General features: G+C 45.4%; 51 protein-coding genes and 2 tRNA genes (2 of these 53 only partly in view). 39 read left to right on the top strand and 14 right to left on the bottom strand.

Annotation, left to right across the window (positions count from 1 at the left end; genetic code table 11):
- The 5 genes from ABXT70_RS09155 to ABXT70_RS09135 form a co-directional block, all read left to right on the top strand.
- Positions 1-1,550: the 3' portion of a sarcosine oxidase subunit alpha family protein gene (locus tag ABXT70_RS09155; RefSeq protein WP_443640185.1), read on the top strand. The gene continues 1,450 nt to the left of window position 1, outside the view; 1,550 of the gene's 3,000 nt are visible here — the last part of the coding sequence; its start codon lies beyond the left edge, outside the window; it ends in the stop codon at positions 1,548-1,550.
- Entirely contained in the window at positions 1,543-2,166 is a 624-nt protein-coding gene (locus tag ABXT70_RS09150; RefSeq protein WP_443640184.1) for a sarcosine oxidase subunit gamma, read from the top strand. Before ABXT70_RS09155 ends, ABXT70_RS09150 begins: the two co-directional genes overlap by 8 nt.
- A 198-nt stretch (positions 2,167-2,364) precedes the next feature.
- Positions 2,365-2,814 (top strand): GNAT family N-acetyltransferase, encoded by a 450-nt coding sequence (locus ABXT70_RS09145; protein ID WP_443640183.1) that lies wholly within the window; start codon positions 2,365-2,367, stop codon positions 2,812-2,814.
- Between the two features lie 161 nt (positions 2,815-2,975).
- The gene (locus tag ABXT70_RS09140) at positions 2,976-4,577 is read left to right on the top strand and encodes an NAD(P)/FAD-dependent oxidoreductase (protein WP_443640182.1); all 1,602 of its coding nucleotides are present in this window, start codon (positions 2,976-2,978) and stop codon (positions 4,575-4,577) included.
- Between the two features lie 44 nt (positions 4,578-4,621).
- A complete protein-coding gene (locus ABXT70_RS09135) occupies positions 4,622-5,041 on the top strand; it encodes an MAPEG family protein (RefSeq protein ID WP_443640181.1) in 420 nt (139 codons plus the stop codon).
- 108 nt (positions 5,042-5,149) lie between these two features.
- On the opposite strand, the gene ABXT70_RS09130 is transcribed toward ABXT70_RS09135, so the two are convergent.
- Positions 5,150-6,304, bottom strand: coding sequence for a HupE/UreJ family protein (locus ABXT70_RS09130; protein WP_443640180.1), 1,155 nt, complete (start codon positions 6,302-6,304; stop codon positions 5,150-5,152).
- On the opposite strand from ABXT70_RS09130, the gene ABXT70_RS09125 reads away from it, so the two are divergent.
- Complete coding sequence (locus tag ABXT70_RS09125; RefSeq protein WP_443640179.1) at positions 6,303-7,097, top strand: DUF4198 domain-containing protein; 795 nt, start codon at positions 6,303-6,305, stop codon at positions 7,095-7,097. The genes ABXT70_RS09130 and ABXT70_RS09125 overlap by 2 nt on opposite strands.
- A 79-nt stretch (positions 7,098-7,176) precedes the next feature.
- Here the strand turns inward: ABXT70_RS09125 and ABXT70_RS09120 are convergent, their stop codons facing one another.
- The 6 genes from ABXT70_RS09120 to ABXT70_RS09095 form a co-directional block, all read right to left on the bottom strand.
- Positions 7,177-7,917 (bottom strand): type 1 glutamine amidotransferase, encoded by a 741-nt coding sequence (locus ABXT70_RS09120; RefSeq protein WP_443640178.1) that lies wholly within the window; start codon positions 7,915-7,917, stop codon positions 7,177-7,179.
- A gap of 307 nt (positions 7,918-8,224) precedes the next feature.
- Positions 8,225-9,439 carry an ABC transporter permease gene (locus tag ABXT70_RS09115; RefSeq protein ID WP_443640177.1) on the bottom strand — a complete coding sequence of 405 codons (1,215 nt, stop codon included), beginning with the start codon at positions 9,437-9,439 and terminating at the stop codon, positions 8,225-8,227.
- 4 nt (positions 9,440-9,443) lie between these two features.
- Positions 9,444-10,718 carry an ABC transporter permease gene (locus ABXT70_RS09110; protein ID WP_443640176.1) on the bottom strand — a complete coding sequence of 425 codons (1,275 nt, stop codon included), beginning with the start codon at positions 10,716-10,718 and terminating at the stop codon, positions 9,444-9,446.
- A gap of 141 nt (positions 10,719-10,859) precedes the next feature.
- Complete coding sequence (locus ABXT70_RS09105) at positions 10,860-11,960, bottom strand: extracellular solute-binding protein (protein ID WP_443640175.1); 1,101 nt, start codon at positions 11,958-11,960, stop codon at positions 10,860-10,862.
- A gap of 115 nt (positions 11,961-12,075) precedes the next feature.
- Complete coding sequence (locus ABXT70_RS09100; RefSeq protein ID WP_443640174.1) at positions 12,076-13,179, bottom strand: ABC transporter ATP-binding protein; 1,104 nt, start codon at positions 13,177-13,179, stop codon at positions 12,076-12,078.
- A 352-nt stretch (positions 13,180-13,531) separates the two neighbouring features.
- The gene (locus ABXT70_RS09095; protein ID WP_443640173.1) at positions 13,532-14,311 is read right to left on the bottom strand and encodes an SDR family oxidoreductase; all 780 of its coding nucleotides are present in this window, start codon (positions 14,309-14,311) and stop codon (positions 13,532-13,534) included.
- A gap of 155 nt (positions 14,312-14,466) precedes the next feature.
- On the opposite strand from ABXT70_RS09095, the gene ABXT70_RS09090 reads away from it, so the two are divergent.
- Together ABXT70_RS09090 and ABXT70_RS09085 are read left to right on the top strand one after the other, a co-directional pair.
- The gene (locus ABXT70_RS09090; protein WP_443640172.1) at positions 14,467-15,894 is read left to right on the top strand and encodes an aldehyde dehydrogenase family protein; all 1,428 of its coding nucleotides are present in this window, start codon (positions 14,467-14,469) and stop codon (positions 15,892-15,894) included.
- Between the two features lie 18 nt (positions 15,895-15,912).
- Positions 15,913-16,887 (top strand): NAD(P)-dependent oxidoreductase, encoded by a 975-nt coding sequence (locus ABXT70_RS09085; RefSeq protein ID WP_443640171.1) that lies wholly within the window; start codon positions 15,913-15,915, stop codon positions 16,885-16,887.
- Between the two features lie 21 nt (positions 16,888-16,908).
- On the opposite strand, the gene hrpB is transcribed toward ABXT70_RS09085, so the two are convergent.
- On the bottom strand, positions 16,909-19,467 hold the full coding sequence (gene hrpB / locus ABXT70_RS09080) for an ATP-dependent helicase HrpB (RefSeq protein ID WP_443640170.1): 2,559 nt from the start codon (positions 19,465-19,467) through the stop codon (positions 16,909-16,911).
- Positions 19,468-19,469: 2 nt separating this feature from the next.
- Positions 19,470-19,706 carry an Lrp/AsnC ligand binding domain-containing protein gene (locus tag ABXT70_RS09075; protein WP_443640169.1) on the bottom strand — a complete coding sequence of 79 codons (237 nt, stop codon included), beginning with the start codon at positions 19,704-19,706 and terminating at the stop codon, positions 19,470-19,472.
- A gap of 527 nt (positions 19,707-20,233) precedes the next feature.
- Between ABXT70_RS09075 and ABXT70_RS09070 the strand changes: the two genes are divergently transcribed.
- The 5 genes from ABXT70_RS09070 (at position 20,234) to ABXT70_RS09050 (ending at position 26,042) form a co-directional block, all read left to right on the top strand.
- Positions 20,234-21,406 (top strand): aromatic ring-hydroxylating oxygenase subunit alpha, encoded by a 1,173-nt coding sequence (locus ABXT70_RS09070; RefSeq protein WP_443640168.1) that lies wholly within the window; start codon positions 20,234-20,236, stop codon positions 21,404-21,406.
- 307 nt (positions 21,407-21,713) lie between these two features.
- The gene (glnT, locus tag ABXT70_RS09065) at positions 21,714-23,045 is read left to right on the top strand and encodes a type III glutamate--ammonia ligase (RefSeq protein ID WP_443640167.1); all 1,332 of its coding nucleotides are present in this window, start codon (positions 21,714-21,716) and stop codon (positions 23,043-23,045) included.
- Positions 23,046-23,087: 42 nt separating this feature from the next.
- On the top strand, positions 23,088-23,993 hold the full coding sequence (locus ABXT70_RS09060; protein WP_443640166.1) for a class II glutamine amidotransferase: 906 nt from the start codon (positions 23,088-23,090) through the stop codon (positions 23,991-23,993).
- 34 nt (positions 23,994-24,027) lie between these two features.
- Positions 24,028-24,705: a protein glxC gene (locus ABXT70_RS09055; RefSeq protein ID WP_443640165.1), complete on the top strand. Its 678-nt coding sequence runs from the start codon at positions 24,028-24,030 to the stop codon at positions 24,703-24,705.
- Positions 24,706-24,716: 11 nt separating this feature from the next.
- Complete coding sequence (locus tag ABXT70_RS09050) at positions 24,717-26,042, top strand: FMN-binding glutamate synthase family protein (RefSeq protein ID WP_443640164.1); 1,326 nt, start codon at positions 24,717-24,719, stop codon at positions 26,040-26,042.
- A gap of 179 nt (positions 26,043-26,221) precedes the next feature.
- Here the strand turns inward: ABXT70_RS09050 and ABXT70_RS09045 are convergent, their stop codons facing one another.
- Entirely contained in the window at positions 26,222-26,803 is a 582-nt protein-coding gene (locus tag ABXT70_RS09045) for a helix-turn-helix domain-containing protein (RefSeq protein ID WP_443640163.1), read from the bottom strand.
- 266 nt (positions 26,804-27,069) lie between these two features.
- Here ABXT70_RS09045 and ABXT70_RS09040 point away from each other — a divergent pair, with 266 nt between their 5' ends.
- From ABXT70_RS09040 to ABXT70_RS08975, 14 genes are all read left to right on the top strand, one after another.
- Entirely contained in the window at positions 27,070-28,275 is a 1,206-nt protein-coding gene (locus tag ABXT70_RS09040; protein WP_443640162.1) for a M20 aminoacylase family protein, read from the top strand.
- 42 nt (positions 28,276-28,317) lie between these two features.
- Positions 28,318-29,310: a sugar-binding transcriptional regulator gene (locus ABXT70_RS09035; protein ID WP_443640161.1), complete on the top strand. Its 993-nt coding sequence runs from the start codon at positions 28,318-28,320 to the stop codon at positions 29,308-29,310.
- Complete coding sequence (gene deoC / locus ABXT70_RS09030) at positions 29,311-30,372, top strand: deoxyribose-phosphate aldolase (RefSeq protein ID WP_443640160.1); 1,062 nt, start codon at positions 29,311-29,313, stop codon at positions 30,370-30,372.
- A gap of 21 nt (positions 30,373-30,393) precedes the next feature.
- Positions 30,394-32,784 carry an aldehyde dehydrogenase family protein gene (locus ABXT70_RS09025; RefSeq protein WP_443640159.1) on the top strand — a complete coding sequence of 797 codons (2,391 nt, stop codon included), beginning with the start codon at positions 30,394-30,396 and terminating at the stop codon, positions 32,782-32,784.
- 51 nt (positions 32,785-32,835) lie between these two features.
- Entirely contained in the window at positions 32,836-33,837 is a 1,002-nt protein-coding gene (locus tag ABXT70_RS09020; protein WP_443640158.1) for a BMP family lipoprotein, read from the top strand.
- An 89-nt stretch (positions 33,838-33,926) separates the two neighbouring features.
- Positions 33,927-35,525 (top strand): ABC transporter ATP-binding protein, encoded by a 1,599-nt coding sequence (locus tag ABXT70_RS09015; protein WP_443640157.1) that lies wholly within the window; start codon positions 33,927-33,929, stop codon positions 35,523-35,525.
- Positions 35,522-36,643, top strand: coding sequence for an ABC transporter permease (locus tag ABXT70_RS09010; protein ID WP_443640156.1), 1,122 nt, complete (start codon positions 35,522-35,524; stop codon positions 36,641-36,643). Before ABXT70_RS09015 ends, ABXT70_RS09010 begins: the two co-directional genes overlap by 4 nt.
- Positions 36,640-37,614 carry an ABC transporter permease gene (locus ABXT70_RS09005; protein WP_443640155.1) on the top strand — a complete coding sequence of 325 codons (975 nt, stop codon included), beginning with the start codon at positions 36,640-36,642 and terminating at the stop codon, positions 37,612-37,614. Before ABXT70_RS09010 ends, ABXT70_RS09005 begins: the two co-directional genes overlap by 4 nt.
- Positions 37,615-37,616: 2 nt before the next feature.
- A complete protein-coding gene (cdd, locus tag ABXT70_RS09000) occupies positions 37,617-38,024 on the top strand; it encodes a cytidine deaminase (RefSeq protein WP_443640154.1) in 408 nt (135 codons plus the stop codon).
- Positions 38,021-38,836, top strand: coding sequence for a purine-nucleoside phosphorylase (locus ABXT70_RS08995; protein WP_443640153.1), 816 nt, complete (start codon positions 38,021-38,023; stop codon positions 38,834-38,836). Before cdd ends, ABXT70_RS08995 begins: the two co-directional genes overlap by 4 nt.
- Positions 38,833-40,167: a thymidine phosphorylase gene (deoA, locus tag ABXT70_RS08990; protein ID WP_443640152.1), complete on the top strand. Its 1,335-nt coding sequence runs from the start codon at positions 38,833-38,835 to the stop codon at positions 40,165-40,167. The genes ABXT70_RS08995 and deoA overlap by 4 nt, the downstream gene beginning before the upstream one ends.
- Before the next feature lie 52 nt (positions 40,168-40,219).
- Positions 40,220-41,449 carry a phosphopentomutase gene (locus ABXT70_RS08985; RefSeq protein ID WP_443640151.1) on the top strand — a complete coding sequence of 410 codons (1,230 nt, stop codon included), beginning with the start codon at positions 40,220-40,222 and terminating at the stop codon, positions 41,447-41,449.
- Positions 41,450-41,478: 29 nt separating this feature from the next.
- The gene (gene add / locus ABXT70_RS08980; protein ID WP_443640150.1) at positions 41,479-42,477 is read left to right on the top strand and encodes an adenosine deaminase; all 999 of its coding nucleotides are present in this window, start codon (positions 41,479-41,481) and stop codon (positions 42,475-42,477) included.
- Between the two features lie 35 nt (positions 42,478-42,512).
- Positions 42,513-42,950: a VOC family protein gene (locus ABXT70_RS08975; RefSeq protein ID WP_443640149.1), complete on the top strand. Its 438-nt coding sequence runs from the start codon at positions 42,513-42,515 to the stop codon at positions 42,948-42,950.
- 23 nt (positions 42,951-42,973) lie between these two features.
- On the opposite strand, the gene paaK is transcribed toward ABXT70_RS08975, so the two are convergent.
- Positions 42,974-44,269 (bottom strand): phenylacetate--CoA ligase PaaK, encoded by a 1,296-nt coding sequence (paaK, locus tag ABXT70_RS08970; protein ID WP_443640148.1) that lies wholly within the window; start codon positions 44,267-44,269, stop codon positions 42,974-42,976.
- Between the two features lie 299 nt (positions 44,270-44,568).
- On the opposite strand from paaK, the gene paaZ reads away from it, so the two are divergent.
- Positions 44,569-46,617: a phenylacetic acid degradation bifunctional protein PaaZ gene (gene paaZ, locus ABXT70_RS08965; protein WP_443640147.1), complete on the top strand. Its 2,049-nt coding sequence runs from the start codon at positions 44,569-44,571 to the stop codon at positions 46,615-46,617.
- Between the two features lie 3 nt (positions 46,618-46,620).
- On the opposite strand, the gene ABXT70_RS08960 is transcribed toward paaZ, so the two are convergent.
- Positions 46,621-47,205: a DapH/DapD/GlmU-related protein gene (locus ABXT70_RS08960; protein ID WP_443640146.1), complete on the bottom strand. Its 585-nt coding sequence runs from the start codon at positions 47,203-47,205 to the stop codon at positions 46,621-46,623.
- A 102-nt stretch (positions 47,206-47,307) separates the two neighbouring features.
- Here ABXT70_RS08960 and paaG point away from each other — a divergent pair, with 102 nt between their 5' ends.
- The 10 genes from paaG to ABXT70_RS08910 all read left to right on the top strand — a co-directional run bounded on the left by paaG (position 47,308) and on the right by ABXT70_RS08910 (position 56,809).
- Positions 47,308-48,099 carry a 2-(1,2-epoxy-1,2-dihydrophenyl)acetyl-CoA isomerase PaaG gene (paaG, locus tag ABXT70_RS08955; RefSeq protein WP_443640145.1) on the top strand — a complete coding sequence of 264 codons (792 nt, stop codon included), beginning with the start codon at positions 47,308-47,310 and terminating at the stop codon, positions 48,097-48,099.
- Between the two features lies 1 nt (position 48,100).
- Positions 48,101-48,568, top strand: coding sequence for a hydroxyphenylacetyl-CoA thioesterase PaaI (gene paaI, locus ABXT70_RS08950; RefSeq protein ID WP_443640144.1), 468 nt, complete (start codon positions 48,101-48,103; stop codon positions 48,566-48,568).
- A 46-nt stretch (positions 48,569-48,614) separates the two neighbouring features.
- Positions 48,615-49,817 (top strand): 3-oxoadipyl-CoA thiolase, encoded by a 1,203-nt coding sequence (pcaF, locus tag ABXT70_RS08945; RefSeq protein ID WP_443640143.1) that lies wholly within the window; start codon positions 48,615-48,617, stop codon positions 49,815-49,817.
- An 81-nt stretch (positions 49,818-49,898) separates the two neighbouring features.
- Positions 49,899-50,861 carry a 1,2-phenylacetyl-CoA epoxidase subunit PaaA gene (gene paaA, locus ABXT70_RS08940; RefSeq protein WP_443640142.1) on the top strand — a complete coding sequence of 321 codons (963 nt, stop codon included), beginning with the start codon at positions 49,899-49,901 and terminating at the stop codon, positions 50,859-50,861.
- A 31-nt stretch (positions 50,862-50,892) separates the two neighbouring features.
- Positions 50,893-51,180, top strand: a complete 288-nt coding sequence (gene paaB, locus ABXT70_RS08935) for a 1,2-phenylacetyl-CoA epoxidase subunit PaaB (RefSeq protein ID WP_443640141.1) — start codon at positions 50,893-50,895, stop codon at positions 51,178-51,180.
- Positions 51,181-51,194: 14 nt separating this feature from the next.
- Positions 51,195-51,977 (top strand): 1,2-phenylacetyl-CoA epoxidase subunit PaaC, encoded by a 783-nt coding sequence (gene paaC / locus ABXT70_RS08930; RefSeq protein WP_443640140.1) that lies wholly within the window; start codon positions 51,195-51,197, stop codon positions 51,975-51,977.
- A 4-nt stretch (positions 51,978-51,981) separates the two neighbouring features.
- Positions 51,982-52,557, top strand: coding sequence for a 1,2-phenylacetyl-CoA epoxidase subunit PaaD (gene paaD / locus ABXT70_RS08925; protein WP_443640139.1), 576 nt, complete (start codon positions 51,982-51,984; stop codon positions 52,555-52,557).
- 9 nt (positions 52,558-52,566) lie between these two features.
- A complete protein-coding gene (locus tag ABXT70_RS08920) occupies positions 52,567-53,664 on the top strand; it encodes a 2Fe-2S iron-sulfur cluster-binding protein (RefSeq protein WP_443640138.1) in 1,098 nt (365 codons plus the stop codon).
- Positions 53,665-53,671: 7 nt separating this feature from the next.
- The gene (locus ABXT70_RS08915) at positions 53,672-54,607 is read left to right on the top strand and encodes a PaaX family transcriptional regulator (RefSeq protein ID WP_443640137.1); all 936 of its coding nucleotides are present in this window, start codon (positions 53,672-53,674) and stop codon (positions 54,605-54,607) included.
- A gap of 57 nt (positions 54,608-54,664) precedes the next feature.
- Positions 54,665-56,809 carry a 3-hydroxyacyl-CoA dehydrogenase NAD-binding domain-containing protein gene (locus ABXT70_RS08910; protein ID WP_443640136.1) on the top strand — a complete coding sequence of 715 codons (2,145 nt, stop codon included), beginning with the start codon at positions 54,665-54,667 and terminating at the stop codon, positions 56,807-56,809.
- Between the two features lie 95 nt (positions 56,810-56,904).
- Here the strand turns inward: ABXT70_RS08910 and ABXT70_RS08905 are convergent.
- Positions 56,905-56,980, bottom strand: a tRNA-Asn gene (locus tag ABXT70_RS08905).
- 23 nt (positions 56,981-57,003) lie between these two features.
- Positions 57,004-57,079: transfer RNA gene (locus tag ABXT70_RS08900), tRNA-Asn, on the bottom strand.
- Between the two features lie 302 nt (positions 57,080-57,381).
- Here ABXT70_RS08900 and ABXT70_RS08895 point away from each other — a divergent pair.
- Positions 57,382-57,671: the 5' portion of a BolA family protein gene (locus tag ABXT70_RS08895; RefSeq protein WP_443640135.1), read on the top strand. It continues 52 nt past the right edge of the window; the window shows 290 of its 342 coding nt (coding positions 1-290); its start codon is at positions 57,382-57,384; its stop codon lies beyond the right edge, outside the window.

Below are 57,671 nucleotides of genomic sequence, written 5' to 3'. Positions count from 1 at the left end.
AATGTGCCCAAGTATTTAATTGTGGTGATGAGTCTGAAGGCGCCGCACAAGCCCTTTACTTAGTGCCTCACACTAAGCCTATTAGCCGTGCCCCTAAACAGTTTGTTGATTTCCAAAATGACGTCACTGCTGCTGGTATCGAACTGGCTGCCCGTGAAGGTTTCCAATCTATTGAACATGTGAAACGTTATACGGCCATGGGCTTTGGTACTGACCAAGGTAAAACAGGTAACGTTAACGGTATGGCTATTGTGGCTAAGGCCTTAAATAAGTCGATTGCTGAAACAGGCACTACCATCTTCCGTCCTGCATACACGCCAGTCACCTTTGGTGCTATAGGCGGCCGTGACATTGGTGTGTTGCTAGACCCAGCGCGTCACACAGCCATGCATCCATGGCATGTCGCTAATGGTGCAGAGTTTGAAAATGTGGGTCAATGGAAGCGCCCTTGGTACTTCCCGCAGGCAGGGGAAACCATGCAGCAAACCCTTAACCGGGAATGTTTGGCGGTACGCAACAGTGTAGGTATGTTAGATGCCTCTACCTTAGGCAAGATTGACATCCAAGGTAAGGATGCCCGTGAATTCCTTAACCGTGTTTACACCAACGCTTGGACTAAGTTAGCCCCAGGTAAGTGTCGTTACGGCTTAATGCTTAAAGAAGACGGCATGATCTTTGACGATGGTGTAACCGCGTGTTTAAGTGACCACCACTTCTTGATGACCACCACCTCTGGTGGTGCAGCTGCGGTATTGGCTTGGTTAGAATTATGGCATCAAACTGAATGGCCAGAACTAGACGTGTACTTCACGTCGGTAACAGATCAATGGGCCACCTGTTCATTTGCTGGGCCAAATTCCCGTAAAGTGCTTGAGAAGCTATGTACTGATGTAGATCTTTCTGCCGAAGCAATGAAGTTTATGGATTACCGAGAAGGCACTGTTGCTGGTATTAAGTCACGTATCTTCCGTATTTCCTTTACAGGTGAATTGTCTTTTGAGGTGAACGTGCCGGCAGACCAAGGTCATTACATGTGGCAAAAGCTCATGGAAGCTGGTGAAGAGTTTGGCATTACGCCTTATGGCACCGAATCTATGCACGTATTGCGGGCAGAGAAAGGCTTCATTATTGCTGGCCAAGACACAGATGGTTCTATGACGCCTTATGATTGCTTGATGGGCTGGGCCGTTGGTAAAACTAAAACCTTCAGCTTCTTGGGCGAGCGTTCATTTACTCGTCCAGACACAGCTCGTGCAGACCGTAAGCAGTTGGTGGGTTTAAAACCTAAAGATCCGACAGTAGTGATCCCAGAAGGCTCACAAATTGTTATGGACCCTAACCAGCCTATCCCAATGGATATGATGGGCCACGTTACTTCTAGCTACTGGAGTGAATGTTTAGGTCACGGCATTGCCATGGGTACTGTTAAAGGTGGATTAGCGCGCATGGGCGAAACGGTATACTGCCCGCTTGCCGACGGCCGCGTATTGGCAGCTGAGATTTGCAGCCCAGTGTTCTATGATCCAAAAGGAGATCATTACAATGACTAGTTTATCAGCTAATTTGTCAGCAGGGGATATGATGGAATCACCATTGCACCACCACGTAGCCCACACTAACCATAGTGATGCCGGTATAGTGATGAAAGAGGACAAGTTTCGTGGTCATCTGAATCTACGTGGCAACCCTGAAGATACGGCGTTTACTTCTGCTGTTGAGTCTGTGTTAGGTGTTGCATTGCCAATCACAGCTAACACCAGCGTGCGTAGCGGCGATACTGTGGCTTATTGGCTGTGCCCTAACGAATGGTTATTAATTGTTGCTAGTGGCACACAAGGGCAGGTTGAAGCTGACTTGCGCCTAGCCGTTGCTAATAAAGGAGCCGACCAGCACATTGCTATTACCGATATAAGTAGTGGCCAAACCTTGGTTAATTTGTCGGGTTCTGGTGTAGCTGAATTGCTGCAAAAGTCTACCGTGTACGATTGCCACGTATCCAACTTCCCAGTAGGTAAGGTAGTACAAACCACCTTTGCTAAAACAGGCACTACTATGTGTAAGCTAGAAGATGGTTCTATGGATCTTGTGATCCGCCGTAGTTTCTCTGATTACTTCTTTCTTTGGCTACAAGATGCCAGTGAAGAGTATGGTTTACAGATAGCCTAGGCTTCTTGGTAAAATATTAAAGGCCAGCTCATGCTGGCCTTTTTTTACAGGGTTGGAAGTTAAGACATAAACACCTACACTATTCAAAGCGTTAACAGTGGTGCCTGTAGCAAAAAAATAATCAAAAGAACCACTCTCTAAGAATTATCATGAGACCAGGTGGCCTCATAAATAGATTGTTATGCACAAGAGGCGTACATGAAAATAGTTGTATCTGAATTATCTTTGCAAGACAGAGTTGAGTGGGAAGTACTTTATTATGGCTATGCAGAATTTTATAAAGTGCCCATGAATCAAGAAATACTCGATACTGTGTGGTCGTGGATTTTTGATAAAAATAATGCGTTTTATGCCCTCGTTGCTAAAGATGATGCAGGTCGGTATTTGGGTTTGATGCATTATAGAGCCATGCCATCGCCACTTAGAGGAAAGCTAGTTGGTTTTCTTGATGACCTCTTTATTAAGCCAGAATTCCGTGGTAACGGCATTGTAGATGCGTTGTATGAAGCACTCAAGCGTTCTGCTTTGGATGAAGGCTGGCCGTTTATGCGGTGGATTACGGCCGAAAATAATTATAGAGGGCGTGGTGTTTACGACAAGTTATCAGACAAAACGCAATGGGTTACTTACCAAATGCCAGTAGAGTAAAAGATGGAGCGTTTTAGGTACATTGGCAATTCTATTCCCGACATTGAGTTCTGCAATGTATTGTGAGTGTTATCTAGGGTAACTATGGGACAGGTACGCTAGAAGTAGGTAAAATAGCCCCCCAAAGATTACCAAGTAACCCCATGCACTGGAAGCTTTAGATGATACGCATCAGCAATCTACAATTACCACTTGACCATAACGATCAGGCGTTAAACCTAGCCATTTTGGCGCGTTTGTCGATTCAAGCTGATGATTTGTTGGGCTATGTAGTCCATCGCCGAGGTTACGATGCCCGTAAGAAAAGCAACATTGTACTGATCTATACCCTAGACGTGAATACCAATCAAAATGAACGGCTGCTGGCCACATTTGCTGATGATCAACTGATCAAAATTAGCCCTGACATGAGCTATAAGTTTGTTGCACAAGCACGGGCTAATGTACAGCAGCGGCCCCTGGTAATCGGGTTTGGCCCTTGTGGTTTGTTGGCAGGCTTAGTGTTAGCACAGATGGGGTATAAACCTATCATTCTGGAGCGCGGTGCAGCAGTTCGTCAGCGCACTAAAGACACGTTTGGCTTTTGGCGTAAAAAGATTCTTAACACCGAATCCAATGTGCAGTTTGGTGAGGGTGGCGCAGGCACGTTTTCTGATGGTAAGTTATACACTCAAGTTAAAGACCCCAATCATTACAGCCGCAAAGTGCTGGCTGAATTTGTATCAGCAGGTGCCCCAGAAGAAATATTATTTGTTAGCAAACCCCATATTGGTACCTTTAGGTTGGTGTCGATGGTGGAAAAAATGCGCGCTCAAATTGTTGAATTAGGTGGTCAGATTCGGTTTGATGCACGGGTGGATGAAGTGCATATAAATGATGGTCAGATTAATGGCGTAACCTTAGCAGGTGGTGAAGTAATTCATTCTAATCATGTTGCCTTAGCCATAGGGCACAGTGCTAGAGACACCTTCAAGATGTTATTTGATAAGAACGTGTATATAGAAGCTAAACCTTTTTCCATTGGATTTCGTATTGAACACCCTCAATCTGCCATAGATGAAGCTCGCTTTGGCAAGAATGCTGGCAATGAAATTTTGGGTGCAGCGGACTACAAGTTGGTACATCACTGTGATAATGGCCGTTCTGTCTATAGTTTTTGTATGTGTCCAGGAGGCACTGTGGTGGCTGCAGCTTCTGAACCCCATCAAGTAGTGACCAACGGTATGAGTCAGTATTCCCGTGCTGAACGTAACGCCAATAGCGCCATTGTGGTGGGTATTGACCCATCTGATTACCCTGGTGATGCTTTAGCGGGTATTGAGCTGCAGCGTCAGTTGGAGCGTAATGCTTACCAACTTGGCGGCGAAAACTATGATGCGCCAGCTCAAAAAGTGGGTGATTTTCTGAAAGGTAAATCATCAGAAAAATTAGGCAGTGTGGAACCTTCTTATAAGCCTGGCATCAAACTTACAGATTTGTCTGGCGCCCTGCCAGATTTTTGTATCGAGGCTATTCGTGAAGCTATTCCAGTGTTTAATCGTAAAGTAAAAGGTTTTGCTTTAGCTGATGCGTTACTTACAGGGGTTGAAACACGTACTTCAGCACCTATTTGCATAAAGCGAGGAAAAGATATGCAAAGCATCAACACCACTGGCCTATATCCAGCTGGCGAAGGTGCTGGGTATGCGGGGGGTATTATGTCTGCTGCTATTGACGGTATCAAGATAGCCGAAGCCATGGCCCTTAGTATGAACCAATCCTGACTCATGAGTAACGTGAGAAATATATCTAACTTAAGAGTAAAGCAATGCTAGCAACCTATTCATTTACCATCTGGGGTCTTTGGCTCATTTCAATGACAGTTTTTATTCAATATAACGTGGCTGCTATTGCCCATCGTACACAAAGGCATTATGTGCCGGGTATAGTTGACGATAAACTGAGTCATGAGTCGTTCGTGTTCCGCAGCCACCGTACATTTTTAAACTCTCACGAAAATTTACTGATGATATTTGGCCCAGCTCTTCTGGGCATGTTGGTTGGTATGGATGCTTATTGGTTAGGTATGTTGGTTTGGGTTTACGCTATTGCCCGCATTTTACACATGGCATTGTATTATGTGACGAAGACGGCAAACAACCCTAGCCCTCGGAGTTATTTTTATATGGTGGGCTCGATGGCTAACTTGGTGTTATTTGTCATGCTTGGCCTGCACCTGACTGCCTAATAAATGGCCATAAATTCAATCACTTGGTACGACTGTTATGACTGCAATGGTTTAGTATTAATTATAATTTTTTGTCCTAGGCTTTGTAGCCACTGGATGCAGTAAGGCTTACAAAAAGAGGCGCTCATAGGTCCAAAAAAGACCGATCAGCGATATTAGAGTGGAGACAGGGATAACCACCCACTGGCGATAACGCTGTTGATTTTTGAGTAACCAAAAGACGGACAAGAAGGACACAGCAATAACTGATAATTGTCCTGCTTCCACACCAACATTAAAAAATACTAAAGCCGTAACAAAATCTGATTCAGGTAGCCCAAGTCCTGATAAGACACCAGCAAAGCCCATGCCATGCAATAAGCCAAACAAAAAGACAATGACCACGCGCCTTGCTTTAAGCTCTTTAACAAATATATTCTCAATACCAACAATGACAATAGATAAGGCAATAAGTGGCTCAACGACACTTGGTGAGAGGCTAATAACACCATAAATAGTTAAACCTAAGGTAATGCTGTGAGCCAGTGTAAATGCTGTAACTTGCAACAATAAAGGGCGAAGTCGCACACTGAGTAAAAATAGCCCCAACACAAATAGAATATGATCTATTCCCTTTGGCACTATGTGCTCAAAACCTAAAACGGAATATTCAGCAGCCACTTGAGTAAACGGCTTGGGGACATAAGCTTCGTTTAATTCAAATTGAGGGCTCGTTGCACCTTTGGTTAGCCAATGAGATGTTTTCTCGTTTGGCGTTTTATCATAGTAAAAGTGCGCGATATTGTTCCCAAAATTTTCTGGGTAATGCCAAGTAACATGTTGATTAACAGACTGATCAATTTGCTGATGAGTACTGGGAATGAATGCCAATAAATAAAGGTCGGATAAGCGTGATTTATCTAAGTTACCAATGTCGGGAATGTCGAGTTTAACAAACGATAAATCACTCTTAACCGAATCAAACGCCAAGTCAAACTGAGATATAATTGATTGAGCAACAAATTCAAATTCATTACTTAACTGCTCTGAAGACATCGCTCTTAACTGGTTGTAACGCTCGGCTTGTGGTGAATCATCAGTATCATCATGGTTTGAATCAATGCCCGCAATAAGGCTTTCTAAGTTTGTTTGAACGTGTACCTTTACTGAACCATTTTGGGTAAACTCTAAGTTCACTATCGCAGGGCGCAATTGATGCGCCTCAGCACTTTGTGTTAACGGTAATAGGCTTAACATCAATAACACTGATTGAAAAAAAACCATGAAATCATTTACCTTTTTATTTTTCAGCATCCTTCTGACCATTAGCACGACCATTCGTGCCCACGAATTTTGGTTAGAAGCGTCATCATTCTATCAAGAAATCGATCGCACGACAGAAATTACGCTTAATGTGGGTCAACAAATGGATGGTCAATTACTGCCTAATATTCCTGCTTGGTACCGTCATTTTGACGTCATTACAGGTGACGGACTAAAGCCTGTTGACGGTGAATTAGGACGTGATCCGGCGGGGTACTTAAACATTAAAACTCCCGGGATTTATGCTATTGGCTATGAAAGCACAAAAAAGTCAGTTGATTTAGAGCCAGAAAAATTCACAACGTACTTACAAAAAGAAGGCTTAGAAAAAATCATAAACCGCCGTAATGAACTCAATGAAAGCAACAAAAATGGATTGGAAATTTATTACCGTAACGTTAAGGCATTGATTAAAGTAGGTGATAAAACCGAATTTAATTTTTATAACTATGATTTTAATTACCCGCTTAATATAAACCCGTTGCAAAACCCTTATGAGCTTACTGAAGGTGATGAGTTACGAGTCCAACTTACCTTTAAACAAAAGCCAGCTGCGAATTTATTGCTCCATGCGAAAATAAAAAACAAACTCGATTTTGAATTTAGCATTCGTACTGATGCACAGGGTTATGCCACTGTCCCTCTACAGTATAAGGGTGTTTGGTTGCTTCACACGGTTGAAATGATACGGTCTGAGCAACAAGACATTGATTGGGAAAGCTATTGGGGAAGCGTAACTTTTGAAATTAGATAATATTGAGTGTTTATTGGAGAACAGTAGCCATTGCTTCACTTTTTAAATAATTGATAGCAACCAAGATTGACTAACGCTTTTATAGAGGCTTAGGATGACTTATGGCCTGGCGGTAGAAATTGACAACCCATTGGAAGAGTAGTTTGGTGTCAGGCTTACCAACGCTGTTAGCCATGCCTTGTGCTCGAATGGCAGGGCGATTATCAAAACTTTCTCTAGCAAGCACGCCCTCAACAATTTGTGTATTAAATTCAGGGTGGCCTTGGATACTTAACATGTGGTTATTGTATTGCACCATGTAGTTGGGGCAAAAATCACTGCTGGCAAGTACCTCAGAGCCTTCGGGTAGTTGCACAACTTGATCTTGGTGAAACGCCATCACATCAATACCTTTGGCCCTAGGTTGCATATATTGTTTAGCAGCCACCACGCTATTGTGAGAAATGCCTATCCCCCAACCCTTGTTGCTTCGTTCTACCTTGCCTCCCAATGCTTGTGCCATAAGTTGATGGCCAAAACATATACCAAATGTAGGTTTTTTGGCGGTCTGAAGTTGTTCAATAAAGCCACTGAGTTGGTGAACCCAATCAATGTCTTCGTAGGCGCCGGCAGGACTGCCGTTTATCAACCATACATCGCATTGATCAACTGTATTGGGCAGCTCGCCCTTATAGGCATTAAAATCGGTAAATCGAATATTGCTGTCTATGGCCAGAAACTCTTTTTGAAAAATGGCTGAGTAGTTGAGGCCGCCCACTTGCTTAAGGATAGGTTCAAAGGTGTCGCAAAGTAAAAGGCCAATATGCAATGGTTGGCTCATGGTGTTGATATCCTAAACTAAAGGCAAAAAAAGGCTCCCTAGTAGTTGAGGCGCCCTACGACGTTTCCAGTAAGCCACCAGCCACTATTAAGTGGAAGTAGTGGCGTTACTAGCAAACCCTTATTCTATAGGGGTTAGCACTCTCAAAGTAGTAACTAACTCGTTACAAACTTCTCTACAGATTCCATTCCTACGTTAGAGTTACAAGCTCTGTTACAAACAAACTCGACTATTACGTTTCATTAAAGCGGAGCATTTTCGCAAAAATCACAGGTCGAGACATATCTATGGCCCTGAGAGGGGCTGGTTAGCCCGGGGTCATCCCACGCAACCGCTCTGAGCGCCGACGCAGCAATTCAAGCGTCGTCAATAACGCAACGGAAATGCAGACAAGGATCGTCGCCACCGCCAGAATAGTCGGACTGATCTGTTCACGCAGACCTATAAACATCTGCCATGGAAGTGTCTTCTGACTAGCGGAACCAATGAACATCACGACGACAACCTCGTCAAAAGACGTTATGAAGGCGAAGAGACCACCGGAAACAACTCCCGGAAAGATCAAAGGCATCTGGACGCGAAAAAACGTGGTTACTGGGTTTGCACCCATATTGGCTGCTGCACGGGTCAGCGAGGTGTCAAAACCCACGAGCGTTGCTGTCACGGTGATAATGACAAACGGGATCCCCAAAACAGCATGCGCCAACACAACTTTGACGTACCCAACAAAATTCTTATCAAGCCCCAAGGTATTTTCCATGAAGTTACCCATGGTAGAGTAAAAGAAAAACATGCCAGTCGCCGAAATAATCAGCGGCACTATCATAGGTGAAATCAAAATCGCCATAATTGCTCGTTTGGCTGGCACATGGCTTTGACTGAGCCCGATCGCCGCAAGCGTTCCTAGAGAGACAGATATAACCGTCGCAATCGGCGCAATGATCAGTGAGTTCCAGAACGAACGTTGCCACTCATCGTTATTGAAGAAATCCTGATAGTGCTTGAGAGAATAGCCAGCGGGATCAAATCGCAACATTTCAGGGGTAAAGGTAAAGTAATTCTGCGCGTTGAAAGACAGGGGCATCACAACGAGAATGGGCGTGATCAAAAATATAAAGATCAGGCCGCAGATCACCCTAAAGCTGTAGTGCCACAGGACCTGATTAGAGGTCAAATAAGAGTGCAATTTGACGCGATAACCACCTTCATAAATCCAATAGAAAAACCATCCAAAAAACCACCCAATCAACGCTCCACAAAAGCTCCCAACTAGGCCTAAAAAGAAAAAACCTAAGGCGGCCAAAAGGGTGGGTAAAAGTAAACGCACAGCCTTCGGTCTAAAATATTCGGTTACAGCAATTCCATAGGCGAATATTACAGAGACCACTGAACCGAAAATAACCCCAATCAGAGCAGATCCGAATGCTGGTCCTACAAATAAACCAATAAAGGCCCCCATCAGTCCCATTACTGGCAACACAAAAGACAAAGGACGCCTTGACACCTGAGAAAACATATCCATGTTCTTAGCCCCCCAACTTTACGTTGTCGATCCCGACAACTTTGTCATAAGCCCAGTAGAGTATTAACACCACCGCAAGTAAAATTGCTCCAAGAGCTGCAGCTAATCCCCAATTCATTGATTGGAAAATATGGTAGGCTATTCGATTAGAAATAAAGACGCCTTTGTTGCCACCAACAATTTCTGGAGTAATATAGTAGCCGATCGACAGTATGAAAACTAAGATAGATCCAGCTCCAATACCGGGCACCGATTGCGGAAAGTAAACTCGCCAAAACGCAGTCCAATTGGTTGCGCCAAGAGATTTTGCCGCCTGCAGATAGGTTGGCTGTATCGTCTGCATTACTGAATACATCGGCAGGATCATAAACGGCAACAAAATATGCGTCATTGCAATGATCGTACCAAACTGATTATTGATCATCACCAAACGGCCAGATTCTTCAATCATCCCTAGCGCAACGAAAATATCATTGATGACCCCTTGCTGCTGCAGCATGACTTTCCATGCTGAGGTTCTTACCAGTAAAGAGGTCCAGAATGGTAATAGGACGAGAATCATCAACAAGTTGGATTGGCTTCTGGGCAGATTGGCAAGCAACCACGCCACCGGATACCCCAACAAAATACAGGCCACCGTTATTAGCAGAGACATAATCAGCGTACGTTGAAACAGTTTAATTAAAATCTGCCTATTTTCAGGCTGCATTTCTGGGCCGTTCTGAGTCTTACGCATGTCCACCGCATTAAGAAAATACCCAGCGGTATATCGCGAGCTGTGGGTTTTAAGTGTTTGCCATATCTCAACTTCGCCCCAGCCTTTGTGCGCTGCTATCAGTTTTTCTTTGAACGGCGCGTCAGTCTCAAGATCCCATTTCTTCGCCTGTCGCGCAGTTTTCTTGAAGAGTGAGGCGCTGCCAGATTTTTCATAATTTAACCGCAGGCCAACCCTTGTGTGACTTTTGTTTTTGGCTGCGCGCTGAAGATCGCCAGCAAAAGCCGCATAAATAGTTTCATCCGGTAATTCGCCCGACTTCCCATCCCAAGTCGCTAGAGCGACCACAGTTTCTGGTAATATTTCCACTACAATGTTGTTTTCGACCGATCGAAAGAGCATAGATCCTATCGGAAAAAGAAACGTAATTAAAACAAAGATAAGAAGTGGCGATATCAGGAGCAGCGCACGGATTTTTTGCCGCCTTAACGCTGTGGCTAAACTACGCTTAAGGGGTTGTCCATCTGCGGTCAACATAGCACCGTTTTCGTTAGTATTACTCATGTCGTTCCCATAGCCAGCTCAGCATCTCAAAGGTACAAGCTAATTTAAAATAGAAAAGAGCCAACCTAGGCCCTTTTCTATTTTACATTGTCTTATTTAAAAAAAAGGGCCAACCAAGGCCCTTTTGTATTTTACGTTATCTTATTTTGCAAGCCAAGCTTGAAACTTACCTTCGATATCGTCCTTATAATCTGCCCAGAAAGCATAGTTCATGAGGAACGTATTTTTCGAGTTGGCAGGGTCAGTAGGCATGTGAGGTGCCATATCGATACCCAACTCCGCATGCTTATCAACTAAAGCGGCTGATGACGCGCGGGTTGGTCCATAGCTAATCCATTTGGATTGGTCAGCAAGGCGCTGAGTGTCCGTTGCAAACTTCACATAGTCCAGAGCTCGTGCTTCACGCTCAGGGCTTAGACCGGTAGGAATAATCCAGCCGTCAAGGTCATAAATCTGACCGTCCCAAAGCATTGAAACAGGTTGCTTGTCTTCTTCGATCAAGGCGAACAAACGGCCATTAAAAGTTGAGCCCATGACGACTTCGCCATCGGCTAACAATTGTGGCGTATCAGCACCTGCAGACCACCAGATCACATCGTCTTTGATGGTATCTAGTTTTGCAAGAGCTTGGTCCTGACCAGCTTCTGTTTCCAGTGTTGGATAGATATCTGCTTTGGCAACGCCATCACACAGAAGGGCCCATTCCATGTTGGAAAGAGCACCTTTTTTCAATGAGCGTTTGCCAGGATAAGTTTCTGTATCAAAGATCGCGCAGATGCTTGTTGGAGGCGTACTGCCAACCATATCGTTGCGGAAGCCCACAGTATAAGAGTAAACAATCTGCGGAATAAAGCATGGCGAAACAATAAAAGAACCAAAATCTACTGACGCAGGAGTTCCATCTGGTGCATCGGCTAGCATAGAATCGTGATCGATTTCCATTGCAAGACCTTCGTCGCAAAGCTGCATCGCAGGACCAGCTTCAACGTCGACAACATCCCAAGTTAGGTTACCCGCTTCTTTCATAGCACGCAATTTTGCGACAGCTGTACCTGCACTCTCATCATTAATGATAGTGACGCCAGTCATTGCCGAATAGGGCTCATGGTATGCTTTTAGTTGTGATTTAGAATAGGCGCCGCCCCATGACACGATGGTCATTTCCTCGTGCGACCCTGCAAGTGCTAATCCAGCGGGTAGCGATAGCGCCACTGTCACTAGAACAGTTTTTGTGAATTTCATTACATTCTCCCGAAGTAGCCCGTTTTATTTTTAGGATAGGATCTGCGTTACGGGCAGAACAAAAGATCCACATGTAAGAGACGTCCCTAATGGGACGCACTCAATCATTCAAGTCTCAGGCGTCTAGAGCCCGACAATCCGACGGCAACCAGCCGATGTCAATATGGGAACCAGGTTCCAGCCGAACCTGATCCGGCGCGTTGCGGGTCTTTACAATAAAATTGTCATTACCAGCTACCCGCAGGCGAGTACGGAACATATCACCCATATAGATGAATTCGAGTACCTCTGCGCTGAGCGTATGCGCACCGGGCTGAAAGCGTTCTTTGTTAAACTCGACCCGTTCAGGCCGGATTGACACCCGAGTGCGCTCACCAGCTTTGGTGACATTGACAGGGTTGCAATCGATCAATTTTCCGTCGTTCAATTGAACCAGAGCAACACCGCTAGAAATTTCTTTCACCACGCCTTCCAACGTGTTGTTCTCGCCTATAAACTGCGCCACAAAACTGTTTTGCGGAGATTCATATAATTCTGCAGGCGGGGCCAATTGCTGGATCCGCCCATCGTTAAATACCGCAACCCGGTCTGACATGGTCAGCGCCTCGGTCTGGTCATGTGTCACATAGACCACCGTAATCCCAAGATTTTCGGCAATCCGCTTAATTTCGAACTGCATATGTTCGCGTAACTGCTTATCCAGCGCTCCTAAAGGCTCATCCATCAACACCAATTCAGCCTCAAATACAAGCGCACGCGCAAGTGCTACACGCTGTTGCTGACCGCCAGATAACTGGGCTGGTCTGCGGCCCCCAAACTCACCCATTTGCACCATTTCAAGCGCCCGCTTTACTTTGGCCTCGCGATCAGCTTTGCCAATTTTTCGCACCTCAAGTGGAAACGCGAGATTCTCAGCCACAGTCATATGGGGGAACAGCGCATAATTCTGGAACACCATCCCGATTCCACGCTTATGCGGCGGAATATTATTGATCGAGATTCCGTCCAGCATTATGTCACCGTGGGTCGCCGTCTCAAAACCGGCCAGCATCATCAGACAGGTGGTTTTCCCTGACCCAGAGGGTCCCAACATAGTCAGAAACTCGCCTCTTGGCATTGACAGGTTTAGGTCTTTCACTACCAACGACAACCCATCGTAACTTTTCTGTACGCGATCAAATTTTACGAAAGCATCGGTTTCACTCGTCTTGCTTGTCAAAAACTAACACCTTATTTTTTATGTCGCCGTTGAATTTAACCGCCACGATTGCTTGCAAAACATGATGCTTTATTTTTTATCCAAAAGCAAATGCTAGCGCCAACAATGACGGCCCTATACGACAAGTCTGCGATGGAATTGCCAAAGGACGAGAATGGGTTACAACGCGCAGGAACCATAGCCCAGCGCATTTTGAATGCCCCTATACTGTCCAAACTTCACCAGCGTAGCTATTTCCAGCTACGGCTTGATTAAGGTCGGTAGTCTAGGCCTCCTTTTAAATTGTTTAAATGTTAAGTTAATTACATTAACTTAACTAAAAGGTTAACTAACTATACAAGTCGACACTAATTTAGTAAGTGGCCAAGCTGTGAGTGTCACCGTCGACTGTCAGACTTTGGCCGGATATTTTTGCACCTAAATCAGAAAAGCTAAATAAAATCATATTAGCTATGTCTTCGGCGTCTACAAATGTCGTCATGGAGGTATTTTGTACGTTATCTTGGCGCACCTTATGTAAACTCTCACCAGTAGCTTTGGCAATACTACTGATGACGCGGTCCATACGCTCTCCGTTTACTGAACCTGGACAAATACAATTAACCCGTACATTAAATGGGCCAAGTTCCATGGCCATGGTTTTGCTTAACCCAACAATGGCCCACTTTGCGCTAGCATAGGGGCTACGCATAGGGTAACCATAAAGCCCTGCGGTGGAAGATAAGTTCATAATAGCGCCACCGTGTTTCTTGATTAGTGGGATGGCATGTTTTGAAACATAAAAGGTAGCATGCAAGTTAACATCAAAGGTGGCTTTCCATGCTTCAATGTCTAGGGTTTCAATAGGTCCTGCTGGTCCTGAAACACCAGCGTTATTCACCAAAAAGTCTAGTTCTCCAGAAAAATCCTGTTGTAATTGGGCAAACATGGCGTCTACCTCATCTGGTTTTGCAACATTGGTTATACTAGTGAGTAGCAGAGGGTAGTGTTGTTTAAAATCAGCCAATGCCTGGGCATCAATATCGCACACGTGTACCTGCGCTCCAGCATTCATCAAAGCAATTGCTGTAGCTTTGCCTATACCTGTAGCACCTGCTGTAATCAACACTTTCTTATTTGTAATACCTTCCATATATGTCACTCCAATGTTGCTAATGGGATTGATAGTGAACGAGGTTAAATGGGTGAGCTTGTATATATCCGCAGTAAATTTGTCTGTTTTTGATAAGAAATCAGACGCTTGGTACCGATACACTGCCTGACACCTGTCCAATTATGAGCATTTATATGACTAAGCTAAACTTCTATATTAACGGTAACTGGTGTGAGCCTTTGACCAGCACACAGCTTTTAGACGTAATTAATCCCGCCACAGAGGCAACCTTTGCTGAGGTGTGCCTTGCTAATGCCGACGATGCAGAGGCTGCGATCAATGCCGCAGCCAATGCCTTTGAAACGTGGAGCCAGACCTCCTTGCAGCAGCGAATACTCAAGGTAGAAGTATTTTTAGCTGCCTACCAGAAACACTATGAATCTATGGCTAAGGCTATTACTGAAGAAATGGGTGCACCAGCTTCTATGTCCTACGACATTCAAACAGAGACTGGCGTAGGTCACACACAAGCCCATTTGGAATACGCTAGGACCAATTTATTGGACGAGCCCATTGGTGAATATGGTCAGCTACTCAAAGAGCCCATTGGGGTTTGTGTACTGATTACTCCTTGGAATTGGCCTATTAACCAAATTATTTGCAAAGTCATCCCGGCCTTATTAGCTGGCTGTACCATGGTGCTTAAGCCGAGTGAATTAACGCCTATATCTGCACAACTATTTGCCGAGTGTATCCACGAAGCGGGCATTCCAGAGGGGGTGTTTAATATGATACATGGCACTGGTGCGGGAATAGGTGACTATATGACTAGTAATCCATTAGTCGATATGGTGTCTTTCACTGGATCTACTAGGGCGGGTGTTGAAATTGCCAAGTCCGCTGCTGCAAGCGTTAAGCGCGTAAGCCAAGAACTAGGTGGTAAGTCTGCCAATATTATCTTTGCTGATGCCGACCTGAGTGCTCAAGTAGAATTAGGTGTGCAGGCCTGCATGCTTAACAGTGGCCAGAGTTGTGATGCTCCGACGCGCATGTTGGTGGAGGCCAGCGTATATGATCAAGTTGCAGCGCTGGCTTTAGCTACAGTAGAAACGATAACCTTAGGAAACCCGCAACAGCAAGGTGACCACTTGGGTCCAGTTATATCACAACCCCATTGGCATAAAGTGCAAGGTTTAATCCAAGTGGGCATAGATGAGGGAGCCACTTTGTTAACTGGCGGCGTGGGTAAACCCCAAGGTTTTGAGCAAGGTTATTACGTTAAACCGACGCTGTTTGGCGATGTGAATAACGCTATGGCTATTGCCCAAGAAGAAGTTTTTGGCCCAGTATTAGTATTGATTCCTTTTGCTGATGAGGCAGAAGCGATCAGCATCGCTAATGACAGCCCATACGGCTTAGGAGCCTATGTGTCTACCCAAGACATGGATAAAGCTCATCGTGTGGCTCGGCAATTGAGAGCCGGCACAGTACACATTAACATGGCCGATTTGGAATACTGCATGCCTTTTGGTGGTTACAAACAATCAGGTAATGGGCGTGAATACGCAGGTTTTGGACTCCACGAATTTCAGGAAATAAAAGCCATTGCGGGCTACCGCTAAGCAATTAGGAATAATGAAATGAAAATAGGTTTTATAGGGCTAGGTAATGTAGGTAGTAAGTTAGCAGGTAGTTTATTGCGTAATGGTTATGAGGTCATAGTCCGAGACCTGAACGATGATTTTGTGGCCGATTTTGTAGTGCGTGGAGCCCACACTGCCGATTCTCCAAAACAGCTTGCCCAAGCTAGCGACATCATTATTACGTGTTTGCCGTCTCCAGACGCCTGCTCTGCAGTGATGGAAGGAACGGAGGCTGAAGAAGGGGTCATTGCAGGTTTGTCTGCTGGTAAAATATGGCTGGAAATGTCTACCACAGACGAGAGCGAGATACGGCGTATTGGCGAACTGGTAAAGGCTGCAGGCGCAGAACCTGCAGACTGTCCGGTGTCTGGCGGTTGTCACCGTGCTGACACAGGTAATATTTCTATTTTTGCAGGCTGCAGTCGGGCGGCATTTGAGCGAGTCTTACCTGTGCTTACCACCTTGGGTCGAAGAGTATTACACACTGGGGAGATAGGTACGGCATCAAAATTAAAGGTGGTCACCAACTATCTAGCAACGGCGCACCTAGTGGCATTAGGGGAGGCTTTAACGGCCTGTAAGGTCATGGGTTTGGACATGAATGTGAGTTACGAAGCTATCAAAGCCTCCTCTGGCACCTCCTTTGTTCACGAAACAGAATCTCAAGTGATTCTTAATGGCTCGCGAGACATTAACTTTACCGTTGACCTAGTCCTTAAAGACGTTGGCCTCTTCAATACCTTGACTCAAAGGGAAGGTATGAAGTTAGATTTGGCACCGTTATTGGTTGATATTTTTAGCCAAGCGCAAGCTGAATGGGGGCCTCGAGAAAAGTCTCCCAATATTATCCGGCGTTATGAAGAACCCATGGGCGTTAAAGTGTTAGGCCATGGTTTTCCAGCCGATATCCTTGATGATGAGCCAGAAGAAACTGGCCATGAGCTGATGGTGCTAGGCCGACAAGATGGTTAGTCTAGTCCAGCAGTACTTAACTCAAGTTTTGCGCAAGGCACGGTTAGTTTTAGCCGTTGCCAAAGCTTGGGTGGGATCATCTGGCCAGGGGTGCCTTGGGTAGCGCCCCTTCATTTCTTTTTTAATCTCTGTGTAACTGGTAGTCCAAAAATGGGCTAAGTCTTGAGTGACTTGTAAAACGTGCCCGCCAGGTGATAACAAATGCACTTGTAAGGCGGTGCCGTAACCGATACTGGGGGCCTCTTGCATGCCAAAGAGCTCTTGTAACTTAACAGCCAATACAGGAGGGTGCTGACTATAATCAATAGTGTGAGCGTTACCCGAAGGTACGGTGAAACGAGCGGGGGCTAACTGCTCTAGTTGGCTGGGTAAGGGCCAAGGTAAAAGGTTGGACAATATTTGTTTTAAATTCAACCGTTTTAGGTCCTTAAGGTGAGTGGTTTTATCTAAAAAGGGCCCAAGCCAATCCCCTAAGGTGTCGGTTAACCTTTGTGGCGATACATCAGGCCATGGGTTGGGTGCTCCAGCGCTACTAGGGTAGCTTTGGTGCAATAACTGTACCTTGGCTTGCCAGTTGAGGGTGTCTTTATCCCAGTTCAATGGCGATAATTTTAATTGCGTTACATAAAGGCAAGTTGCATCAATTAGAGCTTGAGGCTCCACCTTGGTGATGCGTTGGGTATTAACTTGAAGTTGCCCTACTTGCGTATGCCGTTCTGCAATGAGGCGATCATGTTGCTCATGCCAGAATATGTCGGTTTGTTCTTGTGTCAGGTGCTTTAAAGGTCCCGAAAAAAAACTAGATGGTAACTCTACCGCCAGACAAAGGCGTTGTGCATTGTCGCCTGTTTTACGCTCAAAACCGATAGTGCTGGCTACTGCTAGCCATGGTGAGCCACCGGTTGATTGCTGGCATGTCACCCGTTTACCGTTAGCGAGTTTGTATTGTTTTGGGTCTGACGTTTGTTGCGCAATACGTTCTGGCCAAGCATGGGCAACTAAAATAGCGGCTAATTGGCTGGGGTTGTAGTGGTGGCTAATAGGTGGCGTAGGATCTTGAGGCATCTGGTTAAACAACCGATTAGCTTGGTTGGTGAGTCGTTGGCGTATGCTCATTAGGTTGGATAGGGTAGGTTGATTACTATTGAGCCAATTCACCCGCAGCATCAAATCATAATCAGAGTCTGGGTGTGCTGATAACGGATCTTTTTCACTGAGGAGCGCTACCAACTGGCAACCTAAGAACAAGGTGTTGTAGCCTTGTGCGGTGACCAATAAATGACCTAAGCGGGGGGATAAAGGCAACTGGCTAACCCTTTCCCCATGGGGAGTGATGACAAAACCCTGGGCTAAGGGTGTCAAGGCCCCAAGCGCCACTAGAAGTTGTTCGGCCTTTTGCCATGGACCTTGTGGCGGTTGGTCCATCCATTGCATTTGTCTAGGATCAGAACAACCGAAGGCGTACAACTGTAGGCATAAATTAGTTAAATCAGTTTGTTTTATTTCTACCGTAGCCTGAGGAGCAAGGCCTTGGTGCTCTGTGTCACTCCATAAGCGATAACACGTGCCGGCACTTAGGCGTCCTGCACGGCCAGCACGTTGTGTGGCTTGCGCACGGGACACCTTTACCGTCTTCAGGCGGCTTAGGCCAGTACGTGTGTCATACGCCATTTGGCGTGATAAACCTAGGTCAATGACGCATTCTATACCTTCAATGGTGAGACTAGTTTCAGCAATATTAGTAGCTAGAACAATCTTTCGTTTGCCCTTAGCTGCTGGGCTAATAGCCTGTTGTTGCTGTTCCATGGATAACTCTCCATAGAGAGGGAAGAGTTCAATTTGAGACGAACAAAGGTTAGCGAGTTGGTCTTGAGCCCGATGGATTTCTCCGCGGCCAGGTAAAAATACCAGCAAACTGCCTTGATGGTTGGTTAGAGCTTGGGCTACGGTGTCATAGAGGACGCTATAAACCTGCCCACGGCTTGGAGCAGAGCACACTTGATGTGTAGTGACCGGAAACTGGCGACCTTCGCTGATCACAATGGGCGCATTATCGAGCAACTGGCTAACGCTTTGAGCGTCCATAGTAGCGGACATGATGATAAGCTTTAGGGGGTTGTCATCGCGCAGCAGTTCGCGGCCCTGCAGGCACATTGCTAAGCTTAAATCACCGTCTAAGCTACGTTCGTGAAATTCGTCAAAGATCACAGCACCAATGCCTTCAAGGCTTGGGTCTTGTTGTAACATGCGCAGTAAAACCCCGTGTGTAATGACCTCAATACGGGTATGGGCGCTCACTTTAGTGTCCAAGCGCATGCGATAACCTACGGTGTGGCCGCAGGTTTGCTCGAGGCTTTGGGCTAAGAAGTGTGCGGTGGCAAGGGTGGCAATGCGGCGCGGTTCAATCAATAATATTTTTTGCTGGCCTAACCATGGAGCTTTGAGTATTGCTAGGGGTACACGGGTGGTTTTGCCGGCACCAGGAGGTGCAATAAGCACCACTTCATGGTGTTTCTCTAGTGCCTCACACAGCTTCGGAAGCACCTCATTAATCGGCAATGAGGTGGGCGCTGGAGGCATAATTAGAAGGCTTTAAACGTGAGGGTCGTCAGGGACCGAGAAATGCCTTCTATGGTTAACAGGTGGTCATTAATAAACTTGCCTACATCTTCCTCTGAGGGGATGTATAGCTTCATTAATAAGTCATAATCGCCACTGGTCGAATACAGTTCAGAGGCAATTTCGCGTTCATAGATTGCATCAGCTACCGCGTAGGTTTTACCGGGGTTGCAACGAATTTGAACAAATACACAGGTCATAGTATTTCCTAAATAAACCGAAATTGAATCCAGCCCAAGACCCCATGCCAGACTCTAGTGCTGCTGGTACATGAGCGCGGCTATAGATATGGCTAGCAGGTGCTTTGGGTATTTTACACCAGTTGCACAAGCAGGTGAGTTGATTAGTGGTTTACTTTAAAGAAAGATATCTTTTGGCGCAACTTATTCGCTTGTTAATTAAATGACTCGTTGGCGTGCCCGGAGTCCTTCAACCTTACAGTTTCTTTGCTATGGGTGGCGCTAAAACCCTATATTCCGGAAGCCTTTGATCCATACTGCTGGCTTTCAGCGAGATCAATCTTGTTTGAAACCACGGCACATGTTTTCAAAACAGTAATTAGTCTAAGATGTGGGTATGAAGAATATCGCTGTCAAAATCTGTCTAGTGGTTATGGCACGGTTTGGTGTTGTTAGTGCTGGGACAAGCCTAGTTTTGATCTCGCTGAATAACGTAAAGCTCAAGTACTTTAGCCAAAATTCCAAATATAAATAGGATTATTAGACCTATGAATGTCAAACTGATTGCCAAATCACCTAATAAAATCGTACAGACAGCTGAGTTTTTAGATGTATTGTCAAAATGTATTGCAAGCCCTGATAAGGCTTATAGTCTGCCCCCCGCCTGTTACTCTGATCAATCAGTTTTCGAAACAGAAATTGAAACAATTTTTCACGGTTCTTGGATTAGTGTAGGACGTGCAGATCGCCTCCCAAAGTCCGGAGACTATAGAACCTTGGATATAGCCAAGTCTCCAACTATCATAGTCCGAGATAAGCAGGGGAAGTTACGAGCCTTTGCCAATAGCTGTCGTCATCGTGGCGCTAGACTTTTGGACGGCGAAGGTACTTGCCGAGTAATTAGATGCCCATTTCACAGCTGGACCTATCAGTTAGACGGCAGTTTAATGGGAGCGAGCAAAATGGAGCTCACGAAAAACTTCGAAAAATCTGATCATGGGCTCATAGAGTTTGAAATCGCAGAACGACTTGGATTTGCTTTCGTCTGTATGAGCGATGAGCCAGAGGATATTGACTCACGTCTTGGGGATTTTGAGCAGTTACACAAGTCTTGGCATCTTGCCTCTTTTACTACTACCCGACACAGAAAATTTAAAGTCAATTGTAACTGGAAGGGCTTTCTCGATGTTTTCAATGAGCACTACCATCTGCAATTTGTCCACCCCAATACAATTTCCAACGTTTATGAAACGCCCCACGCTGCCGATGAGACAAGTGGATCTTACGCCAGCCAATATGGGGAGACTTCGGGTACCGGTGGTTTACTGGAAGGTCAGGAAGAATATGGCTTGCCCCTAATACCTAATCTTGAAAAGAAGCTAGAAAATGGTGTCCGTTATACTTGGGTTTTTCCAAATATGGCCTTCGCCATAGGAGCAGATGCGTTATGGATATATGAGACCTATCCGTTGGGACCCGACCGCTGTGAGGTACATCAAACTGTGTGTTTTCCTCCTGAAACGATTGAACTGGCGGATTTTGAAGAACGAGTCAAATACTACTACCACAGAATGGACGCAGCAATACAAGAAGATATACCCGCATTGGAAAATCAACAAAAGGGTCTGTCATCAGTGTTTGCACGCCCAGGAAGATTCTCTGCACACCTGGAAGCAAATGTAGCGGCGTTCGCAAAATGGTACGCAGAAGAGTTGTTGTAACACCCTCTCGACAAACGCAGGCTAGCAGTAGATCAATTGATCAGTGTGCAAAACTATACGGGTATAAAAGTGGCTCGGAAGCGGACTCTCTTTAGAGTCAACAACTGACTTTCGTGGTTATTTGATGCGGTAGGAGATTTTTACTATTCCTCTCGGTCTGATATAGAGTGAAATAACAAATTCTAACCAAGAAATATATCTGATACTCTAATAAATTATTCTTAACAAGAACATTTTATTCGTTTTGTTAATATTAACTGCTATACTAACCTGTAGGCACTAAAACAATAACCGTAAGGAAAACCTAATGATCACTACTGCTGAAAAGTTTTTATCTGACAATAAAATTAACTTTGTTCTAGCTCAGTTTGTCGATATTCATGGCGTTGCAAAAACTAAATCAGTGCCATCTGCAAATCTAGCTGATGTTGTAACCAATGGTGCAGGATTTGCAGGATTTGCGATCAACGGATTGGGAATGGAACCTCATGGGCCAGATTTTATGGCTAGAGGAGACTTAGACACCCTTTCCATTGTGCCCTGGCAGCCAGGGTACGCGCGCATAGTTTGTGATGGTTATGTCAACGATCAGCCTTATGCATATGACAGCAGGGTTGTGTTAAAAAGACAGGTTGAAATGTTACGTCAGAGACAATGGACTTTAAACACAGGCCTAGAACCAGAATTTTCCTTGTTTTCCCGCACTGATGATCAAAGCGTTACTCTGGTGGATAAATCTGACACATTGGACAAACCTTGTTACGACTATAAGGGTTTGTCCCGTTCAAGAAAGTATTTAGAAACCTTAGTGGGTGCGTTACAGGAGGTCGATTTTGATGTCTATCAAATCGACCATGAAGACGCCAACGGTCAGTTTGAAATAAACTACACTTATAGCGACGCTTTGACCTCTGCAGACCGTTTTACATTTGTGCGCATGGCCGCTGGAGAAATTGCCCATGACATGGATATGGTCTGCTCTTTCATGCCCAAGCCAATTGCAGATCGTGCCGGTAATGGCATGCACTTTCACCTATCCATCACAGACCCCCAAGGTAACAACCTATTCTGTGATGAAAATGACCCTAGTGGTATGGGTTTATCTACTATGGCGTATCACTTTATGGCAGGCCTGTTACATCATGCCAAAGCACTGTGTGCATTATCGGCACCCACCGTGAATTCATATAAACGGCTAGTGGTAGGAGGCTCTGCATCTGGAGCAACCTGGGCGCCTGCGTACATTTGTTATGGCGACAACAATCGTTCTGCCATGGTTCGCATCGTTTATGGGCGCTTAGAGTATCGTCTACCAGACTCTTCATGCAATCCGTATTTAGTTCATGCCGCCATCATTGCAGCAGGTTTGGATGGCATTGACCGTAAGCTAGACCCAGGTGCCGCCCAAAATATTAATCTATACAGTTTATCCAGCGAACAACGTATTGCGGCAGGAATCGATTTGCTACCTCAAAATTTAGGTGAGGCGGTCGACGCCCTAGAGGCAGACACCCAGCTTATTGGATTAATAGGTGAGGAAATTTGCGGCGAATTTATTAAACTTAAACGTGATGAATGGATAGAGTATTGCCGCTACGTGACGGAGTGGGAGCGTAAGCGTTATCTTGAATTATTTTAAGCCGTAAAAAACCTTCACCACCCAACAAAAAGGAACTCACCTATGTGCGGAATTGTAGGCCTCTATTTAAAAAATCACGCTTTAGAAAATCAAATCGGCAGCATGTTTGCACCGATGCTGGAGGCTATGACGGGCCGGGGCCCAGATAGTGCAGGTTTTGCCATCTACGGCGATGAGGTGCCTAAAGGGTCAACCAAACTCACCTTGTATCACCAAGATCTTACCTATGACTGGGATGCATTGGCCCACCGTGCTCAAGCCCAGCTCGCGGTGCCGATTGAGTTTTTCCGCAATCATCACGCAGTGGTGTTTAAGATTGCTACGGATGCTCAAACGGCCAGTGAGTATTTCTTAACCCATGCGCCAGAGTTAATCCTCTTAAGTGCAGGTCAATCCATTGAAATTCTCAAAGCCGTTGGCCTGCCTACAGAGATTAGCTCAGAGTTTAATTTATCTGGCATGAAAGGTAGCCACATTATTGGCCACACTCGTATGGCAACTGAATCAGCAGTAACCCTAGAAGGTTCACACCCATTTTCAACGGGTCAAGACTTATGCCTGGTCCACAACGGTTCTTTTTCTAATCATAACCGCCTGCGCACTGAGCTTGCTTATCATGGTTACCATATGAAAACAGAAAACGATACCGAAGTGGCCGCAGGTTATCTTACCTGGCGCATGGACCAAGGAGATACACTTAAACAGTCCTTAGAGCATGCTCTTCAGGACCTTGATGGTTTCTATACCTTAGCCATAGGTACCCACGATGGTTTTGCGGTAATTCGGGATCCTATAGCCTGCAAACCAGCGGTGTTAGCGGAGACCGATGACTATGTCGCCATGGCTTCTGAATACCAAGCATTAACCAGCTTACCAAACATAGATCAAGCCCGCATCTGGGAGCCAGAACCAGCAACCATATACTCGTGGCAGCGCGACAGTCACTAACCCACATAAAATAGTTAGTTCTATTGGAGATAACATGCAATCAATTAACTTAGCAGAACATACAGTGCGAGAGCTTAATCAGCTTTTACACGACCAATCTAAAGACTTAGTAGAAGATCAATGGGAAATTAGTGAAACCAGTGGCCAGCACAATATTGCCTGCGGTCTCAATCAAAAACTTAATGTCGGCATCAAAGGCCACGTGGGCTACTTTTGTGCTGGTATGAATCAACATGCCCATGTCACCGTGCATGGTAATGCCGGCCAGGGTGTGGCAGAAAATATGATGTCCGGTACAGTGCATGTAAAAGGAGATGCCTCTTCTGCGGCGGGTGCTACTTCTCATGGTGGCCTGCTAGTGATTGATGGCAACACCGGTGCACGTTGTGGTATTTCAATGAAGGGTAGCGACATAGTAGTCAAAGGCAATGTAGGCCACATGAGCTGTTTTATGGCCCAGGCCGGAACCTTAGTTGTCTGTGGCGATGCAGGCGAAGCCTTAGGAGACTCGCTCTACGAAACGGTTATATTTGTTAAGGGTAAAGTGCAGTCTTTAGGGGCCGATTGTGTCGAAAAATCAGTCACAGATAAGCACTTCAAACAACTTAAAAAACTATTGGATCGCGCAGGTTCTGAGGAAGATCCTACCCACTTCAAACGCTACGGCTCCGCACGCCAGCTATATAACTTTAAAGTTGACAACGCTTATTAGGAATCAGACCCATGAACAACAATGACACCCAAGACAATCTACGCGAATCTGCTACGTTTGACCGAGTCACCATGGCGGAGATTCGTCGAGCAGCAGAAACTGGTATTTATGACATCCGTGGTTTTGGGGCTAAACGCAAACTACCTCATTTTGACGACCTACTGTTTCTAGGAGCTAGCATGTCACGCTACCCACTAGAAGGGTATCGTGAAGCCTGTGAAACTAAAGTTGTTTTAGGCACGCGATTTGCTAAAAAACCGATCATTATTGACACTCCCGTAACCATTGCTGGTATGAGTTTCGGCGCTTTGTCCGCCAATGCTAAAGAGGCGTTAGGCCGTGGGGCTTCTGCGGTAGGAACCTCAACCACCACTGGTGATGGCGGTATGACACCAGAAGAACGCGGGCAGTCCGACAAACTAGTTTATCAGTACTTACCCTCGCGTTATGGCATGAACCCAGATGATCTGCGTAAAGCCGATGCCATCGAGATAGTGCTGGGGCAGGGCGCCAAGCCAGGTGGCGGTGGCATGCTCCTAGGTCAAAAAATAACCGACCGCGTAGCAGGTATGCGCACACTACCTATAGGAGTAGATCAACGTTCTGCTTGTCGCCACCCCGATTGGACTGGACCAGATGATCTGGCCATAAAAATTCAAGAGCTGAGGGAGATTACCGACTGGCAAGTCCCCATTTATATCAAAATAGGCGCAACACGGACCTACTATGACGTTAAACTCGCAGTCAAAGCTGGGGCTGATGTCGTGGTTGTAGACGGCATGCAAGGCGGCACAGCGGCAACCCAAGAGGTTTTCATCGAACACGTTGGCATACCCACCTTGGCAGCGATTCCACAAGCAGTGCAGGCCTTACAAGAAATGGGTATGCATCGCAAAGTTCAGCTTATTGTCTCTGGTGGCATTCGCAATGGCGCAGACGTAGCAAAATGTATGGCCTTAGGAGCTGATGCGGTTGCGATTGGCACTGCAGCCCTTGTGGCCTTAGGCTGTAACGACCCCAAATATGATGAAGAGTTTAAACAGTTAGGTTCTGCTGCAGGCTTCTATGATGACTACCATGAAGGCAAAGACCCGGCTGGTATATCCACTCAAGATCCAATCCTTGCTCAACGCCTAAACCCTGTTGATGGTGGGCGTAAGTTAGCCAATTATATCCGCGTTCTCACCTTAGAAGCACAAACCATTGCACGCGCCTGTGGCAAGAGCAACCTAAATAACTTAGAACCTGAAGACATGGTGGCTTTAACCGTGGAATCTGCTGCCATGGCCAAAGTTCCCCTTGCAGGCACCAGTTGGATTCCAGGGCAGTCATTTTAACTGTGTAAAGAACGCTCCTGATTAAGGCCTCAATAATTTGTGATAAAAGGCAAGATTACATTCAACTTAGCTCTGCTAAGTAATTTATTAAAAGGGGTATGTCATAAATTACAATTTGAGTGCATTGACGATAATTCTCAAGCAGCTATATTAGGTTTTTTTGAGCCTCTAGGGGCTCATTAATGACCACTATAATTAATGAATGATAACAACTTTACGGGCACGCTGTGGAGTTGTTCTGGCCCATGGGGAATGTTACCTTCAAAGGTTAAACTATCTCCCACCTCTAGGCGATATATATGATTGCCATGGCGGTAGGTAAGAGAGCCTTCGAGTATGTATACAAACTCCTCTCCTGGATGGGAGAATGATGGAAACACCTCTGCAAGATCATCCATGGTTACCAGAAATGGTTCAAAATTGCGCGTACCGCCGCGCTGATAATTCAGCAGGCGATACTCATGGCCCTTATCTGTACCTCGCCTTACAACCTCTAAACCTTCTCCAGACTTGGTAAAATGAGCATCGCCATCAACACGATTATAATTGGTCAATAATTGTGAAATAGGCATGCCAATAGCGTCACATAAGCGATTAAGTGAGTCTAAGCTGGGTGAGACTTGTGCATTTTCAATTTTACTGATCATGCCCTGACTAATGCCAGACATTTGGCACACATCAACGATTTTTAAATCCGCCGCCTTGCGTGCTGATTTAATGGTAAGGCCGATAAACTCGTCTAAGCCAAATTTTTTATTCATAACTATGCATCTCTAGCCTAGTATTGGCAACGATGTAAATTGAGTAACCGCAGTCTACCCTATGTTCAACCTAAAACAACATTTAGCCTAGAGCTTATGCTCAAGCCGTTTGGTGAATCCATTCTTCTACATCGTTATTGGTTTGGCGGTTTTGGTCTACTATTGACTAGCCCTCCAATTACGCTATGCTGCCAGTGGCAGTTGATAGAGGCGCAGCTGACAACTAAAACCTTAATTTAGGTCAAGTAAAAATTTGAGGCACATCTATGACACTGCTTGCTCCAATCGTTGCAGAAGCTGAAACTTTTAAAGCCATCCGGCGCGATATTCATGCTCACCCTGAATTGAGTTACACGGAACACCGTACGGCAAAAATCGTCATTGACCAGCTCACCGCCATGGGTATAGAGGTACATCAAGGTATTGGTGTCACTGGTGTTGTAGGGGTGATCAAAGGTCTTAAAACAGGCGCAGGTATTGCCCTTAGGGCAGACATGGACGCCTTACCGTTACAAGAACGTAATCAATTTGACCATGTGAGCCAGTATGCTGGCAAAATGCATGCCTGTGGCCATGATGGGCACACAGCAACGTTGCTTTGTGCTGCAGGCTACCTAGCAAAACATCGTGATTTTTCTGGCACGATCTATTTGATTTTCCAGCCAGCTGAAGAAGGTGGTGCAGGTGCTAAAGCCATGATGGACGATGGCCTGTTTGAGCGCTTTTCGATCGATGAAATTTATGGTTACCACAATTGGCCTGGTTACTCACAAGGCTCTGTGGGCATAGTAGCAGGACCCATGATGGCTTCGGCCAGCGAGTTTAAAATTAAAGTGGTGGGTAAGGGTGCTCACGCCGCCATGCCTCAACTGGGTGCAGACCCTTTATTGGTGGCCTGTCAGCTGGTGCAAGGGTTGCAATCTATAGTGACTCGTAATATTAATCCGCTAGAATCTGTGGTGTTGTCTGTTACCAAGATTCACTGTGGCGATGCCACTAACATCATTGCCGATGATTGTATGATCCAAGGGACGGTGCGCTGTTTCTCTGAGGAGGTCTTGCAAGCTGTTGAAAAACGCATGGCAAAAATCTCGCAAGACTTGTGCGCAGCTTTTGATTGTGAGGGCCAGTTTGTTTTTGAAAGGGCTTACCCTGCTACCATTAACCATGTGGCTCAAGCGCAATACATGCGAGAGGTTGCAGAAGATTTGTTGGGCCAAGATCAGGTGGTCGATTTTACCCCAACCATGGGTTCCGAGGACTTTAGTTTCTTTTTACAAGAAAAACCAGGCTGTTATTTTGCTTTAGGTAATGGTGACGGTGGTCACCGTGATCAAGGGCATGGTATGGGGCCGTGTACCTTACATAACCCAAATTATGATTTTAACGATGCCTTAATTCCTATTGGCGCGACCCTTTGGGTAAGGTTAGTTGAAGCTCGTTTAGGCAAGGGAGGCATTGTTTGTGAATAAAGTGATGGTATAAATTTTACACTTAGTGTAATATTTTTCATTATGAATTCTAAACACCCAAAGCAACAGGTTGATGCAGAGCAGTTAGATCTTGCTACACGAGCGGCCTGGCTATCGTTTATAGGGGGCTATACGCAAGGTGAGGTAGCTAAGCGCTTAGCTGTATCACCTGTTAAAGCTCATCGGCTCATTCAACTTGCTCAACAACAGGGTATGGTAAAAATCTTCATCGAAGGTGAGCCTGCTCGCTGCGTAGCGTTGGAAGAGCAACTGGCGAAAAAGTTCAGCCTGCGCTCGTGTTTAATTGCTCCTTCAGACCATATAAATGCAGACGATAATGAGGCCAATTTTAATGAAGTTGGCGCTGGTGCTGCACGTTTTTTCTATAATATCCTCAACCAATTACCGCAATCTTCTTGTGTGGGCATTGGTAAAGGTCGCTCGCTTTCAGCGTTGGCAGAAAAACTACCCAAAATAAATCGTGCAGATCTTACGTTTGCTTCTGTTTCTGGTAGTTTTACCCGTAAATTTTCAGCCAACCGACTTGACGTAGTGCAGCAGTTTGTGGAGCGCACTGGGGGTGAAGGTTATTTTATGCCTGTGCCCTACCTAGCCCGTGATGACGAAGAGCATGAAATGTTGATGGCTCAAGCCAGTGTGCAATTTAGTTTAAATTTGGCGCGCAATGCCAATTTGTACGCTGTAGGTATTGGTGGACTCAAAACCAATCACTACCTACATAGTGTAGGTTTAGTCACAGATAATGATTTGGAAGAACTTCGATCAGCAGGGGCCGTGTGTGACTTGATAGGTAGTTTCTACGACATAATGGGCAAGCTTGTAGATCACCCACTCAACGGCCATGGTTTGGGCATTAACGCTGCAGAAATGGCTGGTAAGCGTGTGGTGGCTGTGGCTGGTGGCTTAGGTAAGGAACTGGCCTTGCTTGGAGCATTGCGCTCTGGTTTAGTCACAGACTTGGTAATGGGTGAAGTGACTGCTGAAAAATTAGTTTCCTTGATGGAGTTTAAGTAAATGGCAACACAAGTGCCTACACAGACACCTGGACAAGTACCTATCAGTTTGGTTAGACCCGCTGATCAGTCCATTGGTGCGGGAGATGCTCGCCATGCAGTCGAGCATGGTGGTCTATTGCGCAATCCTGGCATGGCGTTAGATTTACAACAGCTTGATAAAATTAGGGTTAATAAAAGTGCTATTGAGCGACGTTGTGCAGGTTACGGCGCCCGCCGCAGTATCAAAAAGCAAAAGCAGGCGGCTTGGTTACTTAAGGCCATTAGCTTAATAGACCTTACAACACTGTCGGGTGACGATACACAAGACCGTGTTAAGCGTTTGTGCAGCAAGGCAAAAAAACCTGTTGGTACGGATTTACAGCGGCGTTTAGGTATTGAGTCACTAAATCTATCTACTGCTGCCGTTTGTGTGTACCACGAAATGCTTGGTGCGGCGTTCTCAAGTCTTGAAGGTACTGGTATTCACTTAGCCGCCGTTTCCACTGGATTCCCTGCTGGTCTGTCTCCATTGCCGCTACGCATTGCCGAAATCGAATACTCTGTAGCTGCTGGAGCTGATGAAATTGATATTGTTATTAGTCGTAGGCATGTTTTAGAAGGCAATTGGCAATCCTTGTACGATGAAGTTAAAGCCTTCCGCAAGGCGTGTGGTTCAGCCCATTTAAAAACTATTTTAGCGACTGGAGAGTTAGGTAATCTGGCCAACGTTGCCAAAGCATCAATGGTTTGTATGATGGCTGGGGCAGATTTTATTAAAACCTCTACTGGTAAAGAGACTGAAAATGCCACTTTGCCGGTCAGTTTGGTGATGGTGCGAATGATCCGAGAATATTACCAGCTCACGGGTTTTTATATTGGTTTTAAGCCTGCAGGTGGCGTGAGTGATAGTAAAACAGCATTGCTCTACATGACCATGATGCAAGAAGAGTTGGGTCGTCGTTGGTTAGAAGCAGATTTGTTTCGTTTTGGTGCCTCAAGCTTGCTGGGAGATATAGAACGCCAGCTAGATCATTATGACAGTGGCTACTACTCAACAGCTTATCGACACGCTTTGGCGTAAATCAGGCATAGGATTTTTACCATGACAAAGACGACATTAGCGCAAGATTTTCAACAGCTTAATTACAGCCAGGCCCTAGAAAGTGATAAGGAAGCGCAGGCGTGGTTGGAGCAAAATGAGCGTCGCTTTGGCCACTACATTGATGGAGCTTTTGTTGGTCAGGCAGATGCTACCCTAGTTGACGTTTATAACCCCGCCACCTCAGAGGTGTTGGCGCAGATCGAGGTAGCAACCAGCAAACAAATAGATTTAGCTATCGCTAGTGCTCGTAAAGCCCAACCAAGCTGGTGGGCCTTGGGAGGACTTGGTCGTGCAAAAATACTTTATGCGTTGGCACGTAATTTACAAAAGTATGCTCGCTTAGCAGCTGTTTTAGAAACTATGGACAATGGTAAGCCTATCCGAGAAAGTAGAGATGCGGATATTCCTCTTGCTATTCGTCATTTTTATCACCACGCTGGCTGGGCAAAATTACAAGCTCAAGAGTTTCCAAACCATGGCCCAGTGGGCGTAGCCGCGCAGATTATTCCTTGGAATTTCCCTTTATTGATGTTGTCATGGAAGGTAGCTCCTGCCATCGCTATGGGTAATACCATTGTTATTAAACCTGCTGAACAAACGCCCTTAACGGCCATGTTGTTTGCCCAGCTTTGCCATGATTCCGGTGTGCCTAATGGTGTGGTGAATATTATTAACGGTGCTGGCGAAACAGGTGCAACCCTTGCTGCCCATCAAGGTGTAGACAAGGTTGCCTTTACTGGGTCTACGGCTGTGGGCCGAGCAATTCGTCTAGCTACAGCTGGCCAAGGTAAAAAGTTAACCTTGGAATTGGGTGGCAAGTCGGCCTTTATTGTTTTTGAAGATGCTGATTTAGATGCTGCTGTTGAAGGCTTGGTAGACTCGATTTGGTTTAACCAAGGCGAGGTTTGCTGTGCTGGCTCGCGATTGCTGGTACAAGCACCAGTATCGCAGGAGTTACACGCCAAACTAAAACAGCGTATGCAGCAGTTGCGCACAGGCTCGCCACTGGACAAATCTATAGATGTGGGTAGTTTAGTGAGCCAGCAGCAATTTAATCGAGTGAGCCAGTTGGTGACCCAAGGTTTGCAAGCTGGTGGTGAGCTATTTCAAGCGCATGCTCAAGACGCGACACAAAACTATTACCCTCCCACTTTGGTAACGGATGTTGATGCTAGTCATCCGCTGGTGCAAGAAGAAATATTTGGTCCTGTACTGGTCTCTATGACCTTCCGCACACAAGCCGAGGCTTTGGCTTTGGCGAACAATAGCCGCTATGGTTTAGCAGCTAGTGTTTGGAGTGAAAATATCAATCGTGCCATGGATGTGGCACCTAAAATCAAAGCCGGCGTGGTCTGGATAAACAACCACAATCAATTTGACGCATCCTGCGGTTTTGGTGGTGTTAAGGAATCTGGTTTTGGGCGAGAGGGTGGCAAAGAAGGTTTATACGAATACTTAGCACCCACTGGACTAACAGCGCTGGATACGGCCACTGCACCAGCCTTTACCGCTAATGCATCTGCGCAATCAATGCTTAATGCCTCAGCCATTGACCGTACATTAAAGTTCTATGTGGCTGGCAAACAGGTAAGGCCAGACTCGGGCCATAGCCAAGCCTGTTACAACAAGGATGGTAGTGTAGCCGCTATGGTTGGTATCGGCGGTCGTAAGGATATCCGTAATGCAGTATCGGGTGCATTAAAGGCGTCTTCGTGGACGCAGCAAACGGCCCATGGGCGTGCCCAGGTGATTTACTTTTTAGCAGAAAATCTATCACAACGAGAAAGTGAGTGGCTTGAACGATTACAAAAGGTCTGTGGCTATAGTCAAAGCCAAGCTCAGGCGGAGTTTGATGGGGCGATTTCCTGTCTCTTTACCTACGCTGCATGGGCAGACAAATACGATGGTGCGGTGCACAATGCGCCGTATCGTGGAGTCACCTTAGCTTTGCCTGAAGCTGTGGGAGTTATAGGATTAATTACCCCTACGAATCAACCGCTTATTTCCACCATTGCAATTATGGCACCGGCCATTGCCATGGGGAATAGGGTGGTATTGATAGCGAGTGAAAGTTACCCAAGTATTGCGCTAGAACTAGTGCAGGTGCTGGAAACTTCTGATATCCCTGCTGGTGTTGTTAATATAGTGGCTGGCCCAAAAGCGGACCTTGCCAACCACTTAGCAGGTCATGGCGAAGTTGATGCCATGTGGTGTTGGGCGGATGCCAGTATTAACAAACACGCTGAGCAGGCCAGTGTTACAGATTTAAAACGCATGTGGACTCATTTGGAAACGGACCGAGATTGGCTTGATCCGCAACAGAGTGAAGGTTTGGAGTTTTTACACCAAGCTACACAAGTGAAAAATATTTGGACGCCATACGGCGACTAATTAAAAAGAAGAAACGGCTTAAGCCGATTTAAGTAAACCCAGGAGAATGTAATGAAGTTAAATAAAATCACCATGGCGATCGTGGCTGGCGCAGTTGCATTAACTGCAACCGTTGCCCAAGCAGACGTTAAACCAGCTGTTGTATATGACAAAGCCGGTAAGTTCGACAAGTCATTCAACGAAGCTGTTTTTAACGGCGTTAAACGTTTTACTGCTGATACAGGTATTAGTGTTCGTGAAGTAGAGCCAACTAACGAAGCCCAAGTTGAGCAAGGCCTTAAAAAGCTTGCTAAGCGTGGCAACAGCCCCATTGTTGCTGTAGGTTTCTCTTCAGCTAACGCTGTAAGTGCTGCAGCTCAGGCATACCCAGATACCAAGTTCACCTTGATTGATATGGTTGTTCCAGAAGCTAATGTGCAGAACGTAGTGTTTAAGGAGCACGAAGGTTCTTTCCTAGTAGGTGCGTTGGCGGCTCTTAAGTCTGAAACTGGCACCATCGGTTTTGTTGGTGGCATGGATATTCCACTAATTAGTCGTTTTGGTTGTGGTTATGAGCAGGGTGCTAAACACATCAATGCAAACATTAAAGTGCTTCAAAAAATGACTGGCTCTACTCCAGCCGCATGGGGCAACCCATCCAAGGGAGGTGAGATAACTCGCAGCCAAATAGAAGCGGGTGCTGATGTAATCTTTGCTGCTGCTGGCGGCACTGGCTTTGGTGTTTACCAAGCTGCTGCTGATGCTGGAAAGTTGGCGATCGGTGTAGACTCTAACCAAAACCACTTGCAACCAGGCACCATGTTAACGTCTATGGTTAAACGTGTTGGTGTAGCTGCATACGAAAGCTATGCTGCTGCACAAAATGGCACTTGGAGTGCTGGTGTAAGCGTCATGGGTCTTGCTGAAGGTGGTGTTGACTGGGCTCTTGACGAGCATAACCGTGCTTTGGTAACTGCAGATATGGAAAACAAGGTAAATGCAATTAAGGCATCTATTATTGCTGGCGATATCGCAGTACATGACTATATGTCAGATAACACCTGCAACTATTAACTAATAGTATGCAGTATGCGGTTGGTGGTTTTTAATAAATGGCCAACCGCCATTCTTGTTTCCAGACTGACAACTAAAGACCGATGATTATGACCGATACTTTTGCTATTGAATTAACCGATATTGATAAGCGCTTTGGTGCTGTGCATGCGAACGACAAAGTATGCTTGCAAGTTAAGCAGGGTAATATTCACGGCATTGTTGGCGAAAACGGTGCGGGTAAATCCACACTAATGAGTATTCTGTATGGCTTTTATCAAGCTGATGCAGGACAAATTGATGTATTAGGCCAGGCCTATACATTTACAGATTCCCACCAAGCTATTGCTGCAGGCATTGGCATGGTGCACCAGCATTTTATGCTGGTTGAAAACTTCACAGTATTAGAAAACGTGATTTTAGGCAGCGAGGGTGGTGCGTTGTTGGCTAATGGTTTAACTGCGGCACGTAAAGAGCTCACCCGCTTAGGCGATGAATATGGCCTAAAGGTGGACTTAGATGCCACCATAGATACCCTGTCTGTAGGTTTACAGCAACGAGTGGAAATCCTTAAAGCACTCTATAAAGGCGCAGAAATATTAATTTTAGATGAGCCAACCGGTGTCCTAACTCCCCAAGAAACAGAAGAGTTGTTCCGTATTTTTGGTGCCCTTAAGCAACAGGGTGTCACTATCATGTTAATTACCCATAAATTACGTGAAATTATGTCCATTACAGACCAAGTGTCTGTCATGCGTGCAGGTCAAATGGTAGCCCACAGAGACACAAAGCAAACTAGTAGAGAAGAATTGGCAGAACTGATGGTAGGCCGTAAGGTGCTGTTGCAGGTGGATAAAAACCCAGCCAATGTGCGGGAGCCATTGATGAAGGTTAAGCGTTTAACGGTGGCTGATAGTCAAGGTGTTGAGCGTTTAAAAGATGTCAGTTTTGAGCTGCGTGCGGGTGAAGTGTTAGGCGTGGCAGGGGTATCTGGTAACGGCCAGACAGAACTTTTAGAAGCGTTATCAGGCATTGCGCCTATGACCAGTGGCACTATAGAAGTACTAGGTTTTGAAATGGATCCGAAACACCCATTGACACCAGATAGGTTGCGAGAGCTTGGTTTAGCCCATGTGCCTGAAGATCGCCAACGTATGGGTTTAATTACCGATTTTAGCGCCAGTGAATCAGCCCTTTTAGGCTATCACACAGACCCTAAAATCAACTCAGGTATTTGGCTTAGTAACAGCAAGGTTGAGGCCAATTGCCAAGCCCTAATGAAGGCTTTTGATGTGCGTCCAGCTGATCCTCATTTAAAATCTGGCAATTTCTCTGGTGGTAATCAGCAAAAGCTTATTTTGGCGCGGGAAATGGAACGTAATCCTGATGTATTGCTCATAGGCCAACCCACTCGCGGTGTCGACATTGGTGCTATTGAGTTTATCCATCAGCGTATTATAGACATGCGTGATGCTGGTAAGGCTGTGCTACTGGTATCGGTAGAGTTAGACGAAATCATGTCTGTGAGTGATCGCATTATTGTTTTATGTGATGGTGAAATAAGTGGCCGTATCAATGCCGCCGATGCCGACGAACGCACCTTGGGTTTGATGATGGCTAATGCCTTAGATCCCCTAGACCCCTTACAAACTATGGATGATTATAATGCGTCCTCTGGGCAGGTCTCCAGTCAGGAAGCTCAACTATGAAACGTGATACCCGCATAGCTTGGATCAACCGGCTAATATTACCACTACTTAATATACTGACTGCCTTTGCCGTAACAGCAGTGGTTTTTTGGCTAATTGATGTCAATCCTATTGAGGCGGCTGAAGTGCTGCTCTATGGTGCCTTTGGCTATCAGGAAGGCATCGGCTATACCATTTATTATACCACTAACTTTATCTTCACCGGTTTAGCAGTAGCAGTGGCGTTCCATGCTGGCCTGTTCAACATTGGCGGCGAAGGCCAAGCCTATGTGGGTGGTTTGGGCGCTGGCTTAGCAATACTTATGTTGGACCCTACACTCGGGGCCTGGGTGTTTATCCCTGCAAGTATTATAGGCGCATTGATCTTTGGTGGGCTGTGGGCCCTTATTCCGGCGTATTTACAGGCCTATCGTGGTAGCCACATTGTAATCACCACCATAATGTTTAATTTTTTGGCAGCCTCACTTATGGTTTATCTGATGGTGCATGTGCTGCGTGATACTGGGCAAATGACACCCCAAAGTGAACTGTTCCCTACCAATGCATGGATGCCGTTTGTCCATGATGTGGCGGCAGGGCTAGGCTATAACATTGAAGCCTCACCACTGAATTTATCTGTCCTTTTAGCTTTGGTTTGCGCTGTATTGGTTTGGTTTTTCTTATGGCAAACTCGCTGGGGTTTTGCAATTCGTGCTACGGGCAAGAATGGCACTGCGGCTGTATATGCTGGTATTAAACCTAAACACATTATTATTGTGGTGATGTGTATTTCTGGTGCTTTAGCGGGTTTAGTGAGTGTTAACGAACTAGTGGGGTATCAGCATCGGCTGATTATAGACTTTCATGTAGGTTATGGGTTTGGTGGTATCGCAGTAGCGTTGATGGGCCGTAATCATCCTTTAGGGATTATTGTGGCAGCCCTGTTATTTGGCACTTTATACCAAGGTGGTGCCGAGCTTGCTTTTGAAATGAGCAACATTTCTCGTGACATTGTAGTGGTGATGCAAGGCTTGGTAATCTTATTCTGTGGGGCTTTAGATTACATGTACCGGCCTTGGTTAATCCGTCGCTTAGCGCCAGTTACAAAGCAGGAAGAGTTAGTAGGGGCGGCAATATGAGTGATTTATTTTTAACTGTACTGTTGACCTTAGACGCTACCCTACGTGTGTCTACACCACTTATTTTGGCCGCTATGGCAGGGTTGTTTGCGGAGCGTTCTGGGGTGGTAGATATTGGACTAGAAGGAAAGATGCTGGCCTCGGCCTTTGCTGCGGCCAGTGTTGCCGCAGTGGTAGGTTCTCCATGGGCCGGATTGGGTGCTGCTATTATTGTCTCCTGTAGTTTAGCAATGCTGCATGGTTTCGCTTCTATTACTCACCGTGGTGACCAAATTGTGAGTGGCGTTGCCATCAACATATTGGTGGGTGGATTAACCATTATTTTAGGTTTGGCATGGTTTCATCAAGGTGGTTTAACACCAGCGCTAAATAATGATTCGCGCTTCCTTTCTATTACTTTACCGTTTGCTGAGCAACTGGCCTTTATTCCTGTGCTGGGCCCTATCTACAAAGAATTAATCAGTGGCCATACTATTTTGGTGTACGTAGCCTTTGCTGTGGTGCCGATGGTTTGGTGGGTGGTATTTCGCACGCGTTTTGGTTTGCGCCTTCGGGCTGTAGGTGAAAACCCTACGGCTGTCGATACTGCTGGTTTATCAGTAATTAAACTACGCTATAAAGCGCTTATTATTGGTGGTGTCTTGTGTGGTGTTGCAGGTGCTTATCTGAGTACCGCTCACAATGCCCAGTTCACCAGAGATATGACAGCAGGGCAGGGCTATATTGCTTTAGCAGCCCTTATTTTTGGGAAGTGGCGTCCACTCACTGTGATGTTGGCGTGTTTGTTGTTTGGTTTCTTAGATGCGCTGGCTGTGCGCCTTCAGGGTGTAGCTATCCCCGGTATCGGCGAAATTCCGGTACAGTTTATTGAAGCCACTCCTTATTTGCTTACTGTGATTTTGTTAGCTGGTTTTATTGGCCGTGCTATACCCCCTAAAGCCGCTGGTAAGGCCTACGTTAAGGAACGATGACTATGTCTACATCAACCACTGAAACCGATTATATAAATGCTGTAAAGCAAGCTATGGATAAGGCCTATGCGCCTTACTCTAATTACCCTGTTGGTGCTTTAATAGTGACCGAAAATGGCCAAACCTTTGCTGGCTGTAATGTTGAAAATGCCAGTTACCCAGAAGGTAATTGTGCAGAAACAGCTGCCATTGCTGCCATGGTAATGGCAGGCCATCAACGCATTCAAAAAATATATATTATGAGCCAAGATGATCAAGGTGCTACGCCTTGCGGTGGCTGCCGTCAGCGTATTCGCGAATTTTCTGACAACAATACCCCTGTCATTTTGTGTTCTACAACAGGGGTACAGCGACGCTTACCCCTAGCAGAATTATTGCCCCACGCATTTGGCCCGGAGTTTTTATTATGAGTCAGATAGGTGCCTGTTTAGCAGCTATTAACCGCGTTGCTAGAGGTTTTGTGCCACAAGTAGGTATGGTGCTGGGCTCGGGTTTGGGCTCTTTTGCAGACCAAGTAAATGCCCTAGTTAGCATTAGCTTTGATGAGTTACCCGGTTTTCCTCAAGCTGGTGTGGGCGGTCATGCAGGACGTTTAGTGCTGGGCCATGTTGGTGGCACCCGCGTAGCTGTATTGCAGGGCCGAGCCCATTATTATGAACATGGTCAAGCCAATGTCATGGCCGTTGCTATTGAAACCTTTAAAGCCATGGGCTGTGAGGCACTTATTCTTACTAACGCTGCAGGTAGCATGGTGACTGACGCGGGGCCAGGCAGTGTAATGTTGCTAACAGATCACATTAACATGACTGGTGTATCGCCATTGTTTGGCGCCCAAGGTAACCAACGTTTTGTAGACATGACACAGGCATACCACCACGGCATGAACGATGCCATGCGTAAGGCTGCTAAGGCCAATGATGTAATTTTACACGAAGGCGTTTACGCTTGGATGTGTGGACCTAATTTTGAAACTCCTGCAGAAATCCGTGCCCTTAAGGTGCTGGGTGCTCAAGCAGTAGGCATGTCTACAGTGCCAGAAGTGATTTTAGCCAGACACCAGGGTTTACCTTTATGTGCTTTATCCATTGTCACCAATTACGCCGCAGGCATGAGTCCGACACCGTTAAGTCATGAGCAAACAATGGAATATGCCAAGATGGCCATTGATGATGTTGAACGGTTGTTGAATGCCTTCTTGCAGGGCTATGAGGTACCAGTGTGACATTAACTTATTTACCACAAGAACTGATCCGCAAAAAGCGTGATGGACTAGTTCTTACAGATGCTGAAATTACCTTTATGGTGCAGGGTATAACCAGTGGGCAGTTGAGTGATGCTCAGTTAGGTGCATTTGCTATGGTTGTGTTCCAGCGGGGAATGACTATGGCAGAACGCATCACCTTGACGAAACAAATGATGCACTCTGGTAAAGTATTGAGCTGGCAAAAGCTGGATCTAGATGGCCCTGTTGTTGATAAACACTCCACTGGTGGCGTAGGGGATAAGGTAAGTTTGATGCTTGGGCCTATCGTTGCTGCATGTGGTGCCTACGTACCGATGATTTCTGGCCGTGGCTTAGGTCACACAGGTGGCACTCTAGATAAATTTGACAGTATTCCAGGTTACAACGCTTACCCCGATGAAGACTTGTTTAAGTCTCTAGTAAAGCGAGTAGGCTGTGCCATTATTGGCCAAACGGCTGAGCTAGCGCCCGCTGACCAGCGTCTTTATGCTACCCGTGACGTTACCGCGACTGTGGAATCTATTGATTTAATTACTGCGTCTATTTTATCTAAAAAGCTTGCTGCGGGCTTAGACGCTTTAGTTATGGACGTTAAAACTGGTAATGGTGCTTTTGCAGCAGAAATGAGCATGGCGCAAGAATTAAGCCAGAGTATTTCGCAAGTGGCCACCGGTGCAGGTGTGCCGACACGCTGCCTAATTACTGACATGGATCAAGTATTAGGCCGCAATGTGGGTAATGCGGTGGAGATGGCTGAATGTATCGACTTTTTACTTAATCCTACCCAAGCAGACCCGCGTTTACTCGACATTACTATTGAGTTGGCAGCTCACATGCTAGACATTAGTGGTGTAACAGGCAGCTTAGATGTTGCCAGAGATAAAGCCTCCGCAGCACTCAATAAAGGCCATGCAGCACAGGTATTTGCAGACATGGTAGTAGGCCTTGGAGGGCCTGCAGATTTGCTTGAAAAGCCAGCACATTATTTACCCCAAGCACCTATGGTTAAGCCTATTGTGGCGACCCAAGCAGGCTATGTTTCAGCTATGGATGTGCGTGGCATTGGTTTGTCACTGGTTAGCCTCAAAGCAGGGCGGAGCAAAGCTGACGATGCAATTGATTACGCTGTAGGCCTAAGTGATATGGTTCAAATGGGTGACTATATTGAGCAGGGCCAAGCGTTGGCTGTGGCTCATGTTCGTACCGATGAACAGTTAGACCTTGTCAACCAACAGCTCCCTAGCTTAATTCAATTGGCACCCGAGGTACCTGCTGCTCAAGCGTTAGTTAAAGAGTTCTATCAGGCTTAGGCATTACAAATTTGTACCCAACTGTAGGGTACTAAACGATAAAGATAAAACCATGAACAGAGCCATTATTTTAATTTTAGATTCACTGGGCCTCGGTGCTAGTGCTGATGCTGCCAAATATGGTGACCAAAACTCTGATACCTTTGGTCATATCGTAGAGGCGTGTGAGGCTGGATTAGCCAATAATGATCAACGTCAGGGCCCTCTAAAAATTCCAAATCTCTTGCGTTGGGGGTTAGGTGCAGCATCTGTAGGTAGCCGTAAACGTAGCTTGCCTCTTGAGACCCATGTTGATGTGCAAGGTGCCTATGGCCACGCCGTAGAAGTGAGTAGTGGTAAAGACACACCCAGTGGTCATTGGGAAATTTGTGGCCTACCAGTGCCCTTTGACTGGGGCACCTTTCCTGAACAAGACAATTGTTTTCCTGCTCAACTGATGAAAGATTTGTTGGCCCAAGGTAACATTGAAGGCACCTTGGCAAATAAGCACGGTTCTGGCACAGATGTGTTGGTTGCGTATGGTGAAGAACATCTCCGCACTGGCTACCCTATTTGTTATACCTCTGCCGATTCTGTATTTCAAATTGCAGCCCACGAAGACTCCTTTGGCCTAGAAAGGCTATACGCTTTGTGTGAAGTTGCCAAAAAGCTAGTCGACCCACTCAACGTAACCCGTGTTATTGCACGGCCTTTTAAAGGTACGTGTGGTGCTGATTTTGAGCGCACTGCTAACCGCAGAGATTTAACCACACCACCGATAGGCCCAACGCTATTGGATCACATTCAAGATAAGCAGGGCACAGTGGTATCTGTAGGCAAAGTGGGTGACATATTTGCCCATAAGGGTGTTAGCTATACGGTGAAAGCGGCTGATAACACAGGATTAGTAGACCAATTGTTAGACCAAATGGACAAGGTGAAAGAAGGCTTATTATTTGTCAATCTTGTCGATTTTGACAGTAAGTATGGTCATCGTCGTAACGTAGCCGGTTACGCTAATGCACTAGAAGAGTTCGATGCTAGATTGCCAGAAATCGAAGCTAGGATGGAACAGCAAGATTTAGTGTTACTGAGTGCAGACCACGGTTGCGATCCTACTTGGCCTGGTTCCCACCATACCCGTGAGCACGTGCCAGTGGTGTTCTACGGCAACTACTGTGGCGCTCCCGTGCAAGCTGGTGACCTAGGTGAGAGAGCAAGTTTTGCCGATATGGGACAAACTGTGGCACAGCATTTAGGCCTTGTGCCCTTAGGCTACGGCACTGCCTGTGAGTTAAATTAATTTTTTTGTTAGAGTAAAACGAGTATTTGATGTCTGCATTATTAGCCAATAAAATTCAAAAACTACCTAAGGTAGAGCTTCATAGTCACCTAGAGGGTTGCATACAACCGAACCTAGTGCGCACCATTGCAGAACGTAATGGCATTAGCCTTAAACATGGTTTGTTTACCACCGATGACACGTTTGCATGGGGTGATTTTGTTGAGTTCTTGCAAGCCTATGACGAAGCTAGTTTTTGTCTCCGTAAGGCGCAAGACTATCGCGACATTATGTACACCTACATGGAGCAGTGTGCTGCAGAAGGTACAATTTACGCCGAAACTTTTATTTCTCCAGATCACGCTGCAGCTGTGGGCATGAGCTACGAGGATATGTTATCTGGCTGTATTGAGGGCATTAACGATGCTGAGCGTGACTTTGGTATTGTTGGTCGTTTAATTATCTCTTGCATACGCCATCTAGGCCCAGACCAAGCCCTTGTGATAGCTCAGCAACTAGCCGACAACCCACATCCTTACATTGTGGGTTTTGGCATGGGTGGTAATGAATCTACGTATACTCAAGCCGACTTTGCGCCTGCGTTTAATATTGCTGCGGCAGCTGGTTTTGCCTGCACCACCCACGCTGGAGAAATATTAGGCCCAGAAAGTGTATGGGACGCTATTGATAACCTACCAGTGACCCGTATTGGCCATGGTGTACGGAGTGCTGAAGATCCAGCACTTATGGCAGAATTAGCAAAACGGGGCATCGCCTTAGAAGTTTGCCCTGGCAGCAATATAGCCTTGTCTGTGTACCCAGATCTTGCCAGCCATCCGCTCAATAAAATCTTAAAAGCGGGAATTAGTATCAGCCTTAACTCTGATGATCCACCGTTCTTCGACACTACTGTAGGCACTGAATATCACTCTGGTGCCAAGGATTTTGGTTTAGACCTGGAGCAGCTGCGCAGCATTTCTCGTATGGCCATGGAAGCGTCCTTTGCAGATGCGGACACTAAGACTCGTTTGTTGGCCGTGATTGGTTAATAATTAGAGCCCCTTAACATTACTTGGAAAACATTATGGTTGATTCCCCAATACGTCCTTTCCACCTCGCGGTCCCCATCAGGGATATTGCCGAATCGAGGGTTTTTTATGGTCAATTACTTGGTTTGAGCGAGGGTCGTTCTAGCGAAGAATGGATTGATTGGAATCTCTACGGCCACCAGTTAGTCACCCACCTTAATCCAAACTTAGGCCCAGAAGGTAAAGTCTCTGTTCATGTTAATGGGGTTGATGGCAAAGGTGTTCCAGTACCGCATTTTGGGGTAGTGCTTACACTTAAAGACTGGCAGCAATTGGCGCAAAGGCTAACGGGCAAAGTGGCGTTCATTATTGAGCCCCACACTCGTTTTAAAGGCGAACCGGGGGAGCAATCCACCTTATTTTTTAGCGACCCTAGTGGCAATGCGTTGGAGTTTAAAGCCTTCGCTGACTTGGATCAGTTGTTCGCCAAGTAATATACCCTTTGGGGGCAGCGGGATTACTTAGTTCTGTTGTCTATGACCCGTTTTGCTTTGCCTTCAGAGCGGGGTAACTGTTGGGGAGCTTCAATGACGATAGTTGCAGATATGCCGATAAAGGTTTTTATTTTCTGGCTTAGCAAGTTAATTAATTGTTCGTTAGTTTGTGTCGACTGTCCTGACTCAGACTCAACTCTAACTGTTACCGTGTCCATGTTTCCCTGTTTGCCTATTTCGATTAAATAATGAGGCGCAAGCCCTTTAATAGCGCAAACTTGTTCTTCAATCTGACTTGGAAATACGTTAACTCCACGAATAATTAACATGTCGTCGCTACGGCCGGTTATTTTATCCATGCGGCGCATTGTTCTAGCTGAGCCGGGCAATAAACGAGTAAGGTCCCGTGTGCGATAACGGATCATTGGCATGGCTTCTTTTGACAAGCTGGTAAATACAAGTTCACCTTCTTCGCCCTCTGGTAGCACTTCACCTGTTATCGGGTCAATTATTTCTGGGTAAAAATGATCTTCCCATATAGTAGGCCCATCTTTTGTTTCAATGCATTCTTGGGCCACACCTGGCCCCATTATTTCTGATAAGCCATAAATGTCTACTGCATCTATAGCCATACGATTCTGAATGTCTTCGCGCATAGCGTTGGTCCAAGGCTCTGCACCAAAAATGCCGGTACGTAATGACAATTTTTCAGGATTGATACCTTGACGATAGATTTCATCAGAGATATTTAACATATAAGATGGTGTTACCATAATGATGTCGGGGTCAAAATCTTTGATCAATTGAACTTGTTTTTCAGTTTGACCGCCACTCACCGGAATAACAGTGCAGCCCAATCGTTCAGCACCATAATGCGCGCCTAGGCCTCCAGTGAATAATCCATAGCCATAGGATATATGTACCTTATCCTTTGGCCGCCCACCTGCAGCATATATTGATCGCGCCACTAAATTCGCCCAAATATCGATATCCTTTTGGGTATAGCCAACTACTGTGGGTTTGCCAGTGGTACCACTTGATGCATGAACACGGACAATTTGCTCCATGGGTGTGCAGTACATGCCAAAAGGATAGTTGTCCCGTAGGTCAGATTTGGTTGTGAATGGGAATTTACTGATGTCGTCAAGGGTTGTTAAATCGTCTGGATGAACACCAACATCATCAAACTTTTTTTTGTATACAGGAGAGTTGTTATAAGCGTGTTGAAGCGTTTGCTTTAGGCCTTGTAGTTGTAAATGGCGTAGTTCATCCAAACTAGCCGTTTCAATAGCATCAAAGCCTATTTTATCACCTGTCATGTCGCACTCCAAAGAAAATAGTATGGGTCAATTAAGCGTTTAAAATTATATAGTACACTTTATTTGTCTTTATAAATAAAGTGTATCACAATGAAATTTAGATGTACCTTGTTGCGTTTAAATTTGTCTTTTTGAAGGCCTATTTTGGGTGGCGTTTGTTTTTGTGTGTAGAAGGTTCCGTTGATTTAAAATTAGTGATACATAAATTTGACTTAAATTAATTTAGATGTATCATTAGTGGCGATGTGTTGATTTTTAAAGCAGGGTGTACAGCTGTGCTTATTAGTAAGAGTTATATAATGAAATCAAAGAGTTATGCTTGTGGTTCGTGGATTCAAGGTGGCCCTGGTGGCACCGAAGTATGTGATGCTGTAAATGGAAAAATCATCTGCAATGTCAGTAGTACAGGTTTAGATTTTGAAAAGATGGTTGAGTATGGACGTACTCTTGGTAGTGTTGCCCTGGGTGACATGACTATTCATGAGCGTGCCAATGCAGTAAAAAATGTAGCTAAACACCTACTAACTAAAAAAGATTACTTTTACCAAATTTCATCGAAAACCGGTGCTACTAAATTGGATAGCTGGATCGACATCGACGGTGGCTTAGCCACTATGTTCAGCTATTCGGGTATCGCGCGAAGAGAGTTTGCTAATGAAACGTTTATTGTAGAAGGGCCACCAGAGACACTTTCGGCCAATGGCACCTTTTCAGCTCGACATATACTAACCTCAAAAAAAGGGGTTTCAGTACACATTAATGCGTTTAACTTTCCGTGTTGGGGCATGCTTGAAAAAATTGCTCCCAGTTTAATTGCTGGTGTTCCCGTTATTGTGAAGCCCGCAACTGTTTCTGCGTATTTAACTCAGGCAGTGGTTGAAGAAATCGTGGCTTCTAAGATATTGCCAGAGGGTGCTATCCAGTTAATTTGTGGTGGTGTAGGTGATTTGCTAGATCATCTTAATGAGCAAGATGTGGTGACCTTTACAGGGTCGGCAACGACAGGTAAACAATTACGATCTCACCCCAATATTATCGACAATAGTATTCCATTTAATATGGAAGCTGATTCGCTTAACTGTTCTATTTTGGGTCAAAGTGTATCTGTTGACGATCCAGAGTTTGCATTATTTATTAAAGAAATTAGCAGTGAAATGACTGCCAAGGCGGGTCAAAAATGCACTGCTATTCGGCGTGTCATTGTGCCGGCAACTAAAGTTGATGCAGTTACTGAGGCATTAAAATCACGCCTAGACAAGGTTGTGATGGGAGACCCTACTGCTGAAGGTGTTCGTATGGGTCCTCTAGTGGGACGCAGTCAGCGCACAGATATTCGAAACGCAGTGGCTGCACTGAGTCAGCATTGCGAGGTTATGTATGGTGGTAATGACGCTAACATTCAGCTGGTGGGAGACGGCGTAGAAGAAGATGCTTTTTATCCTCCTACATTATTATACTGTGCCAAACCATTGGCTACTGATGCACCTCATAGCATCGAAGCGTTTGGCCCGGTTAGTACCATTATGCCTTATGACTCTATTGACCAAGCTGTTGCAATTGCACGCTTGGGAAAAGGCAGCCTGGTAGGGTCTATTGTCACTTATGACGACCATGAAGCAACACAAATTATTATGGGTGCAGCGGCCTTTCATGGCCGTATGTTAGTCCTTAATCGTGATTGTGCTAAAGAATCAACAGGCCACGGTTCACCATTGCCTACCCTAGTGCACGGTGGTCCTGGTCGAGCTGGCGGTGGTGAAGAACTTGGTGGGTCTCGTGCTATAAAACACTATATGCAACGCACAGCAATCCAAGGCTCGCCGACTACCTTGATGGCAATAACCCGTGAATATATGGCGGGGGCGAAAACATCCAGCACTGATCGACACCCGTTTCGTAAATACTTTGAAGAACTCGTGGTAGGGGAGAGTTTAACAACCCATCGCCGCACAGTGACTGAGGCCGATATTGTTAATTTTGGCTGCCTATCAGGCGACCATTTCTATGCACATTTTGATGAAATAGCTGCTAAAGATTCTTTATTTGGACAACGTGTTGCCCATGGTTATTTTATCATCTCAGCGGCGGCCGGCATGTTTGTTGACCCAGCCCCTGGTCCTGTTTTGGCGAATTATGGATTGGAAAATCTGCGGTTTATTGAACCGGTGCATATTGGTGACACCATACAAGTAAAGATAACTGTTAAGCAAAAGATTAAAAAAGACCGGCGCCCTGAAGATAAGAGTCCTACGGGTGTAGTGTTATGGGACGTAGAAGTAACTAAGCAAGATAAGGTTATTGTAGCACTGTATGACATTTTGACATTGGTTGAGCGCAAACGCGATTAATGGCTATTTAGGTTGATGGCTGCTGGCATTAAATCGAGGTCGGTTTTGTTGAACCTCAGCTAATGGTTGAACTTGTTGTAAGCTGGTATGGCAACGTTTTGTGAGGTTTTTGTACTCGAGTGTGCCATCGCTTTTCCAAGCCACTTCTTGATCGCTTAGCTGACGTTTTATGTTGGCAGGGCTGCCAGCAAGTAAGCTTCTCGGTGGGCATTGAAAACCTGATTTAACAAAAGCGGTGGCAGCGACAAGCGATTCGTCACCAATGATAGCGTCGTCCATGATGACTGCGTTCATGCCGACTAAGGCATTACGTCCAATGTGGCAACCGTGCAAGATTGCTCCGTGACCAATGTGGCCATCTTGCTCGATGACACAGTCCTTATTAGGGAAACTGTGCACCACGCAGGTGTCTTGAACATTGCAGCCTTGGTTAAGTATTATTCTGCCAAAATCGCCACGTAGAACGGCATTGGGGCCAATGTAACAGTCTTTGCCAATAATGACGTCACCTATTAAAACGGCGGTAGGGTGCACATAGGCGCTAGGGTCGACAACGGGAATAAGATCTTCTATAGCATAAATTGGCATAGTGGATTCCGAGTAAATAGTTAAACATCTTCAGTGATGCTTTATGGTTACTTATATAAACAATAGTGTCCAGACATTCAGGAAATTAACGAGGAGTAGCTAGTGGAATTCGAAACAATCACTTATCAGGTCAATCGTGGTGTTGGTGTACTTACTTTAAACAGGCCAGCAACACTAAATAGCTTTAATGGTTTGATGCATGAAGATGTTAAAAGAGCCATTAAAGACGCTCAAACTAATGATGCCGTTAGATGCCTAGTGATCACGGGTGAAGGTAGGGGGTTTTGTGCTGGCCAAGATCTTAGTGACCGAGCGGCTAAAGTAACAGATGATGGGCCAGATTTAGGTGATTCTATTGAAAAGTATTATAACCCCCTGATCCGCAATATTATGACCATGGAAAAGCCTGTAATTTGTGCTGTAAATGGCGTTGCTGCGGGCGCTGGTGCCAGTATTGCACTTGCTTGCGATATTGTACTTGCCGCCCGCAGTGCCAAATTTGTGCAGGCTTTTAGCAAGATAGGTCTTGTTCCTGACTCAGGAGGCACTTTTAATTTACCTCGTGCCTTAGGTTTACCAAGGGCAAAAGGATTAGCGCTGTTAGGCGATAAGTTATCGGCTGAACAAGCGGAACAGTGGGGCATGATCTGGCAATGTGTTGACGATGATACTTTAATGGAAGAAACATTGGCACTAGCAGAGCGACTAGCTTCGCTGCCACCCCTAGGCTTGGCAATGACCAAAAAGTTGCTTAATGATTCGTTTTCAACCCCATTACATCAACAATTGGAAATAGAAAAAGAAACCATGCGCTGGTTGGGCAAAACAGACGATTACCAAGAAGGCGTAAGTGCATTTATGGAAAAACGCCAACCGAGTTTTACTGGGAAATAATATGAGTCAACAATCTAAGGATCAAGCAAGGGATCAGCAATTAGCTGAAGATTGTGCACAGCAACTGTTCGCCCAAGACGCGGCCTCTAAAGCTTTGGGCATTTCCATTGGAGCTATAAAGCCTGGTTGTGCAACAGCCACGATGACCGTTACAGATGCAATGTTAAATGGCTACAAAACTTGTCATGGTGGCATGATTTTTAGTTTGGCAGACTCTGCTTTTGCGTTTGCTTGTAACTCTCAAAACCAGGCTGCCGTAGCTGCAGGCTGCACCATTGATTTTTTACGCCCTGGAGTGCTGGGTGACCAGCTAAGTGCCACTGCAACACAACGATATCAAGGTAAGCGTAGTGGTATTTATTACGTGGAAGTGACTAATCAAAACGCCCAGTTAGTGGCATTATTTAAGGGCAATTCGGCCCGAGTTAATGCCAGTGTATTACCCGACGCAACGACACCTAAAGCTTAATTGCTCGATATAACATGCCCTGACAATGGGCACTGAGGAATAACCAATGAATGATGCCTTTATCTGTGATGCCATTAGAACACCGTTTGGTCGATATGGCGGCAGCCTTGCCAGTGTGCGTGCTGACGATTTGGGTGCGGTGCCTATAAAGGCACTGATGGACCGTAATCCCAGTGTCGACTGGGCTTGTGTTGATGATGTTTTTTATGGCTGTGCTAATCAAGCAGGTGAAGACAATCGTAACGTTGCTCGCATGAGTGGTTTATTGGCAGGTTTGCCCATTGATGTACCCGGGATGACACTAAATCGGCTGTGTGGTTCTGGTATTGATGCTGTAGGTACGGGTGCTAGAGCGATACGCAGTGGTGAAGCAGACTTAATTATTGCTGGTGGTGTTGAGTCTATGTCGCGCGCACCATTTGCTGTAGCAAAAGCTAATACGGCGTTTAGTCGGCAGTCTGAAATGTTTGATACAACCATAGGTTGGCGTTTTGTTAACCCTCTAATGAAACAGCAATATGGCGTTGATTCTATGCCAGAAACTGCTGAGAACGTCGCTGAGCAGTTTCACATAGACCGTGCTTCTCAAGATGCATTCGCATTCTCAAGCCAAACACGTGCTGCAAAAGCACAAGCGGATGGTATTTTCGCAGAAGAAATTGTGCCAGTACGGATCCCTCAACGAAAAAAAGAAGATATTGTCTTTGCACAAGATGAACATCTCCGACTAAGTAGCCTAGAAACTCTGAGTAAATTGGCTACCCCATTTCGTGATGGTGGCAGTGTAACCGCAGGTAATGCTTCGGGTGTTAATGATGGTTCTTGCGCCTTGTTATTGGCATCACGTGAGGGCATTAAACACCACGGCTTAACCCCAAAAGCCCGTATTTTAGGTATGGCAACGGCAGGTTTGGAACCTAATATCATGGGGTATGGCCCTGTAGCAGCTACGCTAAAAGTGCTAGAAAAAACCAGCCTGAGCCTTGATCAAATGGATGTGATTGAATTGAATGAAGCTTTTGCTGCACAAGGCCTCGCTGTAATGCGAGCATTAGATATTGCTGACGATGCGGCCCATGTTAACCCTAATGGTGGCGCTATTGCGTTAGGCCATCCTCTTGGGGCTAGCGGTGCTAGGTTAGTTACAACCGCCATGTATCAGCTGCACCGAACTAATGGCCGGTATGCCTTATGCACGATGTGCATTGGTGTTGGGCAAGGCATTGCACTGATTATTGAACGCGTATAAATATACCCAACTGTGGGTACCATTTGTGTGCCTACCAAATGCAGCATAACGAATTAACCCTGGCTAAACATGGTGAATAAAATGATCACAAACACGACACCCGAAACTGAATTAGAACGACTATTTCAGACCAAAATTGATGCCGAGCAAAAAATTGAGCCTAAAGATTGGATGCCTGATGCCTATCGTCAAAATTTAATTCGTCAAATGTCACAACATGCACATTCAGAAGTGATTGGTATGCAGCCAGAAGGGAATTGGATTACTCGTGCGCCCTCTTTACGTCGCAAAGCTGTGTTGTTGTCGAAGGTGCAAGATGAAGCGGGTCATGGGTTATACCTATACAGCGCTACCGAAACCTTAGGTATCTCTAGGGCGCAAATGATCGAGGCGTTGCAAACTGGAACAGCTAAATACGCCTCTATCTTTAACTACCCAACCCAAACCTGGGGTGACATGGGCGCCATTGGTTGGTTAGTGGATGGTGCTGCCATATGTAATCAGGTTTCACTGCAGCGTACGTCTTATGGGCCATACGCCAGAAGCATGATTCGTATTTGTAAGGAAGAAAGCTTCCATCAGCGGCAAGGGTATCAAATCATGATTGAGTTGGCTCATGGTACACCTGCTCAAAAAGACATGGCGCAGGATTCCCTTAATCGCTTTTATTGGCCATCACTTATGATGTTTGGTCCCCATGACTCGGAATCAGCCCATTCAGGTCGGTCAATGAAATGGAAAATAAAACGTGAAACGAATGATGACTTGCGCCAAAAGTTCATTGATCAGACGGTTTCACAGATAGACTATTTGGGGCTAGAACATCCAGATAAAGATTTAACATGGAATGAAGGGCGTGGACATTACGACAGTAGTGAGCTTGATTGGGATGAGTTTTATAGCGTCATCAATGGCAATGGCCATTGTAACCGTCAACGGATACAGCATCATGTAAAGGCTCATGAAGACGGGGCTTGGGTGCGCGAAGCTACCGCTGCTTACAATCTAAAAAAACAATTAAAGCTGGCAAAAGATGCGGCTTAATATTTAAGATAATCAAGGACCACGAGACATCATGACTATAGAAAAGCTTGAATTATTTGAAGTGTTCGTTCGCCCAAAGCGTGGACTAGATCACAAACATGTGGGTAGCCTGCACGCCGAAGGTAGGGAGCAGGCGTTAGAATATGCTCGTGATGTTTATACCCGTCGCACTGAAGGTATTAGCATTTGGGTGGTTAAGTCACAAGACATTAGTGCGTCACAAGAAGATGACAATGAATGTTTCTTTGATCCGTCAGATGACAAACCCTACCGGCATGCCACTTATTACCCACTGCCTAAAGAAATCACTACTATGTGAGCGGGAGCCTCGTTATGACGCAATCTACTCAAAATACAGTGGATAGTAAGCAAGACTTAATGAACTATGTTGTGCGCTTGGGGGATGACTCCATCGTGTTAGGGCATCGTATATCAGAATGGGTCAGTGAAGGTCCCTTTCTAGAAGAAGATATCGCACTAGGTAACGTGGCGCTGGACTATATTGGCCGTGCGCGAATGTTTTATGGCTATGCTGCCACCCTAAGTGGTGATGAAAAAACAGAAGATGATTTTGCTTTTTTGCGTGACGAGCGTGAATTTGAAAATTATTTAATTAACGAGTTACCCCGTGGTGACTTTGCTTACACCATTACACGCCAGCTACTGGTTGATTTATATAATAAATACTATTTGCAGGCGCTGACACAATCCACAGACCCTACACTTGTGGCGATCGCACAAAAGGCAGTTAAAGAAACAACGTATCATTGCAGACGTAGCAAATCATGGACCCTCAGGTTAGGTGATGGTACAGAGGAAAGTAAGCGAAGAATGCAATTAGCTATTGATGATATTTGGGGCTACAGTCACGAATTATTTGAATCAGACTTGCTAGAGCAGCGTTTAATTGATGCCGGTATAGCAGTTAATTGTGCTGACTTAAAGCAGCCTTGGCTTGCTGATGTTGAAGCCATTTTTCAACAAGCAGGCCTTAACGTTCCTGAAACAACTTGGGCTGTGCGTGGCGGCCGCAAAGGTTATCATAGTGAGCACTTGGGACACCTGTTAACACAAATGCAGTTCGTCTATCGCTCATTCCCTGGTGCTAAGTGGTAATACGATGACCGCTCTAATACGCTCGTTGATCCCTATGAAGTCAAGCCTTCAATATGAACGTGAAAAATTTCGGAGTAACTCGCAAGTGCCACACTTATGGGCTTTGCTAGATGCAGTGAAAGACCCTGAAATACCTGTTTTGTCTTTGTGGGACATTGGCATACTAAAAGATATTAGCCAACACGGGCAAGGCGTCACTGTAACCATTACACCGACCTATTCAGGCTGTCCAGCCATGGATGTTATTCGTGAAGATATTACTGCTGCCTTACTGAGTGATGGTATTGCCCAAGTGAAAGTTGAACTTGAATTAACCCCGGCTTGGACGACTGATTGGATGACCAGCAAAGGTCGTGAGCAGTTACGTGGTTATGGCATAGCACCGCCAGATGACGTAGTAGACCCTATGCATGGGCATTTGGCGCACGCTGTTGAGTTAACTGAAACTACTCAGGTGCGATGTCCCCATTGTGGTTCCCATGAAACACGTATGGTAAGTGAATTTAGCTCTACGGCTTGTAAAGCGTTATTTCAATGCAATGATTGCAGTGAGCCCTTTGATTTATTCAAACATATTTAGGTAAGATTTGTGTTAGATACTAATTTTTATTCGTTAATAATAAACGACGTTAAACCAGAAACAGAGACTGCTGTTCGGGTGAGTTTTGATGTGCCTAAAGCGTTACAGCGCACCTTTACTTTTAAACCAGGCCAATTTTTAACATTACAAACAGAAATTGAGGGTGAAGCAGTTCGACGGTCCTACTCAATTTGCAGTGGTGTTAATGATGGGCATCTCCGCGTTGGTATCAAGCGGGTAAGGGGTGGACTTTTTTCAAACCATGCCAACGATCAGTTTAAGGTGGGTGACACTATTCAAGTGATGCCACCACAAGGTAATTTTAGTCCACAATTAGATCCCAAACATCAAAAAAATTACATGTGTTTGGCTGTAGGTAGTGGCATTACACCCATTTTGTCAATTATCACCTCGGTCTTAAGCAGCGAACCTAAAAGCAAAGTAACGCTCGTTTATGGCAACAAACGCACAAATACGGTCATGTTTAAAGAAGAGCTTAGTTTCATAAAGAGCCGATATATCAATCGTTTTAAGTGGGTCAACATCATGAGCCAAGAAGACCAAGGTTCTGACGTATTGAAGGGGAAGATCGATAATAAAAAAGGCTATTTATTACAAAAACATAAAATGATTGATATCCTCAATGCTAGCGAAGCGTTTATTTGTGGCCCAGAATCAATGATTTCTGAAGTGTCTCATGGTTTTAGAAACGAAGGCCTTGCCAGCAAACAGATTCACTATGAATTATTTGCAAATTCATCGGCAGATTCTGACCTGATGTTAGAAAAATCAAGATTACGCATACAACAATATGGTGAAGATAAAACCAGTAAAGTGACCATTATTTCTGACGCTCGTTCCATTGATTTTGATTTGGCCACAGTGGGTTCAAATATTTTAGATGCGGGCATGGACAATGGTGTTGAGCTGCCTTATTCCTGTAAAGCAGGCGTGTGTTCTACATGCAAAGCCAAACTAATAAAGGGTAGGGTTGATATGGACATTAGCCATGGGCTTGAGCCACATGAAGTTGAAGCTGGCTATATATTAACCTGTCAGGCACACCCTGTGTCGGACGAGGTGATTGTGAGCTTTGACGATAGATAGGAACAAAGTGACAGATAAAAATAAACGTACTAAAAAGATTCAACAACACATCAAGGACAGCACCATTAGCTGCACATCCATGGTAGTGACTGTATTCGGTGACGTTGTTTCACAGCATGGTAGTTGGGTCTCGTTAGCGAGTCTAATACAGGTGCTAGAACCTTTTGGTTTTAACGAGCGCCAAATCAGAACTTCAGTCTACCGTTTAGTGCAAAATAATTGGCTTCAAGTTAATAAAGTGGGTCGGTGCAGTTACTATTGCTTTACCGACACAGCGACTGGCCATTATGAAAAAGCAGCTCGGCGTATTTACGCTGTAAATCAGCCAGAGTGGGACAATAATTGGACTTTGGTCTTGCCCGTATCTGTACCAGATATGAAACTTGAAGAATTTAGAAAAAGCCTTATATGGCAAGGCTTTAATACCGTAACGAGTGGGCTTTATGCCCACCCTTCATCAGAACGCTCATCACTAGATGAATTAATTCATGAGTTAGGTATCGTCAATGATCTTGTGGTATTCAGTGCATCAACGTCAGATTTAAACTCTCAGGGTGTGCTTAAAGATTTAATAAAAAACCGATGGAAACTGTCTGAGTTAGAAACCTACTACAAGGATTTTCTCTTTTTTTATCGGCCGATCTGTCAAAAAATATTTTTAACTTTGCCTGACCCAGGTGAGTGTTTGCTATTACGTCAGGCAATGATCCACGATTACCGTCGTATTTTACTGCGTGACCCCGATTTCCCTGCTGCAATGTTACCGCCAGGGTGGGTGGGCCACGAAGCCCAAGATCTGGTTAAGCGAGCTTATAAAGTGCTGGCAGAGTCTTCAACTTATTATATTAGTCAAAAAATGAAAAACGCCCAGGGACCAATGCCAGAACCCAATAAACGTTTCTTCACACGCTTTGGTGGTTTAAAACCACACCAGGACTATTAGCTGGCGCTATAATTACGCTACATGCATCTCTATATTGAACATCTAGGATTAACTACAGTGAACCCTTCTCAAAGTAATAAAATTGCCCCAGTAACGTTATTAAACCGTGGTTCAATTGCCGTTATATCCATTGAAAATGCGCCAGTTAACGCGCTGTCTCACGCAGTGCGGGAGGGCATAGTTAGTTGTCTCAAAGCGGCTGAGAAAGATAATGGTGTTAAGGCGATTGTTGTCAGCTGCGTTGGCAGTACATTTATCGCTGGTGCAGATATCTCTGAATTCGGTCAACCTGCCCTAGAGCCCCATTTACCAGATGTGTTGGCGCAATTAGATCGATGTAGCAAACCTATTATTGCTGCATTATTTGGCACGGTCTTAGGTGGAGGCTTCGAAGTGGCGCTGTCTTGTCATTATCGAGTGGCACTCACGCATACTAAACTGGGTTTGCCCGAGGTAACCTTAGGCCTTATTCCAGGTGCAGGTGGCACACAGTTACTGCCGCGGTTGGCTGGCCTGGAAATGGCTTTGGAGATGATTACTTTAGGTAAGCCTCATACCGCTAAAAAACTGTTTGATCACGGTGTTATTGATCTATTGGTTGAAGAAGACTCATCTTTGGCAGAGGGCTCTTTGTTAAAGCAGGCTATTTTGTTTGCCTACACAATATTAGACACAGGCCAAGGTGTTCGGCGTGTCTCTCAAATGAACATTGAGACGAGCGATTCACATGTTGAACTGTTTGACCAGTGGCGTAAAAAAATAGCCAAAAAGGCCCGCGGACAAAAGGCGCCACAATGTGCTATTGATGCGATTGAAAATGCAGTCTTGTTACCTTTTGAAGAGGGCAAAAAGTGCGAACGTGACCTCTTTATAAAATGTCGTGATTCATCCCAATCTACTGCCATGCGGCATGCTTTTTTTGCTGAGCGACGAGCAGCTAAATTACCTGAATGCTATGACAAAACCCAAAATACACCCTTGTTGCCTATTAAACAGGTTGCCGTAATTGGTGCTGGCACTATGGGCGGTGGCATTGCGATGTGTTTTGCCAATGTGGGCCTAAGTGTTAAATTGCTAGAAATGAGTGAAGATAATCTAGCGCGAGGATTATCAGCCATCCGTACGCGTTTTGACCAAGCGCTGAGTCGTGGGTTAATTAATGAGGTGCAACTTGAGCAGCGCATGAGCTTAATTGTAGGTACATGTGATTATGAAGATTTGGCTGATGTGGATTTGGTTGTTGAAGCTGCTTTTGAAACCATGGCTGTTAAACAACAAATATTTTCCACCTTAGATCAAGTGTGCAAAGTGGACGCTATTTTAGCAACCAACACGTCTTATTTGGATATTAATGAAATAGCCCAATCAACCTCTCGCTCACACAAAGTATTGGGTATGCATTTTTTTACCCCAGCCAATATTATGAAACTATTGGAAGTGGTTTGTGCCGATGATACGGACGAACAAACCCTTAAAACCGTGATGGCGTTGGGTAAGAAATTAGGTAAGGTTTCGGTCGCTGTAGGCGTATGTTATGGATTTGTAGGCAACAGGATGTACTCGTGTTATGGGCGCGAAGCGAATATGTTGTTATTGGAAGGTGCAAGCCCAGATCAGATTGATACGGCTATGAGAAACTGGGGTATGGCTATGGGGCCTTTGGCAGTTAACGACATGTCTGGTATCGACATTGCGTATAAAGCGCGCCAAGAGAATGCGATATTGAAGCAAGACCCCCTCTACTTTCGTGCCTCTGACCTCATGGTTGAAGCAGGTCGTTTAGGACAGAAAACAGGAATGGGTTTTTATCGCTATGATAGTGACACGAAGAAACCACAGATTGACGAAAGTGTATTGGTTGTTTTTGCCAAGGAGGCTCTCAAGTTAGGAGTACTTCAGCGTCACAATATTTCTCAAGAAGAAATACAAAATCGCTTGGTGTTTGCTTTAATTAATGAAGGTGCTCGTATTTTGTCAGAAGGCATTGCCACAAGAGCCAGCGATATTGACGCCATTTGGCTAAATGGTTATGGTTTTCCTCGCCACCTAGGAGGCCCTATGTGCTACGCCGATGAAGTAGGCATAGACAAGGTGGTTGCAGGTATTAAAGTGTATCAGGAGCAAGGTAATGGCCTTTACTGGCACACCGCTGAATTGCTTGAGCGGCTTATAATAAGCAGAGGCAAGTTGTCACAACAATAATGTGACCTGTGGTGAGTCTGTACGCAAAGACGGTCATAAATTATGGTCGTAAATAACAGACATAAAAAAACCACAACTAAGTGGCTTAATTAGAATGGCTCCTCGAGCTGGACTCGAACCAGCGACCAATAGATTAACAGTCTACTGCTCTACCAACTGAGCTATCGAGGAATCATAAGGTTTCGCGTTGAGGTTGGCTCCTCGAGCTGGACTCGAACCAGCGACCAATAGATTAACAGTCTACTGCTCTACCAACTGAGCTATCGAGGAATTGCTCAATGCGAGGCGCGAATATTAATGATCTATTGGTCTTGAGTCAAGTCTAAAAAACCACTTTATATGAATAGCTTAAACCTTTTTATAAGGTTGTAGCTGAGCGTTACATTTTTTACCACCTGCGACTCCTGACGAGGGGTAAACAAATACAGGATGGCATTGCTTGTTGCCAAAATCCCAACTGTCAAAAATCTAGTTTTAATATAAATGCATTTAAAAAACGTCAAAATGGTTCAGGCGTTATGTTGATATTATTTTCAACGCCGGTGAAATAACTTCCGTGTTATGATGAATAAATGTTTCAACCCAAGGGAATAACTGTGGATGCTACGGCCAATAAATTACTCGAAATGGTGTTAACACCATTAAATGTCAGCCATCATCAGCTCGTTAATGACAGTCAAAAACACAGTGGCTCAGCCACTGACAGTCACTACAATTTGGTATTGGTGTCTGATGACTTTGCTGGCATTGGTCCGGTGAAACGTCACCAACAAGTTTACGCATTGGTTGGTGAGTTAATGAATAACCCTATTCATGCCCTGGCACTTCACTGCTATACCGCTGACCAGTGGCAGGCTAAGCA

Source organism: Candidatus Njordibacter sp. Uisw_039, assembly GCF_047730075.1.
GTDB lineage: Bacteria > Pseudomonadota > Gammaproteobacteria > Pseudomonadales > Balneatricaceae > Njordibacter.
Note: the sequence above shows the minus strand (reverse complement) of the source record. Positions and strands in the feature narration are given on the sequence as shown.

Bases quoted from the DNA above. Each gene is read 5' to 3' on its own strand.
- paaI (WP_443640144.1), top strand. From the start codon at position 48,101: ATGAGTCAACAATCTAAGGATCAAGCAAGGGATCAGCAATTAGCTGAA.
- paaB (WP_443640141.1), top strand. From the start codon at position 50,893: ATGACTATAGAAAAGCTTGAATTATTTGAAGTGTTCGTTCGCCCAAAG.
- ABXT70_RS09055 (WP_443640165.1), top strand. From the start codon at position 24,028: ATGCAATCAATTAACTTAGCAGAACATACAGTGCGAGAGCTTAATCAG.
- ABXT70_RS09090 (WP_443640172.1), top strand. From the start codon at position 14,467: ATGACTAAGCTAAACTTCTATATTAACGGTAACTGGTGTGAGCCTTTG.
- ABXT70_RS09035 (WP_443640161.1), top strand. From the start codon at position 28,318: ATGAATTCTAAACACCCAAAGCAACAGGTTGATGCAGAGCAGTTAGAT.
- paaZ (WP_443640147.1), top strand. From the start codon at position 44,569: ATGAAATCAAAGAGTTATGCTTGTGGTTCGTGGATTCAAGGTGGCCCT.
- ABXT70_RS08960 (WP_443640146.1), bottom strand. From the start codon at position 47,205: ATGCCAATTTATGCTATAGAAGATCTTATTCCCGTTGTCGACCCTAGC.
- ABXT70_RS09105 (WP_443640175.1), bottom strand. From the start codon at position 11,960: ATGAAATTCACAAAAACTGTTCTAGTGACAGTGGCGCTATCGCTACCC.
- ABXT70_RS09040 (WP_443640162.1), top strand. From the start codon at position 27,070: ATGACACTGCTTGCTCCAATCGTTGCAGAAGCTGAAACTTTTAAAGCC.
- paaC (WP_443640140.1), top strand. From the start codon at position 51,195: ATGACGCAATCTACTCAAAATACAGTGGATAGTAAGCAAGACTTAATG.
- ABXT70_RS09120 (WP_443640178.1), bottom strand. From the start codon at position 7,917: ATGAGCCAACCATTGCATATTGGCCTTTTACTTTGCGACACCTTTGAA.
- pcaF (WP_443640143.1), top strand. From the start codon at position 48,615: ATGAATGATGCCTTTATCTGTGATGCCATTAGAACACCGTTTGGTCGA.
- ABXT70_RS09150 (WP_443640184.1), top strand. From the start codon at position 1,543: ATGACTAGTTTATCAGCTAATTTGTCAGCAGGGGATATGATGGAATCA.
- ABXT70_RS08995 (WP_443640153.1), top strand. From the start codon at position 38,021: ATGAGTCAGATAGGTGCCTGTTTAGCAGCTATTAACCGCGTTGCTAGA.
- glnT (WP_443640167.1), top strand. From the start codon at position 21,714: ATGATCACTACTGCTGAAAAGTTTTTATCTGACAATAAAATTAACTTT.
- deoC (WP_443640160.1), top strand. From the start codon at position 29,311: ATGGCAACACAAGTGCCTACACAGACACCTGGACAAGTACCTATCAGT.
- hrpB (WP_443640170.1), bottom strand. From the start codon at position 19,467: ATGCCTCCAGCGCCCACCTCATTGCCGATTAATGAGGTGCTTCCGAAG.
- paaD (WP_443640139.1), top strand. From the start codon at position 51,982: ATGACCGCTCTAATACGCTCGTTGATCCCTATGAAGTCAAGCCTTCAA.
- ABXT70_RS09020 (WP_443640158.1), top strand. From the start codon at position 32,836: ATGAAGTTAAATAAAATCACCATGGCGATCGTGGCTGGCGCAGTTGCA.
- ABXT70_RS09075 (WP_443640169.1), bottom strand. From the start codon at position 19,706: ATGACCTGTGTATTTGTTCAAATTCGTTGCAACCCCGGTAAAACCTAC.
- ABXT70_RS08985 (WP_443640151.1), top strand. From the start codon at position 40,220: ATGAACAGAGCCATTATTTTAATTTTAGATTCACTGGGCCTCGGTGCT.
- ABXT70_RS09140 (WP_443640182.1), top strand. From the start codon at position 2,976: ATGATACGCATCAGCAATCTACAATTACCACTTGACCATAACGATCAG.
- ABXT70_RS09010 (WP_443640156.1), top strand. From the start codon at position 35,522: ATGAAACGTGATACCCGCATAGCTTGGATCAACCGGCTAATATTACCA.
- add (WP_443640150.1), top strand. From the start codon at position 41,479: ATGTCTGCATTATTAGCCAATAAAATTCAAAAACTACCTAAGGTAGAG.
- ABXT70_RS09015 (WP_443640157.1), top strand. From the start codon at position 33,927: ATGACCGATACTTTTGCTATTGAATTAACCGATATTGATAAGCGCTTT.
- cdd (WP_443640154.1), top strand. From the start codon at position 37,617: ATGTCTACATCAACCACTGAAACCGATTATATAAATGCTGTAAAGCAA.
- ABXT70_RS09135 (WP_443640181.1), top strand. From the start codon at position 4,622: ATGCTAGCAACCTATTCATTTACCATCTGGGGTCTTTGGCTCATTTCA.
- ABXT70_RS09110 (WP_443640176.1), bottom strand. From the start codon at position 10,718: ATGAGTAATACTAACGAAAACGGTGCTATGTTGACCGCAGATGGACAA.
- paaA (WP_443640142.1), top strand. From the start codon at position 49,899: ATGATCACAAACACGACACCCGAAACTGAATTAGAACGACTATTTCAG.
- paaK (WP_443640148.1), bottom strand. From the start codon at position 44,269: ATGACAGGTGATAAAATAGGCTTTGATGCTATTGAAACGGCTAGTTTG.
- ABXT70_RS09005 (WP_443640155.1), top strand. From the start codon at position 36,640: ATGAGTGATTTATTTTTAACTGTACTGTTGACCTTAGACGCTACCCTA.
- ABXT70_RS08975 (WP_443640149.1), top strand. From the start codon at position 42,513: ATGGTTGATTCCCCAATACGTCCTTTCCACCTCGCGGTCCCCATCAGG.
- ABXT70_RS09085 (WP_443640171.1), top strand. From the start codon at position 15,913: ATGAAAATAGGTTTTATAGGGCTAGGTAATGTAGGTAGTAAGTTAGCA.
- ABXT70_RS09045 (WP_443640163.1), bottom strand. From the start codon at position 26,803: ATGAATAAAAAATTTGGCTTAGACGAGTTTATCGGCCTTACCATTAAA.
- ABXT70_RS09130 (WP_443640180.1), bottom strand. From the start codon at position 6,304: ATGGTTTTTTTTCAATCAGTGTTATTGATGTTAAGCCTATTACCGTTA.
- ABXT70_RS09095 (WP_443640173.1), bottom strand. From the start codon at position 14,311: ATGGAAGGTATTACAAATAAGAAAGTGTTGATTACAGCAGGTGCTACA.
- ABXT70_RS09125 (WP_443640179.1), top strand. From the start codon at position 6,303: ATGAAATCATTTACCTTTTTATTTTTCAGCATCCTTCTGACCATTAGC.
- ABXT70_RS09050 (WP_443640164.1), top strand. From the start codon at position 24,717: ATGAACAACAATGACACCCAAGACAATCTACGCGAATCTGCTACGTTT.
- ABXT70_RS09025 (WP_443640159.1), top strand. From the start codon at position 30,394: ATGACAAAGACGACATTAGCGCAAGATTTTCAACAGCTTAATTACAGC.
- ABXT70_RS09060 (WP_443640166.1), top strand. From the start codon at position 23,088: ATGTGCGGAATTGTAGGCCTCTATTTAAAAAATCACGCTTTAGAAAAT.
- ABXT70_RS09115 (WP_443640177.1), bottom strand. From the start codon at position 9,439: ATGGATATGTTTTCTCAGGTGTCAAGGCGTCCTTTGTCTTTTGTGTTG.
- ABXT70_RS09145 (WP_443640183.1), top strand. From the start codon at position 2,365: ATGAAAATAGTTGTATCTGAATTATCTTTGCAAGACAGAGTTGAGTGG.
- ABXT70_RS09070 (WP_443640168.1), top strand. From the start codon at position 20,234: ATGAATGTCAAACTGATTGCCAAATCACCTAATAAAATCGTACAGACA.